The organism is Synechococcus sp. W65.1, from assembly GCF_047461615.1.
GTDB lineage: Bacteria > Cyanobacteriota > Cyanobacteriia > Thermostichales > Thermostichaceae > Thermostichus.
This window is the reverse complement of record NZ_JANSHI010000013.1, coordinates 1-56219: the sequence shown is the minus strand read 5'-3', so window position 1 is coordinate 56219 and position 56219 is coordinate 1. Positions and strand designations below refer to the sequence as shown.

Annotated in this window: 52 protein-coding genes (1 of these 52 running past the window's edge); 31 read left to right on the top strand and 21 right to left on the bottom strand. The window is 60.2% G+C overall.

Annotated elements, in window-relative coordinates; genetic code table 11:
- Both NW806_RS08465 and gndA read left to right on the top strand, forming a co-directional pair.
- On the top strand, window positions 1–481 hold the 3' portion of the coding sequence (locus NW806_RS08465; RefSeq protein ID WP_414410764.1) for a pentapeptide repeat-containing protein. The gene continues 5 nt to the left of window position 1, outside the view; 481 of the gene's 486 nt are visible here — the last part of the coding sequence; its start codon lies off the left edge, out of view; the stop codon is at window positions 479–481.
- Window positions 482–571: 90 nt separating this feature from the next.
- Window positions 572–1981, top strand: coding sequence for an NADP-dependent phosphogluconate dehydrogenase (gndA, locus tag NW806_RS08460; protein WP_414410763.1), 1410 nt, complete (start codon window positions 572–574; stop codon window positions 1979–1981).
- On the opposite strand, the gene NW806_RS08455 is transcribed toward gndA, so the two are convergent.
- The 3 genes from NW806_RS08455 to nadC all read right to left on the bottom strand — a co-directional run bounded on the left by NW806_RS08455 (window position 1978) and on the right by nadC (window position 5431).
- Window positions 1978–3486: an L-aspartate oxidase gene (locus NW806_RS08455; protein ID WP_414410762.1), complete on the bottom strand. Its 1509-nt coding sequence runs from the start codon at window positions 3484–3486 to the stop codon at window positions 1978–1980. The genes gndA and NW806_RS08455 overlap by 4 nt on opposite strands.
- 34 nt (window positions 3487–3520) lie before the next feature.
- Window positions 3521–4453 (bottom strand): quinolinate synthase NadA, encoded by a 933-nt coding sequence (nadA, locus tag NW806_RS08450; protein ID WP_414394741.1) that lies wholly within the window; start codon window positions 4451–4453, stop codon window positions 3521–3523.
- Between the two features lie 135 nt (window positions 4454–4588).
- Window positions 4589–5431, bottom strand: a complete 843-nt coding sequence (gene nadC / locus NW806_RS08445) for a carboxylating nicotinate-nucleotide diphosphorylase (protein ID WP_414410761.1) — start codon at window positions 5429–5431, stop codon at window positions 4589–4591.
- A 22-nt stretch (window positions 5432–5453) separates the two neighbouring features.
- On the opposite strand from nadC, the gene NW806_RS08440 reads away from it, so the two are divergent.
- Both NW806_RS08440 and NW806_RS08435 read left to right on the top strand, forming a co-directional pair.
- Window positions 5454–6533, top strand: a complete 1080-nt coding sequence (locus NW806_RS08440) for an ABC transporter substrate-binding protein (protein ID WP_414410760.1) — start codon at window positions 5454–5456, stop codon at window positions 6531–6533.
- A 483-nt stretch (window positions 6534–7016) separates the two neighbouring features.
- A complete protein-coding gene (locus NW806_RS08435; protein WP_414410759.1) occupies window positions 7017–7418 on the top strand; it encodes a SaoD/DsrE family protein in 402 nt (133 codons plus the stop codon).
- A gap of 5 nt (window positions 7419–7423) precedes the next feature.
- Here the strand turns inward: NW806_RS08435 and clpB are convergent, their stop codons facing one another.
- The 3 genes from clpB to phoU form a co-directional block, all read right to left on the bottom strand.
- Window positions 7424–10066 (bottom strand): ATP-dependent chaperone ClpB, encoded by a 2643-nt coding sequence (gene clpB, locus NW806_RS08430; protein ID WP_414410758.1) that lies wholly within the window; start codon window positions 10064–10066, stop codon window positions 7424–7426.
- Between the two features lie 94 nt (window positions 10067–10160).
- Complete coding sequence (locus NW806_RS08425; protein WP_414410757.1) at window positions 10161–12452, bottom strand: ribonuclease R family protein; 2292 nt, start codon at window positions 12450–12452, stop codon at window positions 10161–10163.
- A 48-nt stretch (window positions 12453–12500) separates the two neighbouring features.
- Window positions 12501–13142 (bottom strand): phosphate signaling complex protein PhoU, encoded by a 642-nt coding sequence (gene phoU, locus NW806_RS08420; RefSeq protein ID WP_414410756.1) that lies wholly within the window; start codon window positions 13140–13142, stop codon window positions 12501–12503.
- A 176-nt stretch (window positions 13143–13318) separates the two neighbouring features.
- On the opposite strand from phoU, the gene NW806_RS08415 reads away from it, so the two are divergent.
- Together NW806_RS08415 and NW806_RS08410 are read left to right on the top strand one after the other, a co-directional pair.
- Window positions 13319–14647 carry a four-carbon acid sugar kinase family protein gene (locus NW806_RS08415; protein ID WP_414410755.1) on the top strand — a complete coding sequence of 443 codons (1329 nt, stop codon included), beginning with the start codon at window positions 13319–13321 and terminating at the stop codon, window positions 14645–14647.
- 16 nt (window positions 14648–14663) lie between these two features.
- Window positions 14664–16199, top strand: a complete 1536-nt coding sequence (locus tag NW806_RS08410; RefSeq protein WP_414410754.1) for an FAD-binding oxidoreductase — start codon at window positions 14664–14666, stop codon at window positions 16197–16199.
- Here the strand turns inward: NW806_RS08410 and treZ are convergent.
- Window positions 16166–18016, bottom strand: coding sequence for a malto-oligosyltrehalose trehalohydrolase (treZ, locus tag NW806_RS08405; protein ID WP_414410753.1), 1851 nt, complete (start codon window positions 18014–18016; stop codon window positions 16166–16168). The two genes, NW806_RS08410 and treZ, sit on opposite strands and share 34 nt — an antisense overlap.
- A gap of 86 nt (window positions 18017–18102) precedes the next feature.
- Between treZ and NW806_RS08400 the strand changes: the two genes are divergently transcribed.
- On the top strand, window positions 18103–20169 hold the full coding sequence (locus NW806_RS08400; RefSeq protein WP_414410752.1) for a prolyl oligopeptidase family serine peptidase: 2067 nt from the start codon (window positions 18103–18105) through the stop codon (window positions 20167–20169).
- Here NW806_RS08400 and eno read toward each other — a convergent pair.
- Window positions 20166–21464 carry a phosphopyruvate hydratase gene (gene eno, locus NW806_RS08395; RefSeq protein ID WP_414410751.1) on the bottom strand — a complete coding sequence of 433 codons (1299 nt, stop codon included), beginning with the start codon at window positions 21462–21464 and terminating at the stop codon, window positions 20166–20168. The two genes, NW806_RS08400 and eno, sit on opposite strands and share 4 nt — an antisense overlap.
- 182 nt (window positions 21465–21646) lie before the next feature.
- Between eno and NW806_RS08390 the strand changes: the two genes are divergently transcribed.
- The 6 genes from NW806_RS08390 (at window position 21647) to NW806_RS08365 (ending at window position 26874) form a co-directional block, all read left to right on the top strand.
- Complete coding sequence (locus NW806_RS08390; protein ID WP_414394759.1) at window positions 21647–22051, top strand: universal stress protein; 405 nt, start codon at window positions 21647–21649, stop codon at window positions 22049–22051.
- Window positions 22052–22207: 156 nt separating this feature from the next.
- Entirely contained in the window at window positions 22208–22570 is a 363-nt protein-coding gene (locus NW806_RS08385; RefSeq protein WP_414410750.1) for a ferredoxin-thioredoxin reductase catalytic domain-containing protein, read from the top strand.
- 100 nt (window positions 22571–22670) lie between these two features.
- Window positions 22671–22787: a photosystem II reaction center X protein gene (locus NW806_RS08380; RefSeq protein WP_414361544.1), complete on the top strand. Its 117-nt coding sequence runs from the start codon at window positions 22671–22673 to the stop codon at window positions 22785–22787.
- Window positions 22788–22848: 61 nt separating this feature from the next.
- Entirely contained in the window at window positions 22849–24297 is a 1449-nt protein-coding gene (locus NW806_RS08375) for a glycosyltransferase (RefSeq protein WP_414410749.1), read from the top strand.
- A gap of 94 nt (window positions 24298–24391) precedes the next feature.
- Window positions 24392–25753, top strand: a complete 1362-nt coding sequence (gene pxcA / locus NW806_RS08370; RefSeq protein WP_414410748.1) for a proton extrusion protein PcxA — start codon at window positions 24392–24394, stop codon at window positions 25751–25753.
- A 164-nt stretch (window positions 25754–25917) separates the two neighbouring features.
- A complete protein-coding gene (locus NW806_RS08365; RefSeq protein ID WP_414410747.1) occupies window positions 25918–26874 on the top strand; it encodes an NAD-dependent epimerase/dehydratase family protein in 957 nt (318 codons plus the stop codon).
- Between the two features lie 24 nt (window positions 26875–26898).
- Here NW806_RS08365 and cobW read toward each other — a convergent pair whose 3' ends face one another.
- From cobW to psbD, 3 genes are all read right to left on the bottom strand, one after another.
- Window positions 26899–27933 carry a cobalamin biosynthesis protein CobW gene (cobW, locus tag NW806_RS08360; protein WP_414410746.1) on the bottom strand — a complete coding sequence of 345 codons (1035 nt, stop codon included), beginning with the start codon at window positions 27931–27933 and terminating at the stop codon, window positions 26899–26901.
- Window positions 27934–28061: 128 nt separating this feature from the next.
- Window positions 28062–29441, bottom strand: a complete 1380-nt coding sequence (gene psbC, locus NW806_RS08355; RefSeq protein WP_414410745.1) for a photosystem II reaction center protein CP43 — start codon at window positions 29439–29441, stop codon at window positions 28062–28064.
- A gap of 135 nt (window positions 29442–29576) precedes the next feature.
- Window positions 29577–30635 (bottom strand): photosystem II D2 protein (photosystem q(a) protein), encoded by a 1059-nt coding sequence (gene psbD, locus NW806_RS08350; RefSeq protein ID WP_414405602.1) that lies wholly within the window; start codon window positions 30633–30635, stop codon window positions 29577–29579.
- Between the two features lie 392 nt (window positions 30636–31027).
- On the opposite strand from psbD, the gene NW806_RS08345 reads away from it, so the two are divergent.
- The 4 genes from NW806_RS08345 (at window position 31028) to NW806_RS08330 (ending at window position 33722) form a co-directional block, all read left to right on the top strand.
- Window positions 31028–31135 carry a PetM family cytochrome b6-f complex subunit 7 gene (locus tag NW806_RS08345; RefSeq protein ID WP_414394772.1) on the top strand — a complete coding sequence of 36 codons (108 nt, stop codon included), beginning with the start codon at window positions 31028–31030 and terminating at the stop codon, window positions 31133–31135.
- A gap of 86 nt (window positions 31136–31221) precedes the next feature.
- Window positions 31222–31986, top strand: a complete 765-nt coding sequence (locus NW806_RS08340; RefSeq protein ID WP_414405601.1) for an SDR family oxidoreductase — start codon at window positions 31222–31224, stop codon at window positions 31984–31986.
- A gap of 69 nt (window positions 31987–32055) precedes the next feature.
- Window positions 32056–33315: a sensor histidine kinase gene (locus tag NW806_RS08335; RefSeq protein WP_414410744.1), complete on the top strand. Its 1260-nt coding sequence runs from the start codon at window positions 32056–32058 to the stop codon at window positions 33313–33315.
- Between the two features lie 143 nt (window positions 33316–33458).
- Window positions 33459–33722: a helix-turn-helix domain-containing protein gene (locus NW806_RS08330; RefSeq protein ID WP_414394776.1), complete on the top strand. Its 264-nt coding sequence runs from the start codon at window positions 33459–33461 to the stop codon at window positions 33720–33722.
- Window positions 33723–33807: 85 nt separating this feature from the next.
- On the opposite strand, the gene recJ is transcribed toward NW806_RS08330, so the two are convergent.
- Together recJ and NW806_RS08320 are read right to left on the bottom strand one after the other, a co-directional pair.
- Window positions 33808–36048 (bottom strand): single-stranded-DNA-specific exonuclease RecJ, encoded by a 2241-nt coding sequence (gene recJ / locus NW806_RS08325; RefSeq protein ID WP_414410743.1) that lies wholly within the window; start codon window positions 36046–36048, stop codon window positions 33808–33810.
- Between the two features lie 72 nt (window positions 36049–36120).
- Window positions 36121–36285 (bottom strand): conjugal transfer protein TrbI, encoded by a 165-nt coding sequence (locus tag NW806_RS08320; protein ID WP_414394779.1) that lies wholly within the window; start codon window positions 36283–36285, stop codon window positions 36121–36123.
- Window positions 36286–36508: 223 nt separating this feature from the next.
- On the opposite strand from NW806_RS08320, the gene NW806_RS08315 reads away from it, so the two are divergent.
- The 6 genes from NW806_RS08315 (at window position 36509) to NW806_RS08290 (ending at window position 40481) form a co-directional block, all read left to right on the top strand.
- The gene (locus NW806_RS08315) at window positions 36509–37438 is read left to right on the top strand and encodes a metallophosphoesterase family protein (protein ID WP_414410742.1); all 930 of its coding nucleotides are present in this window, start codon (window positions 36509–36511) and stop codon (window positions 37436–37438) included.
- A 69-nt stretch (window positions 37439–37507) separates the two neighbouring features.
- Window positions 37508–38254 carry a phosphoadenylyl-sulfate reductase gene (locus tag NW806_RS08310; protein ID WP_414405598.1) on the top strand — a complete coding sequence of 249 codons (747 nt, stop codon included), beginning with the start codon at window positions 37508–37510 and terminating at the stop codon, window positions 38252–38254.
- Between the two features lie 3 nt (window positions 38255–38257).
- The gene (locus tag NW806_RS08305) at window positions 38258–38386 is read left to right on the top strand and encodes a hypothetical protein (RefSeq protein ID WP_414410741.1); all 129 of its coding nucleotides are present in this window, start codon (window positions 38258–38260) and stop codon (window positions 38384–38386) included.
- 406 nt (window positions 38387–38792) lie between these two features.
- On the top strand, window positions 38793–39335 hold the full coding sequence (locus tag NW806_RS08300; protein WP_414410740.1) for a DUF3110 domain-containing protein: 543 nt from the start codon (window positions 38793–38795) through the stop codon (window positions 39333–39335).
- 33 nt (window positions 39336–39368) lie between these two features.
- A complete protein-coding gene (locus tag NW806_RS08295) occupies window positions 39369–40094 on the top strand; it encodes a hypothetical protein (protein WP_414410739.1) in 726 nt (241 codons plus the stop codon).
- Window positions 40095–40097: 3 nt separating this feature from the next.
- Window positions 40098–40481, top strand: a complete 384-nt coding sequence (locus NW806_RS08290; protein WP_414410738.1) for a hypothetical protein — start codon at window positions 40098–40100, stop codon at window positions 40479–40481.
- A gap of 23 nt (window positions 40482–40504) precedes the next feature.
- Here NW806_RS08290 and NW806_RS08285 read toward each other — a convergent pair whose 3' ends face one another.
- From NW806_RS08285 to larE, 3 genes are all read right to left on the bottom strand, one after another.
- The gene (locus NW806_RS08285) at window positions 40505–40786 is read right to left on the bottom strand and encodes a DUF1830 domain-containing protein (RefSeq protein WP_414394791.1); all 282 of its coding nucleotides are present in this window, start codon (window positions 40784–40786) and stop codon (window positions 40505–40507) included.
- A 253-nt stretch (window positions 40787–41039) separates the two neighbouring features.
- Window positions 41040–42863, bottom strand: coding sequence for a DUF3769 domain-containing protein (locus NW806_RS08280; RefSeq protein ID WP_414410737.1), 1824 nt, complete (start codon window positions 42861–42863; stop codon window positions 41040–41042).
- Window positions 42864–42886: 23 nt separating this feature from the next.
- On the bottom strand, window positions 42887–43762 hold the full coding sequence (gene larE, locus NW806_RS08275) for an ATP-dependent sacrificial sulfur transferase LarE (protein ID WP_414410736.1): 876 nt from the start codon (window positions 43760–43762) through the stop codon (window positions 42887–42889).
- A 199-nt stretch (window positions 43763–43961) separates the two neighbouring features.
- Here larE and ebsA point away from each other — a divergent pair, with 199 nt between their 5' ends.
- The 6 genes from ebsA (at window position 43962) to NW806_RS08245 (ending at window position 50117) form a co-directional block, all read left to right on the top strand.
- On the top strand, window positions 43962–44333 hold the full coding sequence (ebsA, locus tag NW806_RS08270; RefSeq protein ID WP_414405592.1) for a type IV pilus biogenesis protein EbsA: 372 nt from the start codon (window positions 43962–43964) through the stop codon (window positions 44331–44333).
- Window positions 44323–45990 (top strand): citramalate synthase, encoded by a 1668-nt coding sequence (gene cimA, locus NW806_RS08265; RefSeq protein ID WP_414394797.1) that lies wholly within the window; start codon window positions 44323–44325, stop codon window positions 45988–45990. The genes ebsA and cimA overlap by 11 nt, the downstream gene beginning before the upstream one ends.
- A 19-nt stretch (window positions 45991–46009) precedes the next feature.
- Complete coding sequence (gene coaE / locus NW806_RS08260) at window positions 46010–46666, top strand: dephospho-CoA kinase (RefSeq protein WP_414410735.1); 657 nt, start codon at window positions 46010–46012, stop codon at window positions 46664–46666.
- Between the two features lie 36 nt (window positions 46667–46702).
- Window positions 46703–47200, top strand: coding sequence for a hypothetical protein (locus NW806_RS08255; protein ID WP_414410734.1), 498 nt, complete (start codon window positions 46703–46705; stop codon window positions 47198–47200).
- Window positions 47201–47286: 86 nt separating this feature from the next.
- Window positions 47287–49323 carry a DNA polymerase III subunit gamma/tau gene (locus tag NW806_RS08250; protein WP_414410733.1) on the top strand — a complete coding sequence of 679 codons (2037 nt, stop codon included), beginning with the start codon at window positions 47287–47289 and terminating at the stop codon, window positions 49321–49323.
- 245 nt (window positions 49324–49568) lie between these two features.
- Window positions 49569–50117, top strand: a complete 549-nt coding sequence (locus tag NW806_RS08245) for a hypothetical protein (RefSeq protein WP_414410732.1) — start codon at window positions 49569–49571, stop codon at window positions 50115–50117.
- Window positions 50118–50246: 129 nt separating this feature from the next.
- Here the strand turns inward: NW806_RS08245 and NW806_RS08240 are convergent, their stop codons facing one another.
- The 5 genes from NW806_RS08240 to NW806_RS08220 form a co-directional block, all read right to left on the bottom strand.
- Window positions 50247–51860 (bottom strand): cation:proton antiporter, encoded by a 1614-nt coding sequence (locus NW806_RS08240; RefSeq protein WP_414410731.1) that lies wholly within the window; start codon window positions 51858–51860, stop codon window positions 50247–50249.
- A 290-nt stretch (window positions 51861–52150) separates the two neighbouring features.
- Window positions 52151–52804, bottom strand: a complete 654-nt coding sequence (gmk, locus tag NW806_RS08235; protein ID WP_414410730.1) for a guanylate kinase — start codon at window positions 52802–52804, stop codon at window positions 52151–52153.
- An 84-nt stretch (window positions 52805–52888) separates the two neighbouring features.
- Window positions 52889–53158, bottom strand: a complete 270-nt coding sequence (gene remA / locus NW806_RS08230; protein ID WP_414394807.1) for an extracellular matrix/biofilm regulator RemA — start codon at window positions 53156–53158, stop codon at window positions 52889–52891.
- Between the two features lie 309 nt (window positions 53159–53467).
- Complete coding sequence (locus NW806_RS08225) at window positions 53468–53935, bottom strand: hypothetical protein (RefSeq protein WP_414410729.1); 468 nt, start codon at window positions 53933–53935, stop codon at window positions 53468–53470.
- Between the two features lie 59 nt (window positions 53936–53994).
- Window positions 53995–55206: an acetate kinase gene (locus tag NW806_RS08220; protein WP_414410728.1), complete on the bottom strand. Its 1212-nt coding sequence runs from the start codon at window positions 55204–55206 to the stop codon at window positions 53995–53997.
- Window positions 55207–55308: 102 nt separating this feature from the next.
- On the opposite strand from NW806_RS08220, the gene NW806_RS08215 reads away from it, so the two are divergent.
- Both NW806_RS08215 and NW806_RS08210 read left to right on the top strand, forming a co-directional pair.
- On the top strand, window positions 55309–55632 hold the full coding sequence (locus NW806_RS08215) for a hypothetical protein (protein WP_414410727.1): 324 nt from the start codon (window positions 55309–55311) through the stop codon (window positions 55630–55632).
- A gap of 207 nt (window positions 55633–55839) precedes the next feature.
- A partial coding sequence (locus NW806_RS08210; protein ID WP_414410726.1) for an RNA-guided endonuclease InsQ/TnpB family protein occupies window positions 55840–56219 on the top strand: 380 nt, incomplete at its 3' end.

Sequence of the window (56219 nt, the reverse complement as noted above, 5' to 3'; positions counted from 1 at the left end):
GATCCCCCTGGGGATCCTGCTGGCGGCGACGCTGCTGCTGTGGGGTCTGTGGGGATCGGCGGCGAACGGCCAGACTCGCCTCAACTTCAACAACGCCGATCTGCGAGGGCAGGATCTGTCGCGTCAGGATTGGCGAGGCAGCAGCTTTGTCAGCGCCAACCTGCAGGGTGCCGACCTGCACGGGGCTAACCTCACCGGCGTGGTCTTCACCAAGGCCAATCTGGCGGGGGCCAACCTGGCTGGGGCGGATCTGAGCAACAGCCTGCTGGATCTGGCCAACCTAGCGGGTGCCGACCTCCGAGGAGCCAACCTCAGGGGAGCGATCGCCGCGCGGGCCGTTTGGGAAGGGGCTCAGATTGCCGGCGCCGACTTCAGCGAGGCCTATGTGGATCGGGCGGCCCTGCGCCAGTTGTGCCAGCGAGCGGAGGGATCCCATCCCGTAACCGGAGTTTCCACTCGCGCAAGTCTCGGCTGTCCTTGAAAGCTGGCAAAGGTGAAGAAAACAGGATCCCTGACCCTCGCCAGCCGGATTGACCTTTAGATTGGGTGAGGCATTGATCGTACCTCAGCCATGAGCAAGCCCAGCTTTGCGGTGATCGGCCTGGCGGTGATGGGGGAAAACCTGGCCCTCAACGTCGAACGCAACGGCTTTCCAGTTGTTGTCTACAACCGCACCCGCTCCAAAACCGAGCAGTTCATCCAAGGGCGAGCCCAGGGCAAACAGATTACCCCCGCCTACAGCCTGCCGGAGTTGGTGCAACAAATGGAGCGGCCCCGTAAAATCTTGATCATGGTCAAGGCAGGCCCAGCGGTGGATGCTCTCATCGACGAGCTCAAACCGCTGCTGGAGCCGGGCGACATCCTCATCGATGGGGGCAATTCTCTCTACAGCGACACCGACCGGCGCGCCGCGGCCCTGGAGCCTACTGGGATCCACTTTGTCGGCATGGGGGTGAGCGGCGGGGAAGAAGGCGCCCTCAACGGCCCCAGCCTCATGCCTGGCGGCAGTCTGGAAGCCTACCACTTACTGCAGCCCATCCTCACCAAAATTGCCGCCCAAGGGCCAGACGGGCCCTGTGTCACCTACCTGGGGCCCAAAGGGGGCGGGCACTACGTGAAGATGGTGCACAACGGCATCGAATACGGCGACATGCAACTCATTGCCGAGGTCTACGACCTCATGCGCAGGGGGCTAAAGCTTTCGGCACCCCAGATGCAGGAGATCTTCCAAGCCTGGAACGAGACGGAGCTGGAGTCGTTTCTGATTGAGATTACCGCCAAGATCTTGGGGACGCTGGATGCGGAGACGGGCAGGCCGCTGGTGGATCTCATTTTGGACAAGGCAGGCCAGAAGGGCACGGGCCTGTGGACGGTCAAGGACGCCCTGGATTTGGGGGTGCCAGTGCCCACCATCGAGGCGGCAGTGCAGGCCCGCATTCTCTCGTCGATGAAGGAAGAGCGGGTGGCCGCCTCCAAGCAGTTGCAAGGGCCAGGAACCACCTTTGAAGGGGATCCCGAGCGCTTCCTTCAGGATCTGCGTGCCGCTCTCTATTGTTCCAAGATCTGCTCCTATGCCCAGGGGATGGCGCTGCTCCGGCAAGCCACTGTTGCCCACGGCTACATCTACACCTTGAGCGAGATCCCTCGCATCTGGAAGGGGGGCTGCATTATCCGCGCCCGCCTCCTGGGCAAAATCCAGGCAGCCTACCAGCGGGATCCGGAGCTGGTCAACCTGCTTCTGGATGAGGAGTTCAAGCAGGCCATCCAGGAACGGCAGGGAGCCTGGCGGCGGGTGGTGGCCACCGCAGCAGCTTTGGGGATCCCGATCCCGGCCATCAGCGCCTCCCTGGCCTACTACGACAGCTACCGCACTGCCGAGCTGCCCCAAAACCTCACCCAGGCCCAGCGGGATTTCTTCGGCGCCCACACCTTTGAGCGCATCGACAGGCCCGGGGTTTTCCACCACGCCTGGACCGCCTAGAGGGAAGCCCCACCTAGACCCAGGGGTGTCTGCTTAACCGTAAAGCCCCGCACTTCCGTATGGAAAGGATCTCCTTCTTGGGGGAAATCCTTGCGGAAGTGGGCTCCGCGGCTTTCCTCTCGCAACAGAGCCCCTTGCGCCACCAGGCGGGCAAGCAGCAGCAAACTCCCGGCCTCGACCTCCTCCCGGCTGGCCCAGGGCTTCTCCTCCAGGGGTAGGGCCTCTGCAAAAGCCAGAAAAGCCCGCAGCCGCTCTCCCTCCCGCACCACGCCCAGGGCTTCTCCCACCTGCTGCCTGAGCTCAGGAAGCAGAGAGGGCGGCGCCGTCAGCACCGGTAGAGCCTGCACCTGCCGCGGTGGATCCTGGAGGTCCCGCAGGGCAGCTAGGGCAGCCCGCTTGCCCATGACCAGCCCCTCCAAGAGGCTGTTGGAAGCCAAACGGTTTGCCCCGTGCAGGCCCGTAGAAGCCACTTCCCCCGCCGCGTAGAGGCCCGGCAGGCCCGTGCAGCCAAAAGCATCCGTTCGCACGCCGCCCATGACGTAGTGGGCAGCGGGAGCAACCGGCAGGGGCTCCCTTCTGGGATCCAGCCCCAAAGCGCGGGCAGAGGCAACAACGGTAGGAAAGCGCTCTTCCAGATGGGGCACAGCTTGGAGGTCCAGGTAAACTCCCCCCGTCCGCTGCTGCTCCCAGAACACTGCCTGGGCCACCACATCCCGCGGCGCTAGATCCCCCAGCTCCGCATAGCGAGGCATAAAGCGCTCCCTCCAGGCGTTGAGCAGCACGGCCCCTGCCCCTCGGGCGGCTTCACTGACCAGGGCTCCATTAGGCAAAACGGTGGGGTGAAACTGCACAAACTCGAGATCCCTGAGAATGGCCCCTGCTCGCCAGGCCAGGGCCATGCCATCACCAGTAGCTCCCGGCGGAGCTGTGGAGAGGGGGAAGAGGCTGCCAAACCCGCCTGTAGCCAGGAGAACCGCCCCCGCCCTTACCTGAAGAAAGCCCTCCGGCCCGAGGAGCAGGGCTCCTCCCACTCTCTCCCCTGCCATCAAAAGGCTGAGGGCTGTGTAGCCCTCCAAAGGCGGCTTGCTCAGGCGAGCCAGCAGGCCTCTGAGAAGCCATAGCCCACTCCGATCCCCTCCCAGATGGCGTACCCGCGCCCGCGAATGGCCCCCTTCCCGCACTGGCTCAGGGTGGAAGGGCAGATCCCAGGACAAAAGCTTCTCCAGATGAAAGGGCGCTTCCTCCAGAATGGAGCGGGCCACTTCGGTCTCCACCAGGCCCCGGCCTGCCTGCAGGGTGTCCTGGAGGTGGGCCTCCACATCCGCCGCATCCAGCGGAAAAGCCACCCCCCCCTGCGCCCAAGGGGTGGATCCCGAGGGGAGGGGATCCTTGCTCACCACCAGGGCTCTGGCCCCCTCCGCTTCCGCCCACAGGGCTGCATAGACCCCTGCCACCCCTGCTCCCAGGATCAGGAGGTCTGTTTCCGCCGGGAAAGCCGTGGACACCACTGGACAAAACCGCCCCTCGACCGGGGCGCTTCTAGGCTCCCGCCGGCACCGACAGCATGGCCAGGAGGGACTTGCGGGCTTTTTCGGCCACCGCCTCTGGCACCTGGATCACGTGGCGCATCTCCAGCAGGGAGCGATAGATCTTTTCCAGAGTAATTTTTTTCATGTACTCGCAGACGGCGTCTGCTTTGACAGGGATAAACCTCTTGTTGGGAGCCTCTTTTTGCAGCCGGTGGAGAATGCCCACTTCGGTGGCGACCACAAACTCGCGGCTGGCCGAAGTTTTGGCATAACGCACCATCCCCTCGGTAGAAAGGAGCTTGGCGTCCGGCTTGAGAAATAGACAACTGGAGCCACAACTGCACTCGGGGTGGATGAGGAACTCCGCCTCTGGGTGCCTCTCTGCCATTGCCTTGAGGTGCTCCTCCCGGATGCCGACATGGACGTGGCACTCGCCGGGGAACAGGTCCAGCTCCCTCCCCGTTGCCTGGGCTACATAGGCCCCCAGGAACATATCCGGCACAAAAAAGATGGGGCGATCCGGCGGCAGGCTAGCCACCACTTGAACCGCGTTGGCGCTGGTTACGCAGACATCGGCTAGGGCCTTGATCTCGGCAGCGGTGTTGACGTAGGCAACCACCAGGCCTTCTGGGTTGGCCTCTTTCCAGCGCTGCACATCCTCCGGGCGGATGCTGTCAGCTAGGGAGCAGCCAGCCTCCAGATCCGGCAGCAGCACCGTCTTTTCCGGGTTGAGGATGGCTGCCGTTTCGGCCATGAAGTGGACGCCCGCAAAGACGATGACCTGGGCGTTCGTTTTCTGCGCCTCACGGGCCAGGCCCAGCGAGTCTCCCACAAAGTCCGCCACCTCTTGCACCTCGGGGAGTTGGTAGGAGTGGGCTAGGATAACCGCCTGCCTTTCTCGCTTGAGCCGAGCTATTTCCTGCACGAGGGTTGCTTCTGTCATCCTATCTAGGCCGGCCATCGGGTACAGATCCTGACTTGCCGGGCTGCCTGCCAAAAAATCCTAGACAAAGCGTTGCCCAGCAGCTGGGCTATTCATCTAGCCTAGCATCAGAAGCAGCCCCCGCCAGGGCAGACCTTAGGGCCGCACTACTAGCAAAGAGAGATCCAAGGCTTTGGCCGAGTGAGTCAGGGCCCCCACACTGATGTAATCCACGCCTGCCTCAGCCGCTTGCCGGGCGCGCTCTAGGTTCATGTTGCCGCTAGCTTCTAGGGGAACTTTCCCCCCTACCCGTTGAACGGCAACCCGGATCTGCTCCAAGGGGAAGTTATCGAGAAGAATTAGATCAGCGCCTGCTGCCAAAGCCTCCTCCAGCTCTTGGAGGTTGCGTACCTCAACCTCGACCTTGAGGTGGTGGGGGGCCCCTGCTTTGGCCCGCTGGATGGCTGCCGAGATGCCGCCTGCGCCGCGGATGTGGTTTTCCTTGATCAAGATGCCGTCGAAGAGGCCAAAGCGGTGGTTTTTGCCGCCCCCGACTCGGACCGCGTATTTCTCCAGGGCGCGCAAGCCAGGGGTGGTCTTGCGGGTGTCCAAAAGCTGGGCTGAAGTTCCCCGCAGCGCCTCTACGTAGGTGCGGGTGAGGGTGGCAATGCCGGAAAGCCTTTGGAGAAGGTTTAGCGCCAGCCTTTCTGCTGCCAGAATGCCCCGCAGGGATCCCTTGAGCTGGACTACCTCCTGGCCAGCAGCCACAGAGGCTCCTTCCTCTACCTTGGGGGCGAACTGCACCTGGGGATCCACTAGCCGGAAAACCCGCTTGGCAATCCCCAAACCCGCTAGGATCCCTGGCTCCTTGGCTAGGATCACCGCCTCGCCCTCCACGCCGGGGGGCAGGGTCAGCTCACTGGTGAGATCGCCGTGGCCAAGATCTTCCTGTAGCCAGGCGCACAGGGTCTCCTCTGGGATGTAGAATGCTTGCATCATCTTTTGCAGAAGTTGGTTGCTTATGGCCTCGGCTGGATCCCCTAAGTCCAATAGTGGCACTTTCAGCCGTCGTCAGTTGCTCAAAGCAGGAGCTGCCGCGCTAGGAGGCAGTTTGCTGGCCGCAGCAGGTGCTCAAGCGCAGCGGCGAACTTCCCCCACCCTCATCGTGGCGCAGAGATCCAAGCTCGACCGAGTTTCCTATGCTACCAACTGGTATGCCCAAGCGGAGCATGGCGGCTTCTATCAGGCGGTGGCCACAGGCATTTACCGCGAGTACGGGCTAGACGTCACCATCAAGATGGGCAGCCCCCAGGTCAACATCACCCAGATTTTGGCCGGTGGAGCTGCTGACTTTGCCATGGGGGGAAGCGCGGGAGTCATCAACGCTGTGCGGGAAGGGATCCCGCTCATCTGCGTGGCGGCTATTTTCCAAAAAGACCCGCAGGTTCTCCTGGCCCATCCCGGCACCAAGCGCCTGGAGGAGCTCAAGGGCCGACCCATTTTCGTGTCCAAGGGGGCCTTTACCACCTACTGGCCCTTCCTGAAAGCCAAGTACGGCTTTACTGACGACCAAACCCGCCCCTACAACTTCAACCCTGGCCCCTTCTTGGCCGATCCCAGCTCCGCCCAGCAGGGGTACCTCACCTCTGAGCCTTTTGCCATCGAAAAACAAGGAGGGTTTAAGCCAGTCGTTTTCCTCCTGGCCGACTACGGCTACAACCCCTATGCTACGACCATCGAGACGCGGCGCCAATTGGTGAAAACCAAGCCTGACTTGGTGCAGCGATTTGTCGATGCCTCCATCAAGGGCTGGTACAGCTTTCTCGAGGATCCTCGCCCCGCCTATCGCCTCATCAAGCGGGATAACCCAGAGATGACCGATGAGCAGTTGGCCTACAGCTTTGAGAAGTTGAAAGAGTACGGCATCATTTTGTCTGGCGACGCCCTGGAAAAGGGCATTGGCGCCATGACCCACGAACGTTGGCAAAGCTTCTTTGAGGCCATGACTGTAGCAGGCGTCTTTGAGCCAACTATCAACTACCGAGCTGCCTACACCCTGGACTTTGTCAACAAAGGTCCTGATTACTACAAGAAGAGCTAGGCCTATGCCCTGCAGCGGCCCGGTAACCTCCCTAGGGGCAGATAGCGATTGTTGGCTTGTCTAAGTCAAGATTGACACCCTTGCTAGCTTTCCCTTAGCTCAGCCTTACATCCCTCTGGTTTGGCTAAAATCCGCAGGAACCCTCGTGCCCAGTTTGGCTTGTCGAGCACCTTGGCTTAGCGAGCACGTAGAGGGAGGGAACAATCTTGCTTGCACCAGTCGAGGGTCGTAAGCGATTTGAGTGGACGATGGGCAGCTCCCCGAGCGGAGGGTGAGCGGGTTTGGGAAAGCGGCAAGACGGCTTCCACGACCTCTTGGTCGGTCTGGAACTGGTGCCAGTAAGGCTTTGGGAGGCAGAGCTCTAGAAAAAAGCTAGAGTGAGGGGCTTGAACCCGCCCTCTCTGCATCGCCGTGGGCGCAAGTGGCTTGCCTAAGTGATAATCAGTGATAATCATAACTGGTGACGATTGGAGCAAATTAGCCGTGAAAGTTGCTTACGTATTCATTAGCCCCCGCGGCGGCACCTACAAGCTAGGCCAGATGATCCTGCCGCAGCTTGAGGCGGGAGTCCACGGCGCAGAAGTGGTGGGCATGTTCTTTTTCGACGACAACTGCTTTGTCTTGCGGCAGGGGGATCCCATCGGCGAGGGCCTAGCCAAGATTGCCGAAGCGCAAAACATTTTGCTGATGATGTGCGATATGTGCGCCCTGGAGCGCAACCTGGCGGAAGGGGAACCCAAGTGGTGCGACGCCCAGGGACGTGGACGCAAGGAGCCGGGCTACTGCGTTCCCAAAAACGTGGTTAAAGGCGTGCAGGTGGGCTGCTTCCCCGACCTCTACGCGGCCTTGAAAGACAACCCACCTGACCAAGTGATCAGCTTGTAACAGGCCTAGCTGACGGCTACGGCCGCAGGCGGCTCCTGGCGGGGCTGAGAGCCAATCTTGCGGAAGACCAGCCGCTCGTTGGCCACATCCACCAAGATGCGGTCGCCGGGCAGGAACTCGTTTTCCAGCAGCTTGGTGGCGATGGGGTTTTCGATCTCCCGCTGAATCACCCGCTTCAGCGGGCGAGCACCAAACATGGGGTCGTAGCCCAGTTCGGCCAAGTAGCTCTTGGCCTCTTCGGTAAGCAGGAGCTCGATTTGCTGATCCGCCAGCAACTGCTCCACCCGCCGCATCTGCAGGCTGACGATCTGGCGGATTTGCTCTCGGGTGAGGGCGTGGAAGATGATGATCTCGTCCACGCGGTTGAGGAACTCCGGCCGGAAGTGCTGCCGCAACAGAGTCAGCACCTGGCTTTTCATCTCCTCGTAGCGGCTTTCGTCGCCCCCGATTTCTAGGATGAGCTCGCTGCCAATGTTACTGGTCATGATGATGATGGTGTTTTTGAAGTCTACCGTCCTGCCCTGGGAGTCGGTGATGCGGCCATCATCAAGCACCTGCAGCAGGATGTTGAAAACATCGGGATGGGCTTTTTCCACCTCGTCAAAGAGCACCACCGAGTAGGGGCGGCGCCGCACCGCTTCGGAAAGCTGCCCGCCTTCTTCGTAGCCCACATAGCCCGGCGGAGCGCCGATGAGGCGGGAGACCGAGTGTTTCTCCATATACTCCGACATGTCGAGGCGCACCATTGCCTCGGAGCTGTCGAAGAGGAATTCTGCCAAGGCGCGGGCCAGCTCGGTTTTGCCGACGCCAGTGGGGCCCATGAACAGGAACGAGCCAATGGGCCGATTGGGATCCTTGAGGCCGGCCCGAGCCCGCCGGATGGCTGCCGCTACTGCCGCTACCGCCTCGTCTTGGCCCACCACCCGCTGGTGCAAATGGGCTTCTAGGCGCAGCAGCTTTTGCTTTTCCGACTCCATTAGGCTAGTGACCGGGATCCCGGTCCAGCGGGAAACAATCTCGGCAATGTCTTCGGGCGTCACCTGTTCCCGCAGCAAGGGCTCGCCGTTGGCCTGCAGCTTGGCCAGGTAGGCCTCCTGTTCTTGGATTTGGCGCTCCAGCTCCATCAGCTTGCCGTATTTGAGCTCGGCAGCCCGATTGAGGTCGTACTTCTGCTCGGCTTGCTCAATCTGCAGCTTGACAGCGTCCCGTTCGGCCTTGAGGTTTTGCAGGCGCTCGATGGCCTCTTTTTCCATTTGCCAACGGGCGCTCAGCTCCCGCTGCCGCTCCATCAAGTTGGCTAGCTCCTGCTCAATTTTGCCCAGGCGCTCCTTGGAGGCGGGGTCATCTTCTTTCTTGAGGGAGAGCTCCTCCATCTGCAGTTGCATGATGCGCCGGTCAATCTCGTCTAGCTCGACGGGCTTGGAGGTAATCTCCATCTTGAGCTTGGCCGCTGCCTCATCCACTAGGTCAATGGCCTTGTCGGGCAAAAAGCGCTCGGAAATGTAGCGGTTGGAGAGAACCGCCGCTGCCACCAGGGCCGAATCGCTGATTTTTACTCCGTGGTGCAGCTCGTAGCGCTCCTTGAGGCCGCGCAGGATGGAGATGGTGTCTTCCACGGAGGGCTGATCCACATACACCGGCTGGAAGCGGCGCTCCAGGGCAGCGTCTTTTTCAATGTACTTGCGGTACTCATCCAGGGTGGTGGCGCCAATGCAGCGCAATTCACCGCGGGCCAGCATGGGCTTGAGCAGGTTGCCAGCATCCATGGCTCCCTCGGCGGCCCCTGCCCCTACCACCGTGTGCAGCTCGTCAATGAAGAGGATGATCTGGCCCTCCGATTCGGTAACCTCCTTCAGCACGGCCTTGAGGCGATCTTCAAATTCGCCGCGGTACTTGGCCCCAGCAATCAGGGATCCCATGTCCAAGGCAATGACCCGCCGGTTTTTCAACGACTCCGGCACATCTCCCCGGTTGATGCGCTGGGCCAGGCCCTCGACAATGGCGGTTTTGCCCACGCCCGGCTCGCCGATGAGCACGGGGTTGTTTTTGGTGCGGCGGGAGAGCACCTGAATGACCCGGCGGATCTCCTCGTCCCGCCCAATGACCGGATCCAGCTTCCCTTCGCGAGCAGCCTTGGTAAGGTCGCGGCCATAGCGCTCCAGGGCTTCGTAGCGGGCCTCCGGGTTTTTGTCGGTAACCCGCTGCTTGCCTCGCACTTGCTGAATGACGGGTTTAAGGCGCTCGACCGTCAAGCCCAGGGGTGCTAGAACCCGCTTGCCCACCCGCTCGTCGTCTAGGGCTCCTAGGAGCAGGTGCTCCACCGAGATGAAATCATCGCCATACTCTTTGCGAAACTCCTCGGCCCGATCCAGGGTGGTCTCCAGGCCGCGGCCCAGGTAGAGCTGATCCACCCGCGCCAATTTTGGCTGCTGGTTGATGAAAGCCTCGACACGATCCCGCACCCGCCTTGGCTCAATGCCAGCCCGCTGCAGAATTATTGGGGTAAGGCCGCCCTCTTGGTCCAAAAGCGAGATAAGCAGGTGCTCGGTTTCCAACTGCTGCTGTTGGTGGCGTCGGGCTACATCCTGGGATTGAACCAGGGCGCTCCAGGCTTTCTCGGTAAATTGGTTGGGATTGGTGGGCTGCATAGGAGTTCGCAAGTTGTTCTCTCAATCCAGATATCGCCCATTGGGCCAAAGTTGGAGTTCGTAACAACCGTCCCTCGGGGGAGGGATCCCCGCCTCATTCCTCCTCTTCGCAGGGCCGTCCCTCGCCAATCACCGCCAGGTCAATCTGTTGGCGGTAGTAATCCACGTTCTTGACCTGCACCTCCACCCGGTCCCCAAGGCGGAACTGGCGCCGGGTTTTTCGCCCCACCAGGGCTTGTTTGCGGTATTCGTACCAATCGTTTTTCAAGGTGCTCACCCGCACCAGCCCTTCTGCCAAAATGGGGTCTACCAGCACGAAAAAGCCGTAGCTCTGGACGCTGACGATCAGGCCGGGGAACGTCTCCCCGAGGTGTTTTTGCATAAACTCGCACCGCTTCAAGCCCATCAGCTCCCGCTCTGCCTGTTGGTGGAGCTGATACCCCGCCTGGATTTTGGGCAGTTGCGCTTGGAGAAAGGCCTGCCACTCCTCCTGCACTTTTGGCGGCAGCACCTGCCAATCAAGTTGGTCGTAGCCGCTGGGGCTGTGCAGATCCACCACGGTTTTGGAGCGAGGGCTACGCCGATTGCGCCCTTTGCTTAGAGCCAGACCCAGAGCCCGCAAGTTGAGCAAATCGGCATAGCGGCGCAAAGGGGCAGTAAAAGAGGCATAGGGCTCTTTGAGACCCAGGCCAAAATGTCCATCCTGCAGAGGCTGCAGGCAATACTCGACGGGGGGCAGAGTAGCCAACAGCTGGGCCACCAAGGCTGGGCTAGTCCCTGCGGCCAACACATCGGGGGCAGTGATGCGGGCACAGATCCGCTGCCAATCGGCCAGCGTTACCGTCTCCGGCTCCTGCAAGTTCAGATCCAGCTTCATGGCGTTGGCCAGGCGCAGGAAGTTCTGCAGGGCCTCGGCGGTGGGGGGCTTCTGCACCCGGGCCAAAGAGGGGATCCCCAGCCGGCGCAGGTGGTGGCCCAGAACTTGGTTGGCCAGCAGAAGCATTTCGGTCATCAGGGCGTGGGCGCCAAGGCGATCGCTAATCAGGAGGGGCCCGTAGCCGCTCTCGTCGGCAGAGTAGGGGGTGAGCAGGTCCAAAAGCGGCAGGTCGAACCCGCCGGCTTGGTGGCGCTTGACCCGCAGGATTTGGCTAAGACGGAGCAGGTTTTGCAGCAGGGCCATCAATTCTGGCACCTCCTCCTCGGGGCCAAGATCCGCAGCAGTGGCCAAAAGCGCCTGCACCTGGCCGTAGGAGAGGTGGGCCCGTGACCGCACCAGGCTGGGGTGGATCTCGAAGTTCCGCACCACCCCCTCGGCGTCAATGGTGATTAGCAGCGAATAGGCCAGGCGCTCCTGCTGCGGCAAGAGAGCCAGGCGGCTATGCACTTCCGGCGGGAAAAGGGGCAGCACCACGCTATCCAGGTAAACCGTGGCGGTGCGCCGCTGCGCCTCCTGCTCCAGCGGGTGATCCGGATCCAGCCAGTGGGCCACGTCGGCAATGTGCACCCCTAGCAGCCAGTGGCCCTCTTCTTGCCGCTGGAGGGAGACGGCCACATTGGGCTCGAGGCCGTGGGGGTGCTGCAAGTCCAGCGGTTCTAGGGTGATGCAAAACCAATCCCGTAGATCCAGACGGCCCTTCTGGTCGGAGCGGCTTAGCTTTTTGGGCAAGGCTGCTGCCGCTTCCAACACCGCCGGGGGAAACTCCTGGGGCAGGTCGTACTTACAGCAGACCAGATCCACGTCGATAGAAGCCTCGGGACCATGGCCCAAAATCTTGCGGATGCTGCCCACCGGCGGCAGGTTGCCAAGGGGGTAGCGCTTCACCTCCACATAGGCCAGCCGACCTTCAGCCAGCTCAGAAACAGGCGCTGGGGAGGAGGGATCCGGCTCGCTCAAGACGAGCTCAAACGGCAGCCGGTCATCCAGGGGCACTACCCGAAAGCCTTCCTCCGTCTGCTTGAGGCGGCCCACCAGCGTAGGGTTGGCTCGCTCCACTACAGCCACCACCTCTCCCTCAGGGCTGCGGCGGCGATTGCCTTCTTTGGTAATCCGGGCTATCACTTGGTCGCCATTCCAAGCGCCATTGAGGTTGCTGCCGTGGATGTACACGTCCTCTGCCCCCGGTTCATCCCGAACGGCAAAGCAAAAGCCCTTGTTGGAGCAGCGCAACCGCCCCACAACCAAGGATTCATCCGGCTTACGCCGGTAGCGAGGCGGATCCCCCGCTCGTTCAAGAAACCCCGCCCGCACTAGTCCATCGAGGGCAATGTCCAGCATTGCCACTGCTTCGGGGTCAGAAGTTGGCACAAGGGCTAGCAGGGTCTCTCTATCGCTCCATTGCTCGGCAGGTTGGGAGAGAAAATGATGAAAAATCCGAGAGAAGTCCATTGCAGGGAAGCAGAGAGGAGCAGAACCTGCAAACTCAACGCCTTGAAGCTAGTCGCGGTGGCCCGTGACGATGAACGCCACCCGCTGGCCAATGTTGGTGCTGTGGTCAGCTAGCCGCTCCAGGTAGCGAATAGCCAGCAACATCAATAGGATAGGCTCGATGGATCCCTTGACGTCAGACTGCTGCGCCAACGTATTGTAAAGGTTGGTGTAATCTTCATCAACGGCGTCGTCCTCCCGCTTGAGTTGTCGGCCCAGCTCGGCATCCAATTCCGTCAGGGCCGCAAGACTGTGGCTGAGCATTTTCTGGCAGCGCCGCATCATCACGCGAATGCGCCCCAGCTGGGGCGGCGGGGGGTAGAGAGCCAGGCGCAAAGCCACCTCAGCCAAGTCTTTGGCGTAGTCGCCAATTCGCTCCAGATCCCGAACCAGCTGCATCAGGGTGCTGATCCAGCGCAGATCCCGCGCCACTGGCGAGCGCAAGGCGATGAGGTCAATACAGTCTTTCTCGATTTGACGATAGAAGCGGTCGATTTGCTTGTCTTGGTCGATGGCCTGTTCGGCGGCAGCTAAGTTCTGTTCAAAGAGGGCTTGCTGAGCCAAGACCAGCGATTTTTCCGCCAGCGCCCCCATGCGCAGCACATCCTGCTGAATCCGCTTGATCTGAAGTTGCAGCTCAGCTTGCCCCATGGCTTTCTCCCTGGGAATAGCCGCTGTCGTTTGCAGCTTCCAGAGCCTGTAAATTTCATTTTAGATCTCTGCAAATTTCATCTTAGATCTTGATCATGGCAAACTTTTCTTGATCATGGCAAACTTTTCTTGAGCAGTGGAAAACTGGCTCCCACTCTCCGCGCTGGAGGACAGGGATGAGCCGTCTCCCCATTGTCGTTTTGGACGATGACCCTACCGGATCCCAGACTGTCCATAGCTGCCTGCTGCTGACCCGCTGGGATCTGGAAACGCTCAAGTTGGGGTTACAGGATAGCTCGCCAATTCGCTTTATCCTCACCAACACGCGATCCATGCCAGCGGCGGAGGCTGCCGAGGTGACGCGGTCGGTCTGCCGGGCCCTGAAGCAGGCCATGGGAGAGCTGGGGTGGGAGCGGGCCCTTTTCATCAGCCGCTCCGACTCGACGCTGCGCGGGCACTATCCCTTGGAGACGGATGTGATGGCGGCGGAGCTGGGGCCTTTTGATGCCCACTTTCTGGTGCCGGCCTTTTTTGAAGGAGGACGCATCACCCGCAACAGTGTCCATTATCTACGGGTGGAGGGCCGCTGGGTGCCAGTCCATGAGACGGAGTTTGCCCGCGATGCGGTGTTTGGCTACCACCACAGCTATTTGCCCGAGTATGTGCAGGAAAAGACCCAGGGGCGGATCCGGGCCGAGCAGGTGGTGCGATTGACCCTGGAGCAGATTCGCGCTGGCTGTCTGGAGCAGCTTTTAGGCCTAGGGGGGAATGTCTGCTGTGTGGTGGATGGAGAAACCCAGGCAGATCTGGATCGTTTTGCCCAGGATGTCTGGGCGGCCATAGAGCAGGGGAAGCGCTTTTTGTTTCGCAGCGCCGCCAGCCTCTTGACGGCTTTGGCCCAGTTGCCGCCGCAGCCAGTTCCGCCAGAGGAGATGGGGCAGTTTGTCCGCTCTGACCGGCCAGGGGTAGTGATCGTGGGATCCCATGTCCAAAAGACCAGCCAGCAGTTGGCCCGCCTGCTCCAGGAGCCAGGGATCCAGGGCATCGAGGTGGAGGTAAGGCGGCTCTTGGAGGCGGGGAAGGAAGCCGAGCTGCTGCCGGCAATCTTGGAGCAAGTCCACCGCGCCTACGGGCAGGGCCTGACGCCGGTGGTCTACACCAGCCGGGAAGAAGTGGGGTTTGACGGCGCCAACCCGGAGGCACGCCTGGCCTTTGGGCAGAGAGTTTCCCGCCTGTTGATGGCCATTGTGCAGGGGCTGCCGGAAGGAATCGGCTATCTCATCAGCAAGGGCGGCATTACCTCCAACAACATCCTCAGCGTTGGCCTCAACCTGCCAGCGGTGCGGCTGCTGGGGCAGATCTACCCAGGGATCTCCATGGTGCTCACGCCAGCAGACCATCCCCGCTTTCCCAGCTTGCCGGTGGTGCTGTTTCCGGGCAACGTGGGCGAGGCGGATACGCTGGCTTTGATCTACCGTCGCCTCCGCAGCCGCGGCTTGGTCTAGCCTAGTCCTTCCCGCCATGGCTGAACTCGTCTCCCCACCTGAAACTCTGCCTGCCTTGGAGGCCTGGTGGGGATCCCTGCGGCAGAAACCAACGGTGCTGCCTCCGGCGGTGGTTCACTGCTGTTCTGAGAGCCTGGGCAGCCCGGATGCCGATGTGGTGATTGCCGGCGGCACCCTGGGGCTTCTCTTGGGATCGGCCTTGGCCAAGCGGGGCTGGCGGGTGATCCTAATCGAGCGCGGCATCCTGCGGGGGCGGGAGCAGGAGTGGAACACCTCCCGGCGGGAGCTACAAGTGCTGTTGGAGCTGGAGCTGCTCACCCCAACCGAATGGGAGGCGGTGCAGGTGACCCACTACCCCCGAGGGCGCATTGGCTTTGGGGAGGGCCCCACCTGGTGGGTGGAAGGGGTGCTCAATGTAGGCGTGGATCCAGTCAGCTTGCTGGAGTTCCTCAAGCAGCACTTCCTAGACTGGGGAGGGCAGTTGCAGGAGCAAACTGGCTTTCTTGGCGCCACAATCCACCCCGACGGGATCCGCATCGAGACTATCACCGGCCAGCTCAGCGCCCAGCTCTTGGTGGATGCCATGGGGCACCGCTCCCCCATCGTGGCCCAGGCTCGCCAAGGGCAGCCGCCGGACAGCGTCTGTCTGGTGGTGGGATCCTGTGCCCAGGGTCTGCCGGAGCAACCCACGGGGGATCTGTTCTACAGCTTTACCCCAGCCCAGAACGGCTACCAGCCCTTCTGGGAGGCCTTCCCCGCCCGCGATGGGCGCACCACCTATCTGTTTACCTACTGCGACCGGGATCCCCGCCGACCGAGTCTAGAGAGGCTCTGGCAAGACTACTGCCGGCTGCTCCCTGCCTACCAGGGGGTTGAGCTGGAGCAAATCCGCTGGGTGCGCAAGCTGTGTGGCGTTTTCCCCGCCTACCGGCGCAGCCCGCTGCAACTGCCCTGGGATCGCCTTCTGGCAGTAGGAGACAGTAGCGGCAGCCAGTCGCCTTTGAGCTTTGGCGGCTTTGGGGCAATGTTGCGCCATCTGGATCGTCTGCAACAGGGAATCCACGAGGCTCTAGCCCAGCGGCAGTTGGATCGGGCGGCCCTGGCCCTGCTGCAGCCCTACCAGCCCAATTTGGCGGTAACCTGGCTGTTTCAGAAGGCAATGATCCCTCCTTTGGGAGAGGAAAACTGGGATCCCCATAGCATTAACCGCCTGTTGAGCAGGGTATTTGAAGCCATGGTTGCCGCCGGACCCCAGGTGGTGCAGCCCTTTTTGCAGGATGTGGTGCAGCTTGGCGGCTTGGCCCAGGCCCTGTGGGGGGTGATGAGGCGAGATCCGGCACTGGTGGCCGCGCTCCTGCCTCGGCTGGGGCTGCCGGAGCTGCTGGACTGGGTGGGGCACTTTGCCGCCCTTGGCCTCTACGAGCTCTTGCAAAGTCTAGCCGACCGCCTGGAAGTGGACCCACAAGACTACTTCTGGAAACGGCGGCGAGAGGCCTGGCGCTACGGCTGCGGTCGGGATTACCTGTTCTGGCCGTACACCACCACCCCATAGGGTGGCACTTCAACGGGATCCCCTTGGCTTTTTGCCGGCAGGGAGGATCCAGGGCCCAGCCACTGCGTCTCGTGGCTGTCCAAAAGCTTCTCCCAACTGCCGCCCTGCCAATCGGTGTAGGTGGCCGGCTGATCGGGGCTGAAATTGAAAAGGGCAAGCAAAGACTGGGATCCCTGGCGGCGGTGCAGGGCCAGGCCAGAGCCGGAAAACAGCTCCACTTCCACCCCCTCCCGCTCTAGGTGCTGGAGGGCCGGTTGGGTTTTGCGCAGCCGGATCAGGGTCTGGTACCACTTCCAGAGAACCTGGTGGTGACCGGCCTCCTTCAACTCCCAGTTCAGCTTGGAGCGCAAGAAGGTCTCCTCTGCCTGGGGATCCGGGGGCTCGCCCCGCCAGGCAAAGGCGCTGAACTCGCGGCAGCGTCCCTGGCGCACTGCTTTCACCAGGTTGGGATCCCCGTGGCTGATGAAGTAGAGAAAGGGGGCCACCTCCCCATACTCTTCCCCCATAAACAGCAGCGGCAACATAGGAGCTAGCAGCAGGGCAGCGGCGGCCAACTTCAGGCCCGCAAAGGAGGTGAGCTGGCTGAGGCGCTCCCCCAACATGCGGTTGCCCACCTGGTCGTGGTTTTGAATGCAGATGACAAACTGGGATCCCGGCCTGCTGACGGCGGAATTGCCGTGGCGCCTGGCACGGTAGCGGGAGTACTGGCCGGAGTAGACGTAGCTCTCCCGGTAGGCCTTGGCCAGGTGCTCCAATTGGCCGAAGTCTTGGTAGTAGCCTGTCTTCTCCCCAGTAAGCAGGGTGTGAACCGAGTGATGAAAGTCGTCGCACCACTGGGCGTCTAGCCCGTAGCCCCCTTGCTTGCGGGGGGTGATGAGGCGGACGTCGTTGAGGTCGCTTTCAGCTACAAGCACCCTGGGCCAGCCCGTGCGCGCTTCTAGGGCATCCACCCGCTCCGCCAATTCCTGCAAAAAAGGGTAGGCGCTGAAGTCGTAGATGGCATGCACCGCGTCCAGCCGCAGGCCATCTAGGTGAAACTCCTCCAGCCAGTACTCGGCGTTTTGCAGGAAAAACTCCCGCACCCCGTCCGAATAGGGGCCGTCGAAGTTCATGGCCTTCCCCCACGGCGTACGGTACTTGTCGGCAAAGTAGGGGCCGAAATCCCCCAAGTAGTTCCCCTCCGGACCCAGGTGGTTGTAGACCACATCCAAGACGACAGCCAGGCCCTGCTGATGGCAGGCGTTCACCAACGCTTTCAGGCCCACTGCTCCCCCATAGCTAGTCTGCACGGCATAGGGATAGACGCCGTCATAGCCCCAGTTGCGCTCCCCTGGAAACTGGGCTACCGGCATCAGCTCCAGTACGTTGACCCCCAGCTCCACAAGTTGCGGCAGGCGAGGAATGATGGCGGCAAAGGTGCCCTCCGGGGTAAAAGTGCCCACGTGCAGCTCGTAGAGGATCCACTGGGAGAGAGGGATCCCCTTCCACCCCTGATCCTGCCAGTCAAAGTGGGGATCCACCACCCGCGAGGGGCCATGGACGCCGTAGGGCTGGCAGCGGGAAGCAGGATCTGGCCGCTCCACCACCCCCGCTGCGGTGTGCAGGCGGTAGAGGTAGTCCACCGGCCCAGGCGGGATCCCCTCCACCTCCCCCTGCCAGTAGCCTTGCTCATCCTGGGTCAGAGGGATGAGCCGTCGGACGGGGCTAGTCAGCTTTAGCTCGACTCGTTCAACCAAAGGCGCCCAAACCGAGAAGCGATAGCGGCCCTCGCCCAAGGGATAGGCGCCAATCCGTCCAACCGGGGAACGCTGAAGCACAAAACCTGTCTGCACAACTCGGCTTCTACTATAGCGAGGCTTGCCCCCCGGCGGTTTTAGGCTTCTGCCATAGTGGAATTGGCCTCTTGCTCTCCGTCTCTATGCTCAACTACCCTCCTAGCCATCCGGATCCCACCGTTGTCGACATCTACCATGGCCAGCCAGTGCCGGATCCCTATCGCTGGCTGGAGGATCTAGACTCTGAGCAAACGCGGGCCTGGATCGAGGCGCAAAACCAGCTTACCTTTGACTACTTGCAGCGGATCCCGGCGCGGCAGCGGCTCCTGGAGCGCCTAACCCAGCTCTGGAACTACGAAAAATACAGCCAGCCTTTCAAAGAAGGGGGCCGCTACTTCTACTTCAAAAACGACGGCCTGCAAAACCAGAGCGTCTTGTACACCCAAGAGAGTCTGGAGGCTGAGGCCCGGGTTTTGCTGGATCCCAACACCCTTTCCGAAGATGGCACTGTGGCCCTTTCTGGCATTGCCATCAGCCGCGATGGGCGCTATCTGGCCTATGGCCTCTCCCGCTCCGGCTCCGACTGGCAAGAGTGGAAGGTGCGGGATATTGAAACGGGAGAAGACCTGCCGGATCACTTGCGCTGGATTAAGTTCTCGGGGGCCAGCTGGACGCCGGACGGACAGGGGTTTTTCTACAGCTGCTACGACGAGCCGCCCCCCGGCAGGGAATACGAAAGCGCCAACTACTTCCAAAAGCTCTACTACCACCGCCTGGGCACTCCCCAGTCGGAAGATCTCTTAGTCTACCACCGCCCTGACCAAAAAGAGTGGGGCTTTGCCGGCGGGGTTACCGAAGATGGCAACTACCTCATCATCTCCGTCTGGCGGGGCACGGATCCCAAAAACCTCCTCTTCTACAAAGACCTGCGGGATCCCAACTCGCCAGTGGTGGAGCTTATCCGCGAGTTCGAGGCCGAGTACAGCTTTGTCGGCAACGACGGCTCCCGCTTTTGGCTGCTCACCGACCTCGACGCCCCCCGGCGGCGACTGGTGGCCATTGATCTTGACAACCCAGGGCAGGTGCAAGAGGTGATCCCTGAAGCCGAGGAAACCCTGCAAGGGGTTAGCCTCATCAACAACCAATTTGTTGCCTTCTACCTCAAAGACGCCCACACCCAGATCAAGACCTTTGCTATAGACGGCACCTACCTGGGGGCAATTCCCTTGCCAGGGCTGGGATCCGCCAGCGGCTTTGGCGGCAAACGCTATGACACCGAAACCTTCTATACCTTCACCAGCTTCACCACCCCGCCCACCATCTACCGCTACGACTTCACCACTGGCAGGAGCACCCTATTCCGTCAGCCGCAGGTGGACTTCGATCCCCAAGCCTATGAGGTGCAGCAGGTGTTCTACCCTAGCAAAGACGGCACCCGCATCCCCATGTTCCTCGTCCACCGCCGTGGCCTGGCTCGGACAGGGGATCACCCGACCCTGCTGTACGGCTACGGCGGCTTTGGCATCTCCCTGACTCCCAGCTTTTCGGTGGGCCTGGTGGCCTGGCTGGAGATGGGAGGGGTTTACGCCCAGCCCAATTTGCGCGGCGGCGGCGAATACGGGGAAGCCTGGCACCAGGCGGGCACCAAGCTCAACAAGCAAAAGGTGTTCGACGACTTCATCGCCGCGGCTGAGTGGCTAGTGGCCAATGGCTACACCAACCCCTCCAAGTTGGCCATCTCTGGTGGCAGCAACGGCGGCCTCTTGGTAGGGGCTTGCCTGACCCAAAGGCCGGATCTCTTTGCGGCAGCCCTGCCCGCCGTGGGGGTGTTCGACATGCTGCGCTTTCACAAGTTCACCATCGGCTGGGCCTGGATCTCGGAGTATGGATCCCCGGAGGACCCAGAGGAGTTCAAGGCCCTCTACGCCTACTCCCCCCTGCACAACCTCAAGCCCGGCACTGCCTATCCCGCCACCCTAATTACCACTGCGGATCACGACGACCGGGTGGTGCCGGCCCACAGCTTTAAGTTTGCCGCTGCCCTGCAAGCGGCCCAGGGGGGATCCCAGCCCATCCTCATTCGCATCGACACCAAAGCCGGCCACGGAGCCGGCAAGCCCACCACCAAGCTTATCGAAGAGACCGCCGACCGCTGGGCCTTTTTGGTGGAGGTCCTGGGGATCCAGACCGACTAGCGACTTCGCGCCGGCAGGGCCCGAGGGCCCAGGCCCACCCGACCGGCATAAACTGCTACTTCCCCCAGCTCGTCTTCGATGCGCAGCAGTTGGTTGTACTTGGCAATGCGCTCGCTGCGACAAAGGGATCCTGTTTTGATCTGGCCGGCGCGGGTGGCCACCGCCAGGTCGGCAATGGTGGTGTCTTCCGTCTCGCCGGAGCGGTGGCTGATGATGGTGCGAAAGCCCGCCTGAGCGGCCAGTTGAAGGGTCGAGACCGTTTCTGTCAGCGTGCCAATCTGGTTGAGCTTGATCAAAATGGCGTTGGCCACACCGCTGTCGATGCCTTTCTGCAGCCGAGCTGGGTTGGTAACAAACAGGTCGTCCCCTACCAGTTGCACGCGAGATCCCAGTTGAGCAGTCATGGCCTGCCAGCCAGCCCAATCTTCTTCGGCCAGACCATCTTCAATGGAAAGGATGGGATAGTTGGCTAGCAGTTGCTCGTAGTAATTGACCATCTGCTCGGCGCTGCGGGCTTTGCCCTCAAAGTGGTACTGCCCATCCTCCAGCAGTTCATTGGCCGCTACATCCAGGGCCAAGGCGACCTCTTCCCCTGGCTTGTAGCCCGCTCGTTCAATAGCGGTTATCAACAGATCCAAAGCGGCAGCGTTGGAGTCGAGGTTGGGGGCAAATCCCCCCTCATCTCCTACCCCCGTGGACAGCCCCTTCTGTTGCAGCACTTGCTTTAGCGCCGCAAACACCTCCGCCCCATAGCGCAGCGCCTCGCGAAAGCTGGGTGCCCCAATGGGCACGAGCATGAACTCTTGAATATCGAGGTTGTTGTCGGCGTGGGCGCCGCCGTTGAGCACATTCATGAGCGGCACTGGCAGCAGGTTGGCAAAGGGTCCGCCCAGGTACCTGTACAAAGGCAGGCCCACCGCATTGGCAGCCGCCTTAGCCGTGGCCAAAGAGACCGCCAAGATGGCATTGGCTCCCAGTTGCGACTTGTTGGGGGTGCCATCCAGATCGATCATCAACTGGTCGATGCGGGCCTGGTTGAGGGCATCTTCTCCCCGCAGCTCCGACTGGATGGGGCCAAGAATGTTTTCCACCGCCCTCAACACGCCCTTGCCGCTGTAGCGCCTGGGATCCCCATCCCGCAGCTCGTGAGCCTCAAAAGTGCCAGTCGAAGCGCCACTGGGCACCTGGGCCAAGCCGGTTGCTCCATTGGCCAGGCCCACCAGAGCTTCTAAGGTCGGTTGTCCCCGCGAGTCGAGGATCTCATGGGCGGTAATCCACTCGATGGCCGTTTCCACAGTTGCACCTCAGCAATTGGCTAGACAGTTCTGGCCAAAGCCCAATTGCCAATAGACTAGTGGATTTTCGCCCCTAGATCCCTTTGCTTCCGGAAAACTTTAACGGCTTGCCCCTGTTTCAAGAGAAGCGGAAGTAGAATAGGCAGAGTAGTCCGGGTGGGGTGGAGGGGGAATCTGCGACTATGTTCGAAAGACTGCTCTTTCCCATCGACAACTCGCGGGAAACCAGCCATGCCCTGCCGCTGGTGGCGGACATAGCGCAGCGTTACAAGAGTCAGGTATATCTGCTCTCCGTCCTAGACAGTACAGAGCTAGACCCAGAGCAGGTGGAGCAAGCCCGCCAAACTATCCACAACCTGCTCAAACACGCTGAGGCTGGCCTGCAGCAGATTGGGATCCAAAACGTCAAGAGCGAGTATCGCGAGGGAAAAGTTCCCTTCGTCATCTGCGACGTGGCCGACGAGCTAGAGATTAGCCTAATTGTGATGGGATCCCGCGGCATCAGCCTAGCCGAAGGCCGGAAAAACGAATCCGTCAGCCACCGGGTTATCGACCTCTCCCCTTGCCCAGTGCTGGTAGTACCCTGAAGAGCAGGCCTTCTCTTTCCGGGGAGTGTGTTGAAGTTGTCTCAAAATGTTGCCTTGTGTAACAGCAAGGCCGTTTTTGTTCGTGTTGAACAGGAGTCTGCTGTACAACGAAGAGCGAGGTAGCCCGGATTACTGGTTACACCCCTGGGAATCGGTATGGAAAATCAAAGTCGTGGTTACAACAAGGCCTCGCAGAAAACCTTCGAGGTGATGCGCCATTTTGCAGAAACCTACGCCAAACGTACCGGCACTTTTTTCTGCTCCGACCCCACAATTACGACAGCGGTGATTGAGGGCCTAGCTCTGCACAAAGAGCAACTGGGCGCCCCGCTCTGTCCTTGCCGCTTCTACGAAGACAAAGAGGCGGAGGTGAAAGCTGGCTATTGGAACTGTCCCTGCGTACCCATGCGGGAGCGAAAAGAATGCCACTGTCTGCTTTTCTTAACTCCGGACAACCCCCTTGCCGGCACCAGCCAAACGCTAGAGGAGGTACACCTGGAATACCAAGCTAGCCCCTAGGGTCTCCCCGCTAGGAGACGGAGGCAAACCAAGGTCACGAGGCTGGGTATAATTGAGAGGCAGTTGGAAACGGCTATTTGCCCGAGGAGGAAACCTTTCTATGACTCCCTCATTGGCTAGCTTCCTCTGGAGCCTGGTGTACGGCGCTGTAGTGCTGGGTCTCCTCTTTGGCGCCATCGTGATTGTTAGCTATAGAGACAGGGTGCGTCGCCGCTAAAGCCTTGGCAAAGGGCTTGACCGCGGGCAAACCTTTGAGCAGCGGCGGCAAAGGTTAGGCCTTGAACTTCGCAAAAAATCAGCTTTCCCAAAGTCTATTGCCAGCCTCTGGATGCCCTCTTCACTACTGGCAGCAGAAGAACCGCTACTACTACGAGGATCTGGAGCGGCTGCTCCGCTTCTTTCTGCCTCCAGGTCTGCGCATTCTGGAGATTGGCTGCGGTACAGGGGCTCTGCTCAACGCTTTGCGGCCCAGTTTTGGAGTGGGGATCGACCAAGATGCCGAGGTCATTGACCAGGCCCAGCAGCAATTTCCCCACCTCCACTTTCGCCTGCAAGATCTCCATAGGTTGGACAAGCGGGATCCGATCTTGGCCCAGCCTTTTGACGCCATTTTGCTCGTCAATACTCTCAGCTACCTGAGGGATATTCAGCAGGTTCTTGAGCAGTTGCGCTGTTTCTGCACCCCGCGCACTCGCCTTATTCTTTCCCATCACAACCCCCTTTGGGAGCCGCTTTTGAACTTGGCAACCCTTCTGAAGCAGCGCAGGCCCCTGCCAGCAGCCAACTGGCTCTCGGCAGCCGATGTGGCCAATTTGCTCCATCTGGCGGGGTATGAGGTTATCCAGCAGGGCAAGCGGTTGTTGTTGCCGCGGCGAATTCCCCTGCTTTCAACTCTGGTGAACCGCGTGATTGCTCCCTTGCCAGGGATCAACGCCCTCTGCCTGACGGAATACACGATTGCCCGCCTCCAACCGGATCCCAACTGGGATCCCCCCCCTGAGAAACAGCCCTCTTGCACCGTGATCATTCCAGCTCGCAACGAAGCTGGCAACATTCGCCGCTGCGTGGAGCAGCTGCCCGAGATGGGATCCCGCACCGAGATCCTTTTCGTAGAGGGGCATTCCAGCGACGACACTTGGGCCGAGATTCAGCGGGTTCAGGCCGAATACCAAGGGATCCGTCCTATCCAGGCTCTCCGGCAAGAGGGCAAGGGCAAAGGGGATGCGGTGCGCCAGGGGTTTGCCGCAGCCAGGGGCGACGTGGTGATCATTCTCGACGCCGACCTAACTGTCCAGGCGGAAGACCTCCCCAAGTTCTTCCGGGCGGTGGCTTCCGGGCGCTGTGATTTTGCCAACGGTTGCCGACTCATTTATCCGCTGAAACCGGAGGCGATGCCGCGCCTGAACCAGTGGGCCAACCGCTTTTTTGCTGCTCTTCTTTCCTACATCCTTGGCATTCGCGTCAAAGATACCCTCTGCGGCACCAAGGCCCTCTGGCGGGAGGACTACTGGCAAATTGCCAAGCTGCGGCAAGAATGGGGGAATTTTGATCCCTTTGGCGATTTCGACCTGTTGCTAGGGGCGGCCAAGCGCACCCTCAAGATCCTCGACATTCCAGTGCGCTATTTCCCCAGAACCTATGGCCGCTCCAATATCCACCATCTGCGCGACGGCTTGCGGCTGCTGCAGATCTGTGGCTTTGCCCTCAAGCACTTCAAGGGATCCTAAACCCTAACTCCTGCAGGGCAGTTCCCTGCCTGGCCTCTTGGGAGTTGTTACAATAGCTAGCCATTGAAAAATCAGGCCTGAGAAAAACCGCCCTATGGGGAAATCCGTACTGAGCAGGCTCGGCCAGTGGATCTCAAGTACTCCCCTCCGCTCCCTTGATCGGGCCTATCAAGCTGCCCTTCGCATCAAAGCCATTGAAAACCGCTACTTCCAGGGAGGAGTCATCGGCAGCAACGGAAGCCACGGCCAAAACACCAGCCACTACTTTCAGATCCAACTGCGCCAGCACCTGCGGCAGATTAGCCTTAGTCTAGCAGAATTTAGAGCCAGCAGTCTCTTTTCCCGCCTGCCCGATCCCGAGCTAGATGGCAGTGGCCCTCGCGTTGCTGCAGAAGTCAACGACGCCGAGGATCTCAGTGCCAAGAGCAGCCCCTCCACAACCAAGGGCAAGGGGGCTGAGAGGGATCCCTCCATTTTCGAGAAGCTAGAGTTTATCGATCAGGTTATCTCCCGCTACAAGCGCCCTGCCCCTCCACTCAAGGTCAGCGCCACGCGGCCCCAGCCCCAAGAGCAAGACGAGTCAACTCAGGCAGAGCCTGCTGCTCAACCCATCAAGGCTGAGAAGACCACTCTTGAGGATGGCAGTGCCCCCGTTGCTTCTAAAACAGCCGTCCTGCCTCGCTCCCTTTTGCGCACAGCTAGGCAGATTCGCCGAGAGTTAAGTTCACAGGCAGAAGAAGAGTTGCTCCAGGAGTACCGCAGCCAACGCACGCGCACACTGGTGGCAGTTCGGTTTTTGTTGCTGCTGGCCATTTTGCCGCTACTTGTCCAGATTTTCTCGAAGCACTTTCTGTTTGGGCCGTTGGTGGATCGGCTGCAGCCTCAGGAGCCTACCCTTGTGGCCTTGAGCCACGAACTTCAAGAAAGAGCTGTTGCGGAATTTGAGCTTTTCAAGGAAAAAATAGAGTTTGAGCGGGCTTTACGTCACCAACCTCGAGAAGAGCTGGACTCAGAGTTGGAGGATCAACTTTCCCTGAAAGCAGAGGAGCTGCTGCAAAAATACAGCCGTAAGAACTTGGAAGGCCCAAAAAACATCCTTGCCGACTTGCTATCCCTGGCGGTATTTGGCTGGCTAGTCTTTGTCGGTCGTGAAGAAATTGAAGTTCTTAAGTCCTTTCTAGATCGCCTAATCTATGGCCTGAGCGATAGCGCCAAGGCTTTCATCATCATTCTCTTCACCGATGTGTTTGTTGGCTATCACTCTCCCCATGGCTGGGAAGTCTTGCTAAGTAGTCTAGCTGAGCACCTGGGTTTGCCCGAAAACCGCAATTTCATCTACGGCTTTATTGCCACTTTTCCAGTTTTTCTAGATACGCTCTTTAAGTACTGGATCTTCCGCTACTTAAACCGTGTATCGCCGTCTGCAGTAGCTACCTATCATGCTATGAATGACTAAAGTTCTCCCATTGCCATGCCGGAGTTTAGGAAGCTGGCTGACCTCCTTGCAGCCAGATCAATGCTGGGGTTTTCCAAGCCAGGCGGCTTGCCTTCAGCCGGCAGGCTCTAAAGCGGTACACTAGTCAGAAGCTTTTTTTCACCGAGTCTGGTTGGGAAGAGCTCTTGCGAAACCTGTTTCTTACTGGCGCTAGCGGCTGCTTAGGGCACTATGTGTTGGAGCGCCTAGCCCAGCAAAGAGATCCCGAGTTTCCGGAGCGGCCCGCTTACCACCTGTACGTCCTTGTCCGCAATCCCAGCCGCCTGCGGCTGCCCCTGGAGCGGCTGCCTGCTCCCATTACCTTGGTGCATGGCGATCTCCTGCACATTAGAGAACACGCCGCTTTGCTGCAGCAGATGCATGGGTTAATCCACATGGCAGCGGCTTGGGGGGATCCCTCGCTGGCTTGGGCGGTGAATGTTACCCACACCTTGGAGCTCTTTCAGCTGCTGGATCCCCAGCGCTGTCAGCAGGTGATCTACTTTTCCACAGCCAGCCTTTTGAACCAGGCTCTCGAGCCCTTGGCCATTGCTGGCCAGGCCGGAACCGACTACATCCGCAGCAAGTACGAGATGCTACTGCGGCGGCAGGAAAGCTGCTTCTGGCCGGATCGCCTGCTCACGCTCTATCCCACCCTGCTGTTTGGCGGTAGCCCCTACCACCCCTACTCCCACATCACTGCCGGCCTCAAGGATGTGCTCCGCTGGCTGGATCTCATCCGCTTTTTGCGGGTGGATGCCAGCTTCCACTTCATCCACGCTGCCGATGTGGCCGAGATGGTGGCTTACTGGGTGGCCCATCCGCCCGGTGGCGGCGATTGGGTGTTGGGCAATCCTCCCCTCTCCCTAGACGAGTGCGTGGAACAGGTGTGCGCCTATCTCAAAAAGCGGATCTACTTCCGCCTGCCTCTGCCCATCGGCTTCCTCCGCCGCCTGGCTTTTCTGTTTGGGGTGCGGCTTTCAGAGTGGGATGAGTATTGTCTGCGCCACCGCCACTTTGTCTATCCCGCCCTTTCGCCAGCAGCCCTGGGTTTGCCCTGCCACTTCCCCACCGTAGCCTCCCTCCTAGAGGCCTACCTCTAGGCCGCTCTTGAGGGATCCCAGGGATCAGCGGGTGGCAGCTAGGGCCTGGAGCTCTGCGGCAATGCGCGCCCGGTTAAGCCGCTGACCGATAAACACCAGGCGGGTTAAACGCGGCTCTTGGGGGCGCCAAGGGCGATCGTAGTAGGTTTCAAATCGCCCTCCCACCCCCTGCAACACCAGGCGCATTGGCTTGTGGGGCACGGCTACAAAGCCCTTCACCCGGTAGAGGCACTCCTCTTGCGCCAGTTGACGCAACTGGGCAACTAGGGATCCCGGCTCATAGCCTTCCTCCAGGCTTAGGCAGAAAGACTCAAAGGCCTCGTGCTCGTGCTCCTCCCCGTGGTCGTGGTGGCTGGGGCGGCGCTCGAGTTGATCTTCCACGGCTGCGTTGAAGCCCAGGAGCACTTCTGGGGCAACCTGGCCCCGCTCGCAAGGGAGGACTTGAACCTCAGGGCGCAATTTTTGGCGCAGCCAGCTTTCCACTTGCGCTCGCTCCGCTGGCGTAATCTGATCCACCTTGGTGAGCAACACCAGATCGGCACAGCTTAGCTGATCCTCGAACAGCTCCTCAATGGGCGTCTCGTGATCTAGGCTCTCGTCTGCCTGCCGCTGGGCCTCCAGGGCCGCCAGATCCCCCACAAGCTGCCCCGCAGCCAGCGCCTGGCCGTCTACCACTGCAATCACTGCCTCCACAGTGGCACCGGTGCGAATCGTTGGCCAGCGGAAAGCCTGCACCAGCGGCTTGGGCAAAGCCAACCCTGATGTCTCAATAACAATGTTGTCCAGCTCCGCCCGCCGTTGCAGCAGCGCCTCCAGGGTCGGCAAAAACTCCTCCTGCACTGTGCAGCAGAGGCAGCCGTTGACCAGCTCCAGAATGGAGACCTCTCCCTCGCAGAGTTGGCAGTCTCGCAGCAACTCGCCATCGATGCCCACTTCGCCAAACTCGTTTACCACAACAGCGATGCGGCGACCCCGGCTGTTGAGCAGGAGGTGACGGATCAGCGTCGTCTTGCCGGATCCCAAAAATCCCGTGATGACGGTAACTGGGACTTTGTGCATCTTCTTCAAGGATTCAGCTCTCCCAGTCTCTACCCTCGCCGCCTTCCCCGCCAATCCCGACCAGGGGGATCCCAAAAAAAGGCCCCCCACTGGGGGCCAAAGGTGCTAGTTGGAAAGACCTGCACTTTCTATCGGATTGGCTTCATCCGATAGACAGGCTCGTCCTCGCGGCTAATTCCTTTCTCAAAGCCGGCAGCAGCAGCACGGGCGCGACCGGCGTGCCACAGGTGGCCAACAAAGAACAGGAAGCCCAGGATGAAGTTGTGGGCCGCCAGCCAAGTGCGTGGGCTGGTGAAGTTCACGGTGTTGATCTCAGTAGCCACACCTCCCACCGAGTTCAGGGATCCCAACGGGGCGTGGGTCATGTACTCCACCGCCCGGCGAGCTTGCCAGGGCTGAATGTCGTTTTTCAGCTTGTCCAGATCCAAGCCGTTGGGCCCCAGCAGCGGCTCCTTCCAGGGCGCCCGCACATCCCAGAAGCGCATTGTCTCGCCCCCAAAGATGATCTCGCCCGTGGGAGAGCGCATCAGGTATTTACCCAGACCTGTGGGCCCTTGGGCTTGGCCGATGTTTGCCCCCAAGCGCTGGTCGCGCACGATAAAGGTGAGGGCTTGCGCCTGAGAGGCTTCCGGTCCCGTGGGTCCGTAGAACTCACTGGGGTAGACAGTATTGTTAAACCAGATGTAGCAGGTGGCAATGAAGCTCATGAGCGAAACCGCTGCCAAGCTGTAGGAGAGATAGGCCTCTCCCGACCAGATAAAGGCGCGGCGAGCCCAGCCAAAGGGCTTGGTGAGAATGTGCCAGATCCCACCAGCAATGCAAATGATGCCGATGTAGATGTGGCCTCCAATCACATCCTCCATGTTGTCGACGCTAACAATCCAGCCCTCGCCTCCAAAAGGAGACTTAAACAGATAGCCGAAGATTACTGCCGGGTTGAGGGTGGGGTTGGTAATGACCCGCACATCTCCACCGCCGGGAGCCCAGGTGTCATAGACACCGCCAAACCACATAGCCTTGGCCACCAACAGGAAAGCCCCCAGCCCCAGGAGGATGAGGTGAATTCCCAGGATGGTGGTCATCTTGTTCTTGTCTTTCCAGTCGTAGCCAAAGAAGGGGAAAGACTGCTCCAGGGTTTCCGGGCCGCGAATGGCGTGATAAACACCCCCAAACCCCAGCACGGCACTGGAAATGAGGTGCAGCACACCAATCACAAAGTAGGGGTAGGTGTCCACCACCTCGCCGCCGGGGCCAACTCCCCAGCCCAAGGTAGCCAAATGGGGCATCAGGATTAGGCCCTGTTCGTACATGGGCCGATCGGGCGTGAAGTGAGCCACCTCGAAGAGCAGCATCGCTCCCGCCCAGAAGACCATCAGGCCAGCATGGGCTACGTGGGCACCCAAAAGCCGACCGGAGAGATTGATCAAGCGGGCATTTCCAGCCCACCAGGCAAACCCGCCCTGGGTGCGATCTTGCACCACTACAGAACCAATTGTTGTTGAGGTCACAGAGACCAACCTCCAATCGTCAGGACAATTGATTGATTGGCTAAGTGGAAGCACCTGCCGTTGGGATCCCTAGCCGCTGGGATCCGCAGGAGGGGATCCCTTGGGCAGGCGCTCAATGACAGCTAACTGGGTAGATTAGAGGGCGTTGCCGCGGGGGAGGACTTCCTCAGGGAACTCAAAGTGCTCATGCGGCTGGTCCTGAGGCGCCATCCAGGCCCGGATCCCCTCGTTGAGCAGGATGTTCTTCGTGTAGAACGTCTCAAACTCGGGGTCTTCCGCCGCCCGCGTCTCCTGACTGATAAACTCATACGCCCGCAGGTTCAGCGCCAACCCCACTACCCCAATGCTCGACATCCACAATCCGGTTACCGGCACAAACAACATGAAGAAGTGCAGCCACCGCTTGTTGGAGAACGCTATCCCAAAAATCTGGCTCCAGTAGCGGTTTGCCGTCACCATGGAGTAGGTCTCTTCCGCCTGCGTCGGCTCAAAAGCCCGGAACGTGCTTGCTGCCTCCCCATCCTTGTAGAGGGTATTCTCCACCGTTGCCCCGTGGATAGCACACAGCAGCGCTCCACCCAGAACGCCAGCTACTCCCATCATGTGGAAGGGGTTCAGCGTCCAGTTGTGGAACCCTTGGAAAAACAGCAAGAAGCGGAAGATGCCGGCTACCCCAAAGCTGGGAGCGAAAAACCAACTGCTCTGTCCCAGGGGGTAAATCAAAAACACGCTTACAAACACGGCAATTGGCGCGCTGAAGGCAATGGCGTTGTAGGGCCGCACCCCCACCAAACGGGCAATTTCAAACTGCCGCAGCATGAAGCCAACCAAGCCCAGGGCGCCGTGGAAGGCCACAAAGGTCCACAGGCCGCCAATTTGACACCAGCGGGTGAAGTTCCCCTGGGCTTCTGGACCCCAGAGCAGGAGCAAGCTGTGCCCCATGCTATCGGCTGGGGTGGAAACGGCCACCGTCAAAAAGTTGCACCCCTCCAGGTAGGAGCTGGCCAGGCCGTGGGTGTACCAGGAAGTTACGAAGGTAGTGCCGGTCAGCCAGCCGCCCAGGGCCAGGTAGGCGCAGGGGAACATGAGCAGCCCTGACCAACCGATGAAGACAAATCTGTCGCGCTTGAGCCAGTCGTCGACGACGTCAAACCATCCTCGCTCCTGGCGTACGCGTCCCACTGCTATGGTCATAGGACGATCTTCTCCTCAGTTAAAGATGAGAACGCTAGTGAAGCTACAAACTTCGCCTCCTAAAGGCAAGACCGCGGCCTAGGTATAAAAACTCAAACCCTGGAACTTCTCGAGAAGCCACAGGGCTCGTGGCAAGCTACCTCAGAGCCAGCGGACAAGTTTCACCGTCCTTGGCCTTGCATAGCCCAGGCCAGTAAAGACTTGTAAATTGCTTCTCATTATAGAGGCAGGGAACCCGCTCTTAGCAAGTCTGAGGTAACCGTGAACTTTACAAAGCGCAATCTTTGGCAGCTCTCTTGCGCTCGAGAGAGACTACCTCGCTGCTGGTAAGGTTCAAGAGCAAAATCCGATATCCTAAGACAAGGACACTGCACTTCATCCAAAGCAAATCCATGGCTAGCGAGATCTTGACCATTGCGGGAATTTCTCTGGTTTTGACGTTGGCGGGCGTGGCGCTTGGGTATGGGATCCTGCGCATCACCCAAGGGGGGGCTGAGTAGAGGATAGGCAGCCAATCGGAGAAGGGAAGGGGTTAAACCAAGGCGTTGGGCAGGGATCCCAGCACCCCTCTTTGGGCAAGCCGACTATGCTGGAAAACGCGATTGTGCTCATCACCGGCGCCAGCAGCGGAATCGGCGCAGCCTGTGCCAAGCTTTTTGCCCGTTCTGGAGCCAAGCTAATCCTAGTAGCCCGCCGTCAGGAGCGGCTGCAGGCGCTGGCCACAGAATTGCAGCAGGCCTACGGCACTTCCTCCTACCTACTGACTTTGGATGTGCGGGATAGGGCAGCCGTGCAGCAGGCGCTACAGTCTTTGCCGCCGGCCTGGGCCGAGATCGACATTTTGATCAACAACGCCGGCCTTAGCCGCGGCTTGGACAAACTCCACAGCGGCGCTGTGCAAGATTGGGAGGAGATGATTGACACCAACATTAAGGGCTTGCTGTATGTTACCCGCGCCGTCTTGCCCGGGATGGTGGAGCGGGGCCGGGGCCACGTGGTCAACATTGGCTCGATTGCTGGTCGGCAGACCTACCCTGGCGGCGCCGTCTACTGTGCCTCCAAAGCGGCCGTGCGGGCCATCTCCGAGGGGCTGAAGCTGGATCTGCTCGGCACCCCCATTCGCGTTACCGAGATCCAGCCCGGCTTGGTGGAAACCGAGTTTAGCCAGGTGCGCTTCCGCGGCGACTGCGAGCGGGCGGCGGCGGTCTATCGGGGCCTCACCCCCTTGACGGCGATGGATGTGGCCGAGGTGGTGCTATTTGCCGTCACTCGTCCCCCCCACGTCAACCTAAGCGAAGTCTTGCTCGTGCCCACCGACCAGGCCACCACGACGATGGTGCACCGCCGCTAGGGAGGCAGGACTCCGTATCCGTTCACTCCCCCATCCCTGGGCGACAATGGCGGCAAAGGGGGTGGGCTCATGGGAGTGGAAGGCGGGATCCTCATTGGGTTAAGCATTGGCCTTGTCGGCATGCTGATCTTGTGCTGGCAGAGTCGACGCCGCTTCAGCCGCCAACTGCAAGAGTTGGGATCCCTGATGCACCTGGCCCTGCCGCTGCAGCCGCCTGAACAGATGCTCAGCCGGCTTAGCCGCCACCTTCGCCAACAAGAACTGGAGCAGGCTAGCCAAAGACAGTATCTCCTGGACTGGCAGTATCTCAGCCAGCGTCTGCCCTGGGGATATTTGCGGGTGGACGAGAACAACGTGGTGCTAGAGTGCAATCCTGCCGCCCAGCGCCTGCTGCGCATTAGCCACTGGCAGCCGGGCATCAAGCTTTTGCTGGAGTGGGTGCGCTCCTACGAGTTGGATCAGCTCATCGAAGCCACCCGCTGCCAGGAAGCTGGCGCTTCCGTCCAGAGCCGCGAATGGGTCTTCTACCCTCCCGGTGGCGAGGACAAACCGGTTCCGCTGCGGGCTTGGGGGCTGCCCCTGCCCCAGGCCCATGTGGCCATCTTTTTGGAAGACCGCCTAGAGGCCACGCTGCTGGCGCAACAACGGGATCGCTGGGCCTCGGACGTGGCCCACGAGCTGAAGACTCCCCTCACCTCGATTCGTCTCCTGGCGGAAACTCTGCAAAGCCGAGTCGATGCCGCGCAAGCGGTTTGGGTGGAACGACTGCTAAATGAGACGCTGCGCCTCAGCCAGCTGGTGCAAGACTTGCTGGAACTGAGCGCTCTCAACTTGGGGGCCGGATCCCGCTCCCAATGGTGCTGGGTAGATCTAGCCGCCTTGGTGCGAGAAGCCTGGCAGAGTCTAGAACCGCTAGCCAAGCCCCGCCACCAGGAACTGCACCTAAGCAGCTCCTCCCCCCTCTATCTCTGGGGAGATGAGCAACGCCTCTATCGCCTCATCCTCAACCTCTTGGATAATGCCGTCAAATATGGCGGGCCTGGTTCTCCTATCCACGTGAGCCTCTCCGAGGAGGGATCCCAAGTGCGGCTGGAGGTGTACGACCACGGCCCCGGCCTGCCGGAGGATCAATTTGAGCTGGTCTTTCAACCCTTTTACCGCACCGACGCGGCGCGGGCCCGCAGCAAAGGCGGCACTGGCCTTGGCTTGGCCATTGTGCGTCAGATTGTGGAACTCCATGGGGGTACGATCCGCTTGCGCAATCATCCGCAAACCGGTGGGCTGTGGGTTCTGGTGGAATTGCCCCGCCAGCACCCCGATGCTTTGTAAAGCTTGTAAAGCAAAAGACGGCTGGCCCCTTTCCCTTTCGTCGACAGGGTCCAAAAAGCTCAACTCACGGATTATCCATTGGGGAGGCGATCCCCTAGAATGACTCTAGGTAATCCTTACAGTTCGTACCTCAGGCGTTGGGCATGGGCGCAGACTACCATTGCGCGGATCTGCTGTCGGAACGGGAATTGCAGGTCCTGGAGTTGGTTGCGGCTGGCATGACCAATCAGGACATTGCAAAGCGCTTGGAAATCAGCAAGCGCACGGTCGATAACCACATCAGCAACATTTTGAGCAAGACGCGAACATCAAACCGGGTTGCTTTGGTGCGGTGGGCGCTGCAGTGGGGAAAGGTGTGCCTGGATCAGGTCAACTGCTGCGTCTTGAACAACGACAAAATTGCCTAATCCTCCTCGGCGAGCACCACAGGGACAGGGAACAAGGGTAGGGCAGCGCATGCCCTGCTGAGGTGTTCTCAAAGGGTACCTTAGCTCAGGCGGGGGAAAAAGCCAGAGGCACGGGATCCGGTTGCAGCAGCCGTTGACACAGTTGGGCAATCTGGGCTGGGCTAGCCTCGTCCAGCCAGCGGTGGAAGGCCTGAGATTCGCGGATCCGGCTGAGCAGCCCAGTGGAGATCTGTTCCGATCCCTCCAGGGCTTCTAGCCACTGCTGGGGCAGGCCAGTAGCTGCCGCCAGGGCAGCGGGATCCCAGGGTTTTGCCTGCCCTAGTTCTCGCAGGTGGGCAAGTTGCTGAGGGAGGCGATCCCAGGAGTGGGCAGAAGCAGCCAGGATCAGGGTTTGCGGCTGCACCTGCTGCAGTAGTTGGGCCAAATCTGCCGGCAACCAGGGCCAGCAGGCCAGTACAAGAGTTGTTTTAGCTGAGGGGGGCAACGGCTGCCTAAGAGGAAGAGGTTGCCCAGTGTAGTAGAGGGCTTTCTCCAAAGAATCCGGCAGGGGGCGTTGCCGGTAGTCTTGGATTTGGAGGCGAGGGGCGGAAACAGCAGGGGCCTGCCAGTTGCCAGAGGGACGCACCGCCAGCACTGTACCTCGCCAGGGCTCTTTGCTGTCGGCTTCCAACCGCAGGGCAATGTCCACAGCTGGGCAGTTTTGCCACTGTTCCAGCTCTTCGCCAGCTCCCCAAAACCAGAGGGTACGGGATCCCGCCCTGCCTTTGAGCTCAAACCTGAGATGGCGGCCATCCCCAGAGGCTTTTAGATTAGTGGGGCGGAAGTTCATCAGGGCTACGATGGGGTTGGGGTTGCCGTGCCCAAAGGGCTGCAGAAGCTGCAACTGCCGATACACCTCGTCTAGCTCCGCCACCCCATCCCGGCCCTGAGAGGCCAGCAGAGTCCAGTCGAGGAGAATCTCCACCGCCAGGGCGCGAGCTTGCTGATCCGGGCTAACCCGCGCGGCTAGCTCTCGCCGCAATGTCAGCTGCACAGCGGCCAGGCAAGCCAGATCGAGTTGGATCCCCGCGGCCATGGGGTGTCCCCCTCCTCGTCGCAGGAGAGGACGCACCGCCTCAAGGGCCTCTAGCAGGTTTACCCCTGGAATCGAGCGGCCTGACCCATAGCCCAGCCCTGTGCTCTCGTCTTTGGCAATCAACACCGTTGGGCAACGGTATTCCTCCGCCAAGCGGGCCGCCGCAACTCCCAAAACCCCTGGGTTCCAGCCACTGCTGGCCAAGACGATGGCTCGCTCTCGTGCCAGATCGAGGCTTTCCACCTGCTGCCTGGCTTCCTGTAGCACCTGTTGGGTGAGCTGCCGACACTCTTCGCTGAGGGCGACAAAATGCTTCACCAGCGTCTGAGCCCGCTGCGGATCCGAGGTGGTCAGCAGCTCCACTGCTAGCCTAGCGTCTTCCAAGCGGCCAATGGCGTTCAGCTGGGGAGCAAGGCGAAAGGCAATGTCCTGAGCTGTTAGCGCTCCTGGGGATGAGCAGTTGCTCACCCAATCCAAAAGAGCCCGCAGCCCTGGACGCTGCGTCTTGGCCAGCACGGGCAACCCCCGCTGTACCAGGTAGCGACACTCCCGCTGTAACACGGCAACATCGGCCACGATCCCCACCGCCACCAGATCTAGGTGCTCCTCGACGCCAGGAATTCCCAGCGCTTGATAGAGGGCCTCCGCTAGCTTGTAGGCCACCCCCACCCCTGGCAGGAAGCGCAGGGGGTGCTCCTCCGGCAGGCGCAAAGGGTTGACTACCGCATAGGCAGGGGGCAAGGGATCCGGCAGGGCGTGGTGATCCATCACGATCACGTCCACCCCCTGGGCTTGGGCTAGGGCAATCTCGGCAGCATTGCCGATGCCGCAATCCACCGTTAGAAGTACTTGGCAGCCCTGAGCCAGCACCTGCTGGAGCCGCTGGGCATTGAGCCCATGTCCCTCGCGGCTGCGCAGCGGTAGGGTGAACTGGACTTGGAAGCCCAAGGGTTGTAACGCCGAGAGCAAAAGACTGGTGCTGGTGACGCCATCGCAGTCAAAGTCCCCCCAAATGCAGAGGGCTTCTCCTTTTTCCCTGGCCTCCAGTAGCCGCCGCACTGCCCGCTCCAGATCCGGCAGGGATTCCGGCGGGGTGGGGGAATAGGAGCTGGGATCCACGAAAGCCCGCACCTGTTCCCGGCTGTGCAGCCCGCGCAAGGCCAGAACCTTGGCCGCGTACTTGCCGTATTCCCGGCTCAGCTCTAGGTCAAACTGTGGTGGAGTGGGCAGCAGATCCCAGCGGTATTCCATGCAAGCTGGCTAGGGATAGAGCTCCTTAGGAGCGTATCAAAAAGGGTCTAGGTTCGGATCCCTGTCGAGTTGCTATTGACAGCAGTGGGCGGCTATGCAGCAAGGGGAGGGGTGGTCATGGTCGTGAGTAGCACAAGCTTGGCTGCAGTAGAGCTGGCCTTCGTAGCGATAGCCTTGGCTGCTCTCGAAGCTGCAGTTGCAGTGCTCACAGGCGCAGCGAACAAGGGTGCTAGACATGGGTTTTTCTCCTTCTTTTCGAAGATCCGCGTCTCTATAGCCTAGCGGTTGTTGGACAACGAGGCTGAAACGAGAATCAAACTCACGCCTGGCTGTCCAAGTGGCGGCAACCTGCCCATTGCCACCTTCCCTCTCCTGCTGAAGGAGGTTAAGGAAAGTCAATAGCTCCTGGGCAGGTTATTAACTATGATGCGGGCGTGAGGTGTGAATAAGTACCTAGGCAATGGCCACGGAACGGATTCGTTTTGCGCAGGTCTCAGACATTCATCTGATGCCGGAGACGGCATGCCGCTGGTGGTGGATGTCCGATTCCCCTCGCCGCCAGTTGGAAGCAGCCGTTGCCCATCTCAACCAGGTGCCGGATCTGGACTTTGTCGTGTTTACCGGCGACTTGGTGGATCAGGCGGATCCAGAAAGCTTTGAGCTATTCCGGGAGATTCTTGCCCAGCTGCGGATGCCCTACTACCTCAGTCTTGGCAACCACGATGTCGACACCCTGCAAAGAAAGGGGCGCTTCGACCGAGAACAATTTATCCGCTGGTGCCAAAGCCAATTCCCTCTCTTCCCGGCTCCCACGGGCTATGTCGATTACAGCCTTTCTCCTCTGCCCGGGATTCGCCTCATTGCCCTTGACGCCAGCCTGGGCTCTTTTCCCCTGCCCCAGGGGGTGCTGCGCCCCTCGCAACTGCATTGGCTGGGCGAACATCTGCAAGTAGTTTCAGAAGAATGGCTAATCTTGTTAATCCACCAGCCGCCTTTCATCTCCCCCACCCAAATGGACGCGGTTGTGTTCCGCAACTACCAGCTCCAGAAGCAGGCAGCTGCCGCCCTCCATGCTCTCTTAGCTGGCCATGGACGGGTGGTGGCAGTGTTGAGTGGACATCTGCATGTGCCGAAAGTCCATGTACGAGATGGGATCCCCTACCTGACAGCCCCTCCCCTGGTGGGGCCAGTCTCGGCACTGCGGCTGTTCGAGGTGGATTTGAACCCCCGGCGAGGGATCCTGCGCTACCACTGGGTTCACCTACCGGAGCCAGGACCCAGACCGCTCTGGCATGGTTTCCTGATGGGGAGACGTCGGGATCGCTGGGGAGAGATCCCCCTGCGCGCCAGAGGAGCTCGATCTACCCTGCTACCTGTTGCAGCTCGATAAAAGTCCTAAAGCTCGACCGAATTAGTGTAGATTAAGAAGGCAAAGCAGCTGGACTCGGCGTCTCTCCCTATGAGTGCAACCCTTTCTTCCTCTACCCACTGGGAACAGGCAGCCCAGGAGGTGCAAAAGCGGTATCAGCCCCAGGTAGCTGCCCTGAGCGAACGCTTTGAGCCCCTTTCCGCAAGCGACTTGCTGGCCTGGGCTGTATCTGAGTTCGGGGATGGGCTGGTACTTGCCTGCAGCTTTGGCCCAGAAGACCTGGTGTTGATTGATTTGCTCACTGCTATTCGCCCGCAGGTGCGCGCCTTTTTCCTGGATACCGATTTTCACTTCCCCGAAACCCTACAACTGCAACAACAGGTGCTGGCTCGCTATCCCCATTTGCAACTGGAGGTCTTTAAGCCTCTGCTGACACCGGAAGAGCAGGCGGCGCAATACGGGCCAGAACTGTACCGCACCAACCCCGACCTTTGCTGCCACCTCCGCAAGGTGGAGCCCCTGCACCGCGCTCTGGCCAATTGCACCACCTGGATTACGGGAATGCGTCGGGAACAGGCTCCTACCCGCGCCAACATTGGCAAGGTGCAGTGGGATAGCAAGCGCAACCGCCTCAAGCTCAACCCCCTCGCCGACTGGACAAGCGGCCAGGTGTGGAAGTACATCCTCGAGCACGGGATCCCCTACAACCCTCTCCACGACCGCAACTACCCCAGCATTGGCTGTATGCCCTGTACAGCCCCAGTGGAGCCAGGCGCGGATCCCCGCTCTGGTCGGTGGAAGGGTATGGCCAAAACCGAGTGTGGCCTGCACACGTAGCCTATGAACACTGCTCCTGTTCTGGAGGTGGCTCAGCTTGAGGTCACTCCAGACTTGGAAGCTGCTTTTGAAGCCGCCATCGGCCAAGCTTTTGTCTATTTGCAACAAACCGACTGGCAGCACCAACTGTAGCGCTGTCTGGAGCACCCCCAGCAATATCTACTATCCCTGGAGGCTCATCTGGTTACCTTCCGGCAATCGGAAAACTTTATTCGGTGGCGTGGGCTTATTGAGCCCTACTTTGCTCGGCCACCCCAGGTGTTGCAATACCAGCTAGTTCCCGGATCCCTTGGGGTCGGCAGATAGCGGAGGCTCTCTCTGGCGGTGCCATGGCTTCTGCTAGCCTAGTCTGTGCTTTGGGCTCAGCAGGGATTTCCTCGAAAAACGTGGTGTGGCCTCAAGGCCACTGTTCTTCGGCAAAAACCCTCCGCTGCCGAGATTTGCCCCCTAAGCTTTATCGACGCCCAAGTTCCCCTCCCGAGATCCTCAGAGCGGCTAGTCTAGACGATGATAGAGGACACTCTAGCGGAGCAGATCAATGGATACTACTGAGGCTCTCCAGGTGCTCAATCTACCGCCAGATGCCAGCGAACAGGAAATCCGGAGGAAATGGTTTCGGGAATACCAAGCTCTCAGCGCCGCTCTTCTTGAGCTGGACGACGAGCGACAAAGACCCTTGCTGGAGGCTCGGCTGGCGCGGCTCAACGAGGCGCGGGATGTGTTGTTGGGCAACGGATCCCAGGCGGAGACGGAACCGTTTGGGGTGAGCTCGGAAGGGCTGCCCCCCCAAGTGATCGTGCTGCTGTACCAAGCCAACGGTCAAGAAGGGATCTGCACCCGCCAAATTGGGGGCCAGGACATTGTCATTGCCTTTGAGAGCCTCTTTGGGGCGAAAAAGTATGCCCAGAGGCTGGCTCAGCAGGGGCTGCCCAAGCCCGTAGCCGAGCGCTTCGACACGCAGGAGATCGTCGATTTTTGTCGCGAGGGGGGCTATGGGTTGATGGTGGTTCCCGCCAGCGAGGTGCTAGAGCCGCTGCCAGAGAGTACGGAAGCGGCGCGCAATTGGCAAGGCAAATCCTGAGGAGCTGGTCACCCCGGTCAGGAGGGTCTTCTAATGATCACTGCCGAGCTAATCTCTGCAGAGGAGTTTCGCCAGATCATGGAGGCGGATCTGGAGGCCTGCTGTGAGGCTTTTGGCCTGAGGGCAGAGTACCTGCGTCTTGAACAGCAACAACTGCGGTTTTGGGTCATGCTGGCCCTCTGCCTGCTGGTGATTGCTTTGGTGATCCTCCTGGGAGTTCGGGATACCGGTTATTGGCTGCTCTATGCAGTGGCCGTCCTGTTGCTGGGAGTGGTCTTCCTGGGGTTGCTCTGGGCTCTCCTGAAGTTGCGGCAAAACCTGCGTCGCATTCGTCAGCGCTGGCAAGAGGCCCATCTCCTGAATAGCCCTGCCGAGATCATGGAGTTCGCCAGCGATCTCGCCTGCAAGGTTAAAGAATACAACCGCTGGGTGCAAGAGCTGCAACAATCGCTGGAGGGGGGCCACTATTGGCAAGATTTTCGCCAACTCAGTGAGGCCGAACAGAAGTATATCCAGTCGCTCTTTTTGCGGGTGCGGGCCCAACTGGTGATGGCTCTGCAGGTGTGCAGAGCTTTAATCGAGAATCCGCAAACCTCCGTAGCTCAGTACCTCAACCAAATGGTTGCCCGAGATCAGCAACTGGTGGAGCAGTTTGTCGCCAAAAACTTGACGGCTAACCGCTACGTAACCATAGCCCGCCACCTCTCGGCGCTGGAAGCAGGTCTGCAAGCTCGGATCGGCGCTCTGGCATCTTGCTAGCTTATGCTCAAGCCCTTGCTAAACGGAAACACGGCACGGCTGGCTCTCCTCCTGCTGGCTGGTGGGCTAGGCTTGTTGGGGTGCGGGGATCCGAATGTACCCCTGACGCAGCCGCCTCCCAACGCTTTTCGCGTCAGCACCCCCCGCCCGCCGCGCTTAGATCTTTACCCCACCCCACCACCCATGCCTACCCCTACGCCAACGCCGCTCCCTGGCCTTTTGGAGATCACGGCTCGCTGGCTGGGACTCTCGTGGCCGCCACAACGGCGCGAGATCAGCCCGGTGCGGTTAAGCGCGCGTTTCCTGGATATCTCGTTGCCGCCCAGGCCTCGCCCTTCCCCTACCCCCACAGGAGAAGAGGAGAAGCGGCAAAGCCAAAAGCCCTAGGTTCTGCTCTGCGGCTTGGAGACCTACGCAACCACTGTCACCGGCTCCGTTTCTCGTACGCGCAGCTTTTCGCAGGGGATGGTATCCGTCAAGATGGAGCTGGCCATCATGCCCGTGTGGATCTCCAGCTTGGCTCCTGGTAGCGCCTCAAACAGCAACCGCTGCCCAGGAAATACCACCCGCTCAAAGTACCAGTTTTCGATATTTGTGATGCGAACCACTTGAATGGAGCTGGTTGCATTGATGTAGCTGCAGGTTATTCGCTCTGCTTGTTTTTTTGCCGGGATCGCATCGAGGGTTTGCATAATTAGCTCACTAGCCTGCCTTGCTCAGCCTGTCATCCAGGCTAGCACTGCTTGGAGATCACTGCAGTAGTCTGCGATACGGCGATCCCGACTGACAAAAATAAGTCCTAGAGGACTTCTGTATTTGATCTTACCGTTTGACTCCAAAACTCCCTTCGGAGGCGGGGTGGATTTGGGCAGAGATCCCTTCTCGAAGCGGCGCAATTGCCATAGAAAACCCTTAGGTATTAGTAGTCGAGATTACACTTTGGAATCAGGGCCCATTGAGGCTCGAGCCGGTCGCTGAGCTTGGCTGAGGTGGGTGGGGATCCCAGTTCAGGCCTTCTACCCGTAGCTCCAGAGCCCCTGACTGGCGCACCGGGTTGTAGTGCAAGCTAAGGCCGTAGGTGCGGCGGTCGTAACCCAGGCGATAGGTAAGATCCACCTGCTGGCCTGACTGTAAGTCCAGGGTGGTTTCAGCCCCCACCCGCAGCGGGCCATACAGCTGTTGCAGGAAGCCTAAGACCAGCTGCTCCCGCGTGGTGATGCGGTCAAACAAAAAGGGCGAGGCTCCCGCCAAAAAACCGTTGGAGTAGGTTACCCTCAGGCTGGTGTAGTCGAAGGTATCGGCCACAAAAGCCCCGAGCACGGCGTCGAGGCCGATACTGCCAGCAGTGTAGCTTTGGGCGCGGCCATCGGAGTAAAACGACTGGCTGCTGCTGACGCCAGTGTTGAGCCAGATCCCCTGTTCAATGGGCAAAGCGGAAAAGCGGGGCGGCGGATCTGAGGTTGTCTTGGAGGGCCGCCAGAGGGGAAAAGAGCGAGTTAGGGTTGCCCCCAGTTGCAGACGAGCAAGCTGGATGCGCTCGGTGGTTCTGGCCAGGGCCAGAGCGGGATCGGTGTCGATATTGCCAAGTTGTCCCAGGGCGTCGAGGTAGTCGGCGGCTATGCGGTAGCTGAAATCCAAGCCGGTGTTGCCAAGGCGAAGGGTGGGCGAGCTGTAGCTGGCGCCAAAGCGATTCTCCACAATCTGGAAACCCAGGCGCCCGCTGAAAAAACGCTCCCGATAGGCATAGGTGTAGGTGACTTGGCCGCCGTTGCCGGTGGTAACGCGGTGTTCGACCTGCGCCCGCAAGCGCCGGGCAAATTCCTCAAAGACGATCCCGCGGAGCTCGGCAAACAGCAAGGTTTGGGCACGCGGCTGCCGCCAGCGCAACTCCGCTCGCAGCCCGACTCCATCGCGGATTCCTTGGAGGCTCCCCCAGAGGCGTTGGGGATAGAGCTGCGGGGAAAACACCAAGCTGAGATGGGGCTCCTGCAGCAGCTCAATGTTGGCCTGCAGGATTAGGCCCCGCCGCAGTTCCTTCCGGTCGAAATCGTCGTAGAACAGGCTGACCGGAGGCTGGCGGTTCAAGGAGTCAAAGCGCAGCCGCAGGGGCAGGGGCAGAAAAAAGACTTGGTCGAAAGCCAATTGGCCAGCTTCGGCAATCAACAGGCTGGAACCATCCGCCTGCAAGGTAGAGGTCACCCGCGGGCTGCGGATCTCCAGCTCCGGCGGATCGAGGGGGTCATTGGTCAGCCGCACCTCTTCTCCTTCCCAGTTGTTGGCATCGAAGCGAATGCGGGTAGCGCGAAAGCGCACCAGCCGCTGAGGCGAGAGAGGCAGCGGAGAGCCGCTGGCCTGCAACTGGCCAATATCCACCTGCCCAAAAGCCTCTTCCAAAAAGCCCTGCTCCCGTTCAAAGTCGTACTCCAGCCGGGATCCCTGGATGCGCTGCTGATCCAACTCAATGGAGACGTTGCCCTCGGCCACGGCTCGTCGCTGCTGCAGCTCAATGCGCAGGCGGTCTGCCCGCAGCACCGAGCGGCCCAGCCGCATCTCCACGTTGCCCTCAGCCAGGAAAACCTGCGCCCGCTGGTCGAAGGTTTGACGGTCGGAGCGCAGCCGTAACGTGCGATCCGCAAGGGCGTCGAGGGCAGTCGTATCCCCCGCCTGGGCGGCCGCCACCTGGCCTTTCTCCCCCTGGGCTGAGGTAGGAGCAGCCGTTGCCAGACCAAACACCCCCAAGCAAAGCCAGAGCCACCAAAACCCTTTCATGCTCCCCAAACCTGTGCAACGCTTCAGCCTAAGCTACCAGGTTGGGGAGGGTTGAGGGCGCGGTTGAGCTTGCCGCTGCGGTAGCCCTCCAGATCGAGGCTGACGTAGAGATAGCCAAACGATTGCAGGGTTTTAACCAGCGCTGCCAGGTCAGTTTTTTGCACGAACTCCAGGATCTGGTGGGGGGGCAGTTCAATGCGGGCAGTATCTTTTTCCGAGCGCACTCGCACCTCTCGCCAGCCCAAGCTGCGCAGATAGCGCTCAGCCAATCCCACCCGCCGCAGCTTCTCGGCAGTGATGACCTCGCCGTAGGGAAAGCGGGAACTGAGGCAGGGTTGGGCCGGCTTATCCCACCAGGGCAGACCCAAGTGGCGAGACAACTGCCGCACCTCCAGCTTGCTCATCCCCACCTCCGCCAAAGGGGATCGCACACCACGCTCCCGAGCTGCTTGCACCCCTGGCCGGTAGTCAGCCAGATCGTCGGCGTTGAGGCCATCGACCACGTGGTCGTATCCCTGAGTTTTAGCCAGCTGGAGCAGCGTGTCGTGCAAGTAACTTTTGCAGAAGTAACAGCGGTTAGGGGGATTGGCAGCATAGCGGGGATCCTGCAGCTCCTGGGTCTGGATGACCTGGTGGCGAATGCCGAGGTACTGGGCTTGCCAGATGGCCTCCTCCAGGTCTTCGGGCAAAAGCGCCGGGGAAGCAGCGGTAACGGCCAGAGCCCCCTCCCCCAGCTGATCCCAGGCCAGCTTGGCCACCAGGCTGCTATCGATCCCTCCCGAGTAGGCCACCACAACCCGCCCCATTTCGGCGAAGATCTGGACAAGCTGCTGAAACTTGTACTGTAGGACGGGGTCTAGCTCCAGCAAGGGGGTGGCAGAGCCAAGGGGTACGTCCATGAGGCTAGGGAGTCCGTAGGGTCTGGGCTAGAGCGGGGCAGATATTCCTCTTCCATTGTTTCCTAGAATTTTCTGACTTTCCAACGCTTCTGCCTCAAAGGCAAGGCAGTGAGCGGGCAATCTCTCTAGGCCAGTGGGCCACTGAGGCGGTAGGCTGGATGGCAGAGAGACCCCTGCCTCTCCTCTGGATCTTCTGCCCATGACTCTTCAGCTTGAACCTGCTAGCTCCGCAGAGGTGGCCCTCTATCAGCCCTACTACGCCGTTGCCCGCCGGCAGTACCTGCCGCTGGCGGTGGGTCTCTACAAAAAGGGCAACCTAGAAGGGCAGCGGCCCATCGAAGGAGACAGGCCCGTCTCTTTCTTGGCCAGTTGGCCTGTATCGCCTCTGCCCTCTGATCTAACAGCGGTGCAGGTCATTTTCGATCAAGACCCGGAGCTAACCTATCAGGTCTCCCTAGCCAACTATGAGTTTGTGGACTACCTCATCGATGTGGTAGCGGCGGTGCAGCGGGGTCAGCCGCCGAATTTCACCACCGCCTTTTACAAAAAGCTGATGCGGTATGAAGACTGACGCCAATTCTCCGGTTGCCGTCACCCTCTACGACACGACGCTGCGGGACGGGGCGCAGCGGGAGGGGTTGTCCCTATCGGTGCAAGATAAGGTGCAAATTGCCAAGCTGCTGGATCGGCTGGGCATCCCTTTCATCGAAGGCGGTTGGCCGGGGGCCAATCCCAAAGATGTGCAATTTTTCTGGCAGATGCGGGAAGAGCCCCTGGAGCAGGCGGAGCTGGTGGCCTTTTGTTCCACTCGCAAGCCGGGGCGGCGGGCAGCCGAGGATCCCCTGCTGCAGGCCATCTTGGCAGCGGGCACCCGTTACGTGACGGTCTTTGGCAAGTCCTGGGATCTCCATGTTACGGAGGGGCTGGGCACCACCTTGGCCGAGAACCTGGCCATGATCCGCGACACCATCACCTACCTGCGCTCCCAGGGGCGGCGGGTGATCTACGATGCCGAGCACTGGTTTGACGCCTACCGCCACAACCCCGACTACGCCCTGCAAACCCTGGTGGCAGCAGCAGAGGCCGGGGCGGAGTGGCTGGTTCTCTGCGATACCAACGGCGGATCCCTGCCCCACGAGATTGCCGCCATCACAGCAGCCGTCTTGGCGGAATCCCATCACCTGGGGCATTTGCCTTTGGGGATCCACACCCACAACGACTCCGGCACGGCCGTGGCCAATGCTCTAGCGGCAGTCCAGGCGGGGGCGCGCATGGTGCAGGGCACCATCAACGGCTATGGGGAGCGCTGTGGCAACGCCGACCTGTGCAGCGTTATCCCCAACTTACAACTCAAGCTAGGCTACCGCTGTCTGCCCGAGGGAAAGCTGCAACACCTAACAGAGATCTCCCGCGCCATCAGTGAGGTGGTCAACCTGGCCCCGGACGACCATGCTCCTTTCGTGGGCCGATCCGCCTTTGCCCACAAGGGTGGGATCCACGTCAGCGCTGTTCAGAAGAACCCCCTGACCTACGAGCACATTGCCCCGGAGCAGGTGGGCAACTGCCGGCGCATCGTCGTTTCGGATCAGGCGGGGTTGAGCAATATCCTCAGCAAGGTGGCTGGCTTTGGGATCCGGCTGGACAAGTCGGATCCCCGGGCGCGCTTGATTTTGGAGCGGCTGAAAACTCTGGAGCTGCAGGGCTACCAGTTTGAGGCGGCCGAGGCCAGCTTTGAGCTGTTGGTGCGGGGCCTGTTGGGGCAGCGCTCCCACCCCTTTGAGGTGCTTAGCTTCCATGTCAGCGCCACCACTCGCTCGGACTGGAGCAGCAGAGACTGGGATCCCAGCGGCGAGGCAACCGAGGTGCAGTCCCTAGCAGCGGTGAAGATTGCCGTGCAGGGGCAGACGCGGGTAACAGCAGCTGAAGGCAATGGGCCGGTGGCGGCCTTGGATGGGGCGCTGCGCAAGGCCTTGCTGGAGTTTTACCCGCAACTGGAAGCCATTCACCTCACCGACTACAAGGTGCGGATTCTGGACGGCCAGGCGGGTACTTCCGCCAAAACGCGGGTGCTGGTGGAGTTTAGCGACGGCCATCGCCGCTGGACCACGGTAGGAGTTTCCACCAACATCATCGAAGCCTCCTGCCGGGCCTTGGTGGAAGGCTTTGAGTACAGCCTCCTGGCAAAACCTTGCTTTTCCCCACCCTCTGCCCAACTAGCCTCGCCTTGAAGGGAGTTCTTCAACTTCCATGAGAATTATTGGCCTAACAGGCGGCATTGCTACCGGCAAGTCCACGGTAGCCCGCATCTTGGAACGCCAGGGGATCCCAGTGGCCGATGCAGATCAAATGGCCCGCCAGGCCTTGGCGCTGGGATCCCCCATCCGCGAGCGGGTCCTGCAGCGCTACGGCCAGGCCATTCAGGATCCCTCGGGAGAGCTGGATCGCCGAAAGTTGGGGCGGATTGTCTTTGCCGATGCCGCCGAGCGGGCCTGGCTAGAGGCGCAGATCCACCCGTTTGTCAAAGCGCGGCTGCGGGAGTTTCTCGAGTTCCACGGGGCGGCTGAGGCTCAGCCCAGTTGCCAACGGTCTCTAGGGCATGGCCCTCCAGCCCTCTGCCTCATGATCCCTCTCCTCTTTGAGGCGGGCATGGAAAACTGGGCCAGCGAGATCTGGGTGGTGATCTGTACCCCTGAGCAGCAGCGGCAGCGCCTGGCCTTGCGGGATCCCCTCCTGACACCGGCAGAAATCGAAGCTCGCCTGGCCAGCCAGTGGCCTTTGGCAGAGAAAGTCCGTCGGGCTGACGTGGTGCTGGACAATTCTGGATCCCTAGCGGAGCTGGAAGCTCAGGTGCACCAAGCGTTGGCTTCCCAGCAACCTCTGGCCTTGCCCCAGCAGGCCGGCTAGAGTAGCGGATGGGGATGGTGGGTTGAGGGAGAGTCAATGCAAGCAACGACTGGCGGCAACAAGCCGGATAGCAGGGCAGAGTCCTGGTGGGCGCAAGCTTTGGCAGCCCGGGAGCAGGAAATCCAGGCGCTGAAGGAGCGTAACCGCCTGTTGCAAAGCCAGATTGACCTTTTGGAGTTGCGCCAAGAAAAGCAACGCCGACAGATTCGCAGCTACGAGGCCGAGATTGAGCAACTCTACCAAGAAAAGCAAGTGTTGGAGCAGATCCTCCAAGAGTTGCCGCAACTCTATCGGCGCAAGTTGCAGGCCCGCCTGCAGCCCATCCGCGAGCGCATCGCCGCCATTCAGGCAGAAAACCGCCGGCTTAAGCAGGAACCGTACCAGCTCAGCTACCGCCTGCAGGGCATGGATCAATTGGATAAGCCAAGCTGGAAGTTGCCCCTGCCCCCTCTCCTTGGCCGGGGTCGCCGGGATCCCAAAGAGCCGCCAAAAGCTCTGCCGGTCCAGGAAGCCCTCTCTCCGCCTTGCTCTTGAGAGTTCAGCAGCCAGAATAGGAAAGCATCTCGGCCGCACAAGCCCCAAGACGCAGCCGAGGCGCTGCCTACTTGGAGATTTGGAAAATGGCCGCCGCTGGCAGCTATGAGCCCCTGCACCTGAAATACCGCCCGCAGCGCTTTGCCGAGGTGGTGGGCCAAGGAGCAGTCGTGCAGACTTTGGCCAATGCCATTCGGCTGGGGCGGGTGGCGCCGGCTTATTTGTTCTGTGGGCCGCGGGGCACCGGAAAAACCTCCAGCGCCCGCATTCTGGCCAAGTCCTTAAATTGTGAGCAGGGGCCAACGCCGGATCCCTGTCAGGTGTGCAGCCAGTGCCGCGCCATCACCGCTGGCTCTTCTCTGGATGTGGTGGAGATCGACGCGGCCAGCAACACCGGTGTGGACAACATCCGCGAGCTGATCGAGCGGGCCCAGTTTGCGCCAGTAAATAGCCGCTACAAGGTCTATGTGGTTGACGAATGCCACATGCTCAGCAATGCGGCCTTCAATGCGTTGCTGAAGACTCTGGAGGAGCCGCCTCCCCGCGTGGTGTTTGTCCTAGCCACCACCGACCCCCAGCGGGTTCTGCCCACCATCGTTTCCCGCTGTCAGCGGTTTGACTTCCGCCGCATTCCTCTAGAGGAGATGGTGGCCCACCTGGGCAAAATTGCCGCCCAGGAAGGGATCCCCATTACACCAGAAGCCTTGCACCTAGTGGCCCAACTTGCCCAGGGCGGGCTAAGGGATGCCGAACGGCTATTGGATCAGCTCAGTTTGCTAGAGGGATCCATCACTCCAGAAGCGGTGTGGGACTTGGTGGGGGGGATCCCAGAACAGCAGCTTTTGGATTTGACCGATGCTCTGCTGGCTCAGAACGTAGAGGGGGTGCTGGCCCAAACGCGGCAATTGCTGGAGCGAGGCAAAGAGCCCCTGGTGGTGCTGCAGAGCCTGGCGGCTTTCTACCGGGATCTGCTCCTGGCCAAGACGGCCCCACAGCAACGGCAGCTGGCGGCTGTAACGGATCCTACCTGGGCAGCCTTGCAACAGCGGGCTCCTTGCTACTCGCTGGAGATGCTGCTAGCGGCCCAGAGCCACCTGCGCCACTGCGAACCCCAAATTCGCCAGAGCGGACAACCCCAGCTTTGGCTAGAAATTGCCCTTCTGGATCTGCTGGGCCAGCTGCGCCAGGGCGCCGTCCCGCTGCCGCCAATAGAGAGCAAGGGTGGCGAGCTGCTCTCCCCTGCCGATCTATTCCCTCCTCTCTCGCCTGGGGCTGTTGTCGGCCCCTCTGCTGCTGAGAGGAACCTCGATGGGAAAGTTGCCCAAGCTGCCCCAGCCCTCGAAGAGCCACTCGCGTCAGCAGGACAGAGCCCTCAGCCTGCCGCAACAGCCTTCCAGAACCCCCTTTCCCCTTCTGAGGGTTCCCCGCCGCCAACGCCAGAGCCCAAAGTTCGCGATCCGGAGCCTGTCGCTTCCCCTGCCAAGCTGCTGCAGCCTCGCTGGGAGGAGTTCCTCAAGGGCCTCTCTCCCACTACCAGAGCCTTGCTGGGATCTGGTCAGTTGCAGCAAGAGACCCTCGTCCGCCTCAACGGGACAGAGACCTTGGAGATCACTCTTGCTTTCCCCAGCAAGGGCCTGGTGGACAAGGTACGCAGCAAAGAAGCCGAGGTGTGCTCCGCCCTTTACAACCTGCTGCAGCACCCGGTGCGGCTAAAGCTAGTGGTGCAGCGCCCACCTCGACCGCGCGAGGGGCATGTTGGCCAAGCCTCGGCCCAGGATAAAGCTCCACAACCTCCGCTCTCTCCCTCAAAGCTGGGGAACAGCTCTCCTTCCTCAGATCCCCGTCAGGCGGAGCCCTCAAGCCCATCTCCCCCTCTCAAAAACACTGCTCCAGCCGCGCAAACAGCAAGGCCACCCTTCTACGACCTGACCCACGAGCTGGTGGAGGTGGCCCACCGCTTTGCCGAGCATTTCAGCGGCAGGCTGGTGGATTTGGAAGGGATCCTAGCCACACCCGAAGAGGTAGCGGCAGATCTGTCTGCCCTGGAGGGATCCTCCGACCTGCCCACTGCTGAGAGCTACGGCCTACCGACAGCCCAGGCCCCTCCGGAAGAGGATTTTTGAGGTAGGGGAGCGTGAGGGGCAGTAATCGCTCTGTTGGATTTTGGGGTATTGTCAGGTATCTCCCGTGAAGGGGAGGACCATGACCGAATCTCGCGGAAAAGAAGCTGCCTCGAGCACCCCGCAAATTGACTCCCGGATCCTCAGTCTTTTGGGTAGGACGGCGTTGAAGCTCTTGGCTTGTCTGGTTTGAATTAGGATTAGGGGTAGCCTATCCCAATGCCTATCTAGGTTGGAGGAGCAAGGAAATGGCCCGCAAAAGGACGATTTTCAAGTTGGTTTGCTGTCTTCTGGGTGGCTGTTTGATCTTAGTGGCCATTGCGTTGGTAAGGTTAAAGGTAAGCAGACAAGCAGCCCTAAATGCTGAGTATCTTGTAGCTATTCCACCAGAAGTGGAGCAGGTTCGCTTTCAAGACGGCAAATATCAGCGGGGTTCCAGCCCTTTTCAGGAAGGTTTTCTTGTAGCAGAGATTCTAAACATAAAACGTGCTGACCTTAACAATGACGGCTTCCGGGATACCATTGTAATTGCAGCAACAAATCAAGGAGGATCCGGATTCTGGATAAGCTTGTCAGGGTCGCTGGGCGGTGAAGAAAAAACCATCCTTATAGAGCCTGAGCCTCTTGGCGATAGGGTTGACGTTAGAAACATTTCAATTGAGCGCGGCTCTAAAGGAAAAGCTGCAGTTTGCTTGGACATGCTTGTTCATGGCCCTAACGATGCCAGTTGTTGCCCTACTCAAAAACAGAGGGCGTGCTTTACACTTGCCGGGAAGAGATGGATTCTTATTTCCTAATCCCTTTGGAGTTTCTGCCGACTGCCATCTCACAACTTTCTGGAGAGGATATCGGTAGGAATTCTCTTTCTCGGGAGCTTGCTCTAGCTTTTGCTCAGAAATTGGCCCTCAGGAGGTGCTGCCAGCCAACTAGGAACCTCGAGCAAACTCTACCAAAATAACCGGAATCGGACTGGTTTCCAACACGGCTTGGGAAGTGGATCCCACCAGCACTTGCTCCCAGCCGCGATGGCCCCGCTTGCCTATGACTATGTCGGTTACCTGCCGCTCTTGAGCTAGGGCTACGATGGTTTCTGCCAGGGGCCCCGAAGCCAGGCAAAACTGGTGGCGAATATCTGCCAACAAGCGCTGGGTGAGCTGCTGCAGCTCCTGTACTCCTTTCCCCTGCGGCTCGTCGGTAACATGCAGCACGATCACTTCCCCATCCACCCGACGCGCCAGATCCGCTGCCTTGCGCAGCACCGCCTCGGCTAAAGGTGAGGTGTCCACTGCTGCCAAAAAGCTAACCCTGCCCTGGCTGCCCACCTTGGTGGGATCCACTTCTCCCTTTTCCAGCAGCCGAGGGGCACAAACCTGAGTTAGCCAAGCCCCCAGGGGTGCTGTGGTCAAAATCGACAAGGCCGCCAGAGCAAGGATCGTCTCCCCGCCAGGGATCCCCTGGGCCAAGGGAATGCCGCCGATGGCTGCCTGCACCGTTGCCTTGGCCATGTTACCCGGCAGCAAAAAGAGCCGCTCCCGCCAGTTCCAGTTACTTCCCAGGGTAGAAAGCCACCAACCCAGGCCCCGACCCAACAGCAGGCTCAGGGTCAGAAGCAACAAACCCGGCAGGATCAGGGATCCCAACACCTGCAGATCCAGGGAAGCTCCCAGGAGCACAAACAGCACGATCTCCGCCACTGTCCAGAGGGCGTCGAACCCAACCCGCAGCCGCCGCGCCAGCGGCCCATCCAGCTCGATGAGGAAAAACCCCATGGCCATCACCGCCAGGTAGCCAGAAAAATAGGGCCATACCTGCGGCGCCAGCACCAAGCCCAGCGCCAGGCAGGCTGCCAGCAACACCTCCTGCGTGCTATTGCGGGTCCAGTTCTGCTGCACCAAAAGCGCCACCAAAACCCGCGCCGCCAGGTAGCCGATGGCCACGCCCAGCAGGATCTCCATCCCCACCTGAAACGGCAGCCACTGCAGCGGCGACAGCTCCAAGCCCAACAGGCGAACGTTTTCTGTAGATCCCTGGCCCAAGAGGCTCAGCAACAAGCTAAAGCCCAGCAGCAGCAGTACATCGGAAAGAGCACTGCCGGTGAGAATGGCATCCGGGATCCCTTTGGCCACCCCCCAGCCCAGGCTTTTGAGGCGCAACATCCCCGGCACAATCACCGCTGGCGACTCCGACCCAATCACACACCCCAAAAGCAGCCCCGTCTCCCAGTCCAGCCCTAGGATCCAGCGGCTCAAGAGCGCTACTGCCACCGCCTCACAGGCTGCCGGCAAAAACCCCAGCCGCAGGGCCACGGATCCCTGCTGGGCCAGCTTTTCCCGATCCAGCCCTAGGCCGGCTTTCATGAGGATGATCGCTACAGCTACTAGGCGCAGATCCCCAGCTGCTGCCAGCACCTCCGGAGACAAGACCTCCCTCAACAGGATCCCGACCAAAATCATCCCCAGCAGCGGCGGCATCCCCAATCGGCCCACGATCTGGCCGACAAAAAAGCCCATCGCCAAAATCCACAACCAACTGCCCAGCATCAACAGAACCTCTCTTTGCCATCTGGCACCAAGGCAGGCTTTGCCAAGCCAAACGTCCTACTGGCGCACCGCCTGATAGCAACTCCCGGAAGGTAGGAATACAGCTCTCCTGCCGCCCCTGTCAAAGCCGAGCGCCACCGCTGTACCTCCTGCCAAGTTTGGATTTTCGAGGTTCTGTTTGAGGACAGCAGGACGTTGCGAGGGGATGGGTAAAGATTTGGTGGCTTCATTCCTAGGGCTGAGGCCTGCTTGCGCTTTTCGAATGTAGACCTTGGCTTGCGGCGGCTTAACTACGTCTGGTTCTTCCCCAGAGACGGAGGATAAAGTAAAGCTTCCAGCTCCTGCAAAGCTCGCTCTAGGTTGTCGTTAACAATCACGTAGTCGAATTCGTCTTTGGCCTCCAATTCCTTGCGGGCCTGCTGCAGGCGACGTTCAATGCTGTCTTCGGAATCTTGGCCACGCTGGCGAATGCGGCGTTCAAGCTCTTCCAGAGAAGGAGGGGACAAGAAAATGCGAATGGCCTCTGGACACAGTTTTCTCACTTGGCGGGCTCCAGCCAGCTCAATTTCTAGCAGCACATCCTGTCCCCGGCTGAGTTTTTCAAAGACAATCTGGCGAGGGGTGCCGTAAAAGTTGCCTGCATACTGCGCCCATTCCAGCAACTCGCCGGCTTCGACAAGCCTGAGAAACTCCTCGCGAGTGCGGAAGTAATAGTTGACACCTTCCTGTTCACCGGGACGAGGGGGACGGGTGGTGACCGAGACAGAAAGATACAGCTCAGGGTGGCGCTGGCGCAGGTGGCTGACCAGAGTTCCTTTGCCCACTCCACTGGGCCCCGTCAAAACCACTAGGCGACCGCGAGGAGTAGGAGATTGGGGTGCTCCCTGAGCCTGCCCAACCTCAGGGGAACCTGGCAAGGGGAGGACGGTAGGAGAGGCGGCCATAGCCATCGACAGAGGAAGGCTGGACGGTTGTTTGTTTGCTTTAGGATATCTTACTCCTCTCTTTGCAGGCTGCCTGTGAGGCTTTTACTCAAGTTCCTCCGGCACACCGACTTTGGCAGTAAGGAAGCGATTGGCAACGGTTTCCGGCTGAATGGCCGAGAGGATGACGTGTCCTGAGTCGGTGATGATGACAGCGCGGGTGCGGCGACCGTAGGTTGCGTCGATCAACTGGCCTCTTTCACGGGCATCGCTGATGATGCGTTTGATGGGAGCTGACTCGGGACTAAGAATGGCAATCACACGCCCAGCGGCGACGATGTTGCCAAAGCCAATGTTGATTAGGCGAGTATCCATGGGTGGTGAGCCAATCTAGCACCTGTCCGGCCAGCAGCCTTCATTCAGGCTAGCAAGTCAAACTGCCGCCTAGCATTGACCAGCAAGGCCCTGCCCTGCAAAGGTTTCTGCTGGGACGGCAAGTTCTCTCGAGCTTGAGTGGGCTGTCGGTTGGTGGAGCTTGGCCAGGACTAGTTCCCTGCTTTGCGGCCCTCAGCCTTCTTCAAGCCGTTCTATGGCTCCTGGAAATTGTCCTCAGAGTAGTAAAGCCTCGTCAATGTCCGCAGCGGTGAGGCGCGGCGTTTTGCCTGGCAACCACTAGAGGCTGGATTAGAGCAGGCCGCTAAAGGTAAAGCTGCCGCTGCCCAGCCGCTCCTGGCGATCGAAAACGCTGATGGTAAGCTGATGGGGTCCCGTCTGGGTGACGGTAAAGCGGTTTTGGGTTAGGGTAAGCCCTGTTACCGTACAGGCAGTGGCTCCGACGAAGCAGCCGGGCAATTGGGAAGCGTCGAAAGCTCCCAGGGGGATGAAGTTGCCTAGCGGGGTGGTGACGGCAGCCAAAAAAGCGTTGGATCCGCGGATCCCGGCGGGAGCCTCGACGCGGAAGGAGACGACAAAGGTGGGGGTCTGCCCTACGGGGACAGCACGCGGGGAAAGATCGGTGATGGTGAGGGAGGGAGGGGGTAGGGGAGGCGGTGGGGGCAGGGGGCTACTGCCAGTCGTCTCCCCGCACCCTGCCAAAACAGCACCCAGGAGCAGCAGGGGGATCTGTCTGTCCATGCGCTGCGCAGGCTGCATAGGTTCTCCTTACCTTGAAGTTCAGGTTTAGGGCATCAGAAAACCTGGCTGGAAGCAGCTTATTCCCCTTGCAGGAGCCTTTGGCAGGCACTGGCAATGGCCCAGTCTTCCTGGGCTGAGATGACTAGGACCCGCACTGGCGCGTCGTGGGTGCTGATGTCGCAGTTGCGCGGGGATCCAGCATTGAGAACTGGGTCAATTTGAATCCCCAAAAAGCCCAGGTTGGCGCAGGCCGCCGCCCGTACTGGCGCCGCGTTTTCCCCGATGCCGCCGGAGAAGACCAACGCATCCAGCCGATCCAGGCTCATGAGCATGGCCCCAATCTGGCTGCGCAGGCGGTGGATAAAGAGGTTAAAGGCCAGCTCGGCACGGGCATGGCCTGCCTGCATGGCTTCCAGGATAACTCGCATGTCGCCGCTCAGGCCAGACACGCCCTTCAGGCCCGATTCCCGGTTCAAGATCCGGTCTAGCTCCTCCACACTCATCCCCCGGCGCAACTGATGAATCAAAATCCCCGGATCCACCGAGCCGGAGCGAGATCCCATCATCAAGCCCTCTAGGGGGGTATAGCCCATGGTGGTGTCGACGCTTCGGCCCCCGCGAATGGCTGCCAGGGAACAGCCATTGCCTAGGTGGCAGGTAATGAGCTGCAGCTCTTCCAGGGGGCGGCCCAGGATCTCAGCGGCGCGGCGGGCACAGTACTCGTGGTTGATGCCGTGGAAGCCGTAGCGGCGGATCCCTTGCTCGGCCCAGGCGTAGGGAAGAGGATAAAGGGCGGCTGGCGGGGGCATCTGCTGATGGAAGGCAGTGTCGAAGACCGCCACCTGCGGGATCCCGGGCAATAGCTGGCGCATGAGGCGAATGCCCTCAAGAGCAGGGGGGTTGTGAGCTGGGGCCAGGGGGCTTAGCTGTTCGATGGCCTGTTCCACCTCGGGTGTGATCAAGGTGGGCTGGTGGTAGAGGGATCCCCCATGCACCACCCGGTGGCCAATGGCTTTGATCTCAGTCGGCCCTGCCAGCAGGGATCCCTCCCCCTGCCAGAGGCTTTGAAAGAGGGGAGCCAAACCGCTAATGCCGGAGGGAGAGGAAAGGGCGGGAAAAGGCTCCCAGGGACCGCCCTGCCGTCGGACTTGAATCAGGGCCTGGCCAGGCTGGTAGGCAAAGTCCACCTGCGCCTGCCAAAGGGGGGTGGTCTCCACCGTACTCTCAACGGTTGCAAAGAGGGAGGATTTGAGGCTGCTGGAGCCGGCGTTGAGGACCAGGATGGGCACGGGACCCTCCTTCTACCAAAAAGCGCCGTAAGGCCCCGCCTTTGAAGGTGGGGATGTAAGGCGCAGCATTTTATCCAAGGTTTCCCCTGATAAACTAGAATCATGCGCGTCAAAGCGCTCCGCGCCGCTAAAGCGAGGGAAGCCAAGCTCCTTCATGGAGCGCCAGCCCAGTACCAAGCTTTGGATGAAGCCATCCGCACAGCGCAGTTTGTACGCAACAAATGCCTGCGCTACTGGATGGATAACCAAGGCGTGGGCAAGAAGGATCTGTACGCTCTTTGCAAGCATCTGGCCCAGGAGTTTGAGTTTGCTGCCAAGCTTAACTCAACAGCCAGGCAAGCTAGTGCAGAGCGAGCTTGGGCAGCCATCTCCAACTTCTACCGCCGTTGTCGTGATGGTGAGAAGAAGAAGGGCTACCCCCAGTGAGCGTTCCGCGCCGCTTCGCGAGCAAAAAGAACTGCCGCTCGGTGGAGTACAAGCAATCTGGGTGGAAGTTGTCGGCAGATGGAATGTCCATCACCTAAGGCCTACGGCCCGCTAACGCGAACACCGACGGCAACCAGGCTGGCACCTTTGCCTTGTACTGCAGCGGGGAGGCCAGGAAACTCATCCTCAGCTCCAAGAATTAACCGGGTGCGGGTTATCCGGCGGGCAGATGGGTACTACGCCCAGTTTTGTCTCGACATTGAGCGCAGGGAAGAGGGCCAGTACACCGGCAACGTGATCGGCCTTGACTTAGGGCTGGAGCACTTCTACACCGACCAGCACGGCAACAAGGTCAGTTGCCCTAAGTTTCTGCGCCGTGCTGAACGCAGACTCAAAAAACACCAAAGGAGGTTGAGCCGCAGGTTTAGGAAAGACAGCAAGGGGCAGTCCAGGAACTATCTCAAGCAGAAACAACGTCTTGGCAAGCTGCACCTCAAGGTTCAACGCCAGCGTAGAGACTGGGCAATCAAGCTTGCCCGGTGCGTGGTGGCGTCTAACGACGTCGTGGTGTATGAGGACTTGCAGGT

Excerpts from the sequence above, each read along its gene's own strand:
- NW806_RS08330 (WP_414394776.1), top strand. The coding sequence starts at position 33,459 with ATGGGCGCAGACTACCATTGCGCGGATCTGCTGTCGGAACGGGAATTG.
- clpB (WP_414410758.1), bottom strand. The coding sequence starts at position 10,066 with ATGCAGCCCACCAATCCCAACCAATTTACCGAGAAAGCCTGGAGCGCC.
- NW806_RS08290 (WP_414410738.1), top strand. The coding sequence starts at position 40,098 with ATGCTCAAGCCCTTGCTAAACGGAAACACGGCACGGCTGGCTCTCCTC.
- NW806_RS08340 (WP_414405601.1), top strand. The coding sequence starts at position 31,222 with ATGCTGGAAAACGCGATTGTGCTCATCACCGGCGCCAGCAGCGGAATC.
- remA (WP_414394807.1), bottom strand. The coding sequence starts at position 53,158 with ATGGATACTCGCCTAATCAACATTGGCTTTGGCAACATCGTCGCCGCT.
- NW806_RS08385 (WP_414410750.1), top strand. The coding sequence starts at position 22,208 with ATGGAAAATCAAAGTCGTGGTTACAACAAGGCCTCGCAGAAAACCTTC.
- NW806_RS08255 (WP_414410734.1), top strand. The coding sequence starts at position 46,703 with ATGCAAGCAACGACTGGCGGCAACAAGCCGGATAGCAGGGCAGAGTCC.
- NW806_RS08315 (WP_414410742.1), top strand. The coding sequence starts at position 36,509 with ATGGCCACGGAACGGATTCGTTTTGCGCAGGTCTCAGACATTCATCTG.
- recJ (WP_414410743.1), bottom strand. The coding sequence starts at position 36,048 with ATGGAATACCGCTGGGATCTGCTGCCCACTCCACCACAGTTTGACCTA.
- NW806_RS08335 (WP_414410744.1), top strand. The coding sequence starts at position 32,056 with ATGGGAGTGGAAGGCGGGATCCTCATTGGGTTAAGCATTGGCCTTGTC.
- gndA (WP_414410763.1), top strand. The coding sequence starts at position 572 with ATGAGCAAGCCCAGCTTTGCGGTGATCGGCCTGGCGGTGATGGGGGAA.
- ebsA (WP_414405592.1), top strand. The coding sequence starts at position 43,962 with ATGACTCTTCAGCTTGAACCTGCTAGCTCCGCAGAGGTGGCCCTCTAT.
- gmk (WP_414410730.1), bottom strand. The coding sequence starts at position 52,804 with ATGGCCGCCTCTCCTACCGTCCTCCCCTTGCCAGGTTCCCCTGAGGTT.
- NW806_RS08245 (WP_414410732.1), top strand. The coding sequence starts at position 49,569 with ATGGCCCGCAAAAGGACGATTTTCAAGTTGGTTTGCTGTCTTCTGGGT.
- NW806_RS08440 (WP_414410760.1), top strand. The coding sequence starts at position 5,454 with ATGGCCTCGGCTGGATCCCCTAAGTCCAATAGTGGCACTTTCAGCCGT.
- NW806_RS08225 (WP_414410729.1), bottom strand. The coding sequence starts at position 53,935 with ATGCAGCCTGCGCAGCGCATGGACAGACAGATCCCCCTGCTGCTCCTG.
- NW806_RS08310 (WP_414405598.1), top strand. The coding sequence starts at position 37,508 with ATGAGTGCAACCCTTTCTTCCTCTACCCACTGGGAACAGGCAGCCCAG.
- NW806_RS08285 (WP_414394791.1), bottom strand. The coding sequence starts at position 40,786 with ATGCAAACCCTCGATGCGATCCCGGCAAAAAAACAAGCAGAGCGAATA.
- nadC (WP_414410761.1), bottom strand. The coding sequence starts at position 5,431 with ATGATGCAAGCATTCTACATCCCAGAGGAGACCCTGTGCGCCTGGCTA.
- NW806_RS08250 (WP_414410733.1), top strand. The coding sequence starts at position 47,287 with ATGGCCGCCGCTGGCAGCTATGAGCCCCTGCACCTGAAATACCGCCCG.
- cobW (WP_414410746.1), bottom strand. The coding sequence starts at position 27,933 with ATGCACAAAGTCCCAGTTACCGTCATCACGGGATTTTTGGGATCCGGC.
- larE (WP_414410736.1), bottom strand. The coding sequence starts at position 43,762 with ATGGACGTACCCCTTGGCTCTGCCACCCCCTTGCTGGAGCTAGACCCC.
- NW806_RS08295 (WP_414410739.1), top strand. The coding sequence starts at position 39,369 with ATGATCACTGCCGAGCTAATCTCTGCAGAGGAGTTTCGCCAGATCATG.
- NW806_RS08425 (WP_414410757.1), bottom strand. The coding sequence starts at position 12,452 with ATGGACTTCTCTCGGATTTTTCATCATTTTCTCTCCCAACCTGCCGAG.
- NW806_RS08345 (WP_414394772.1), top strand. The coding sequence starts at position 31,028 with ATGGCTAGCGAGATCTTGACCATTGCGGGAATTTCTCTGGTTTTGACG.
- cimA (WP_414394797.1), top strand. The coding sequence starts at position 44,323 with ATGAAGACTGACGCCAATTCTCCGGTTGCCGTCACCCTCTACGACACG.
- NW806_RS08410 (WP_414410754.1), top strand. The coding sequence starts at position 14,664 with ATGGCTGAACTCGTCTCCCCACCTGAAACTCTGCCTGCCTTGGAGGCC.
- NW806_RS08415 (WP_414410755.1), top strand. The coding sequence starts at position 13,319 with ATGAGCCGTCTCCCCATTGTCGTTTTGGACGATGACCCTACCGGATCC.
- coaE (WP_414410735.1), top strand. The coding sequence starts at position 46,010 with ATGAGAATTATTGGCCTAACAGGCGGCATTGCTACCGGCAAGTCCACG.
- phoU (WP_414410756.1), bottom strand. The coding sequence starts at position 13,142 with ATGGGGCAAGCTGAGCTGCAACTTCAGATCAAGCGGATTCAGCAGGAT.
- NW806_RS08320 (WP_414394779.1), bottom strand. The coding sequence starts at position 36,285 with ATGTCTAGCACCCTTGTTCGCTGCGCCTGTGAGCACTGCAACTGCAGC.
- NW806_RS08280 (WP_414410737.1), bottom strand. The coding sequence starts at position 42,863 with ATGAAAGGGTTTTGGTGGCTCTGGCTTTGCTTGGGGGTGTTTGGTCTG.
- pxcA (WP_414410748.1), top strand. The coding sequence starts at position 24,392 with ATGGGGAAATCCGTACTGAGCAGGCTCGGCCAGTGGATCTCAAGTACT.
- NW806_RS08380 (WP_414361544.1), top strand. The coding sequence starts at position 22,671 with ATGACTCCCTCATTGGCTAGCTTCCTCTGGAGCCTGGTGTACGGCGCT.
- NW806_RS08240 (WP_414410731.1), bottom strand. The coding sequence starts at position 51,860 with ATGCTGGGCAGTTGGTTGTGGATTTTGGCGATGGGCTTTTTTGTCGGC.
- nadA (WP_414394741.1), bottom strand. The coding sequence starts at position 4,453 with ATGACAGAAGCAACCCTCGTGCAGGAAATAGCTCGGCTCAAGCGAGAA.
- NW806_RS08305 (WP_414410741.1), top strand. The coding sequence starts at position 38,258 with ATGAACACTGCTCCTGTTCTGGAGGTGGCTCAGCTTGAGGTCACTCCA.
- NW806_RS08300 (WP_414410740.1), top strand. The coding sequence starts at position 38,793 with ATGGATACTACTGAGGCTCTCCAGGTGCTCAATCTACCGCCAGATGCC.
- psbD (WP_414405602.1), bottom strand. The coding sequence starts at position 30,635 with ATGACCATAGCAGTGGGACGCGTACGCCAGGAGCGAGGATGGTTTGAC.
- NW806_RS08390 (WP_414394759.1), top strand. The coding sequence starts at position 21,647 with ATGTTCGAAAGACTGCTCTTTCCCATCGACAACTCGCGGGAAACCAGC.
- NW806_RS08215 (WP_414410727.1), top strand. The coding sequence starts at position 55,309 with ATGCGCGTCAAAGCGCTCCGCGCCGCTAAAGCGAGGGAAGCCAAGCTC.